The sequence below is a fragment of the Actinomadura rugatobispora genome (assembly GCF_042656285.1).
GTDB lineage: Bacteria > Actinomycetota > Actinomycetes > Streptosporangiales > Streptosporangiaceae > Spirillospora > Spirillospora rugatobispora.
Genome location: NZ_JBHSON010000057.1, coordinates 1 through 57144, shown reverse-complemented (window position 1 = coordinate 57144; position 57144 = coordinate 1). Strand labels below are relative to the sequence as shown.

Genomic DNA, 57144 nt, shown 5'->3' with positions numbered 1-57144 from the left:
CCGGATCATCTCGGGCGGTACCGGTACTGCCAAGGACCTCTCCGAGCTCTCCGATCTCGTGGGCAAGCAGGACGGGAAGCAGGCGCTGCATCCCGAAGAGCTCAGGACCATGCCTTTCGGCCGCGCGGCCGTTGTGGCGGGTACGGCCCGTCCCGTCGAGATGTGGCTCACCCCTTGGTGGAACCGCGACGACCGGGATCGCATCGCTCAGAGCAAGCAGGCGGTCGAACAACTGATTCGAGAGCACGTCGGGGAGTAAGGATCCCGGCACCTGTACCGCTCCTGACGCGATCACTCCAGATGTTTCTTCCCCCCCAAGGCGACCCCCGCCCACGAGCTCACACACGTTGGACGCCGTGGCCCTGCATACGGGGCAGGTACGGCAACCTGGTGAACCGAAAGCGCACGATCACGGCCGCTCCAGCGCCTCTGCGGGCTCGGCGTCTCGCCCCGCCAGGCGATGTTCCGGAGGCGCCGCGGCACGACTCGTGGGGGACGGCCGACGGCGAACTGCTCAGGTACCGGGTGATCTCCGGACGCCGGAGCCACGGGCACGGCCGATCGCGACCTCTTCCTGCTGGGCAGGGGGCGCCTCGATGGGGCTCGAAGCCCGAAGGCGGCATCCTGGCGGTCTCACCGACCACCGTGCCTCTACGGCCGTCGACATGCCCGCCCCGACACCGGCGCCGGTTCGGGAGACACCGCCGCTGCTCACGCCGAGCCGTCAGTGGCCCGACCCGGCGCCGGCTTCGGGCCGGTGCGTGCTGTTGGAAATGGCGGTGGCGGTGCTTGCCCGCACTGTCTTCTCTGTGGAACCGGCCGGACCGCGGCCGGTCGATCACCAGAGCGCTGAGGAAACGTGTGATGGCTACTGCGCCGAATCTCGTCGTGGCGGGACACCCGGACCTCGCGCGCAAACTCCGCAACACGGGGCGGTTCCCCGCCGTTTTCGACGTCGCCTCCGCCACCGAACTACGCGCCCTGTCCAAAAGCGGCAAGGTTGCGCCCCCCGCCGCGTTCATCTTCGCACCGCAATTCAACGAAGACCTCCCCGAAGCGAAGGTCCCCCTCCTGGCCAACGCACTGGCGGCGAACGGGTTCACCGTACTCGTCCACGCCTTCTTCACCCGACGCGGCGACCACTTCATTCCCGCCGTAGTCGCATCTGCGGAACCCATGAGCATGTTAGACCTGCTGACGACACTCGGCGCCCTCCAACCAGACCTCCAACCCGAACCACCGCCCCAACTCTGGAAGGCACTTGCCCCGCCGGCCATAGAGACCGGCGCACGACCCCAAACAGCCAACGCCAACCCACCATCTTCCGGCCCGGCCCAGGCGAGCTCCAGTAAGGGGCACGAACGTTCCGAAACACCACCCGCGAAGGATGGGGCGGCGACCGCGTTCAAGACCGCCCCCGCTCAAGATGTGATCAGGCGAGGCAGGGTCATCGTGATCGCCTCGGCGAAGGGCGGTGTCGGCAAGACCAGCACGACCGTGGACCTCGCGCTTTACACGGCGAGATCGCTCTGGGCGGCCGGGCGCGGCGGAGCGACCGTGGTGGTGGACGCCAACGTCCAACAGGCCGATGTGGCGCGATATCTCAACCTGACCTCGCCGACCATCCTGGATCTACCGCAGGCGCCCGGGGAACTGTCCGCCCAGTCGGTACGCCATCACCTCGCGCGGATACCGGAGATCGGCCTCCACGCCCTGCTCGGCCCGCCCGACCCTCTCAGCGCCGACCCAGCCTTGATCAGCCCGGCGCTGTACCAGGAGATCGTCACCGTCCTGCGCGGCGCGTTCGACTTCGTGTTCATCGACACCCCCGTCGCCAAGCCCCACCACACGACCTTCGTGGACCTGATCCTGCCGGAGGCCGACGCGATCCTGGTGCCGGTCGAGCCCGACCGGGTGACGCTGGAGGCGGTTCACGCGTGGTTGACCGCGATCACCGCGCCGGACCGCCGGGTCTCCGCCGAGAAGATCTCACTGATCCTCAACCGTGCACGCTCCGATGCGGAGTACGGTCCCGAGGAGGTCGCCGGCCTGCTGCCCGGCTGGCGGCTGGCCGGCGTGCTTCCCGAGGACGTGCGGCGGATGAAGACCGTGAACGCTAACCAACTGGTGCAGTCGCGCCCGAGTCCCGACCTTGAGCCGTCCCTCCGAGGCATTCTCCAAGCGGCCAGCGATGACCCCGTGTTCTCGCCGTCCCGGTGAGTGCGATGCCAGCGCCAACCGACGGTACGAGTTCCTGGGCGCGTCATCTTCCCGTTGCCCACACTTTCCTGCCTGTTACGCGGTTGACGATCGCAACGGCTTGCGGACGGTCCACCGCATGGGCCGGAACCGCGTTCGGGAGGTGTCCGTCTCGGCGACGGTCCAGCCCTGACCAGCCACTGATCCTCTTGTAGAAGGAGGGCGTAGGCATGCAAGCGGTGGGCGTCGCCCGATCACAGCGGTCATCCGGTCCGCCGGGGCTGCCGAACGCACCGGACGCGGGGCCGAGGACCTCTCAGCAGAGGAGCGTTTCAAGCGGGCAGTTCCATGCGCATGCAGTCACTCCGGCCCATCTGGCGCCACCACCGACGAGTCCGCTGGGGCTGGCCGGTTACAGCGGTTCCGGCCCCGACCTCTGGTTGGCTTCATGCCATGGGGGAGCCGGCACCTCCACGTTGGCCGCTGTCATCCCACAGAGCATGAGCGCCGGACGGTACTGGCCGACACCCGAGCCCCCTGAACACTCCCGGGTGCTTCTCGTCGCGCGCAGCCATGCCTCCGGTCTCAGCGCAGCTCAGGCCGCCGCTCGGCAATGGGCCGCGGGCGTGCTTCCGAACGTGCGACTGCTGGGGCTGGTCGTGATAGCCGACGCCCCCGGGAAACGCCCGAAACCACTGAACGAGCTACTGCAACTCATTTCCGGAGGCGTGCCTCAGGTATGGGAGCTTCCGTGGGTGGAGGCCCTGCGCCTCGGCGCACCCCCGGACCAAATCAAGTTGCCGTCCGCCTATTCGCGGCTGACTCAAGATCTGACTCACATCGTTTCGGAGGATGCACGTGCTTGATCTGATGGTCTCGTGGATGACCGGATTCTTCCAGTACGCGGCACACCTGACCCAGGTAGCCATGGAAACCGTCCCGCTCAGTGCGGCAGACGACCCTCCCGTTAATATTCCCTCTCCTAATGACAGCCAAGCCCCGCCGAGAGCAGGAGTATTCCTGATCATAGTCGGCTGGATACGGTGGGGTGGGTACCTCTGTTGTATCGTGGGCTTTTTCATTGTCGGTGCCAGAATGTCGGTCAACCACAAGAGAGGTGAAGCGAGCAGTCACGTCGCAAGCATCATCGTGATCACCGCCGGTGGCGGCATCATCACGATTGCGTACTTCATCGTGGAACGGGTCGCGACGCTGTCATGAGAATCCAGCCCGTCCATGACGCATGCGGAGATCAATGTCGCAGCCCAACGCCGCTACGGCGGCGCCTACTCGGCTTGTCAGCCGCATTTCTCGCGCTGGGCTTCGTCTTGGCCGCGCTCAGCTCTACAAGTCAGCCCGCCCCGGAGGCAGTCCGCCAAGTCTCGGGTGAGCACTCGCCAGTGGAACGATCCTGGACGACCGGACGGATACCCGTTCGCCCCGTACAACTCACCACTGCCGGCGTTCAGGTCGTTCATGCACCCCGCCGTGTGATCACTACTGGCCTGGCAGCTCCTGACTGGGCCCCGGAGACTGTGACAACGACCGAGGGCACCGATGTCGTGGGCAACATAAACGACAAAGGCGGCGAGCTGCACTGGGCGCCCAACGAGGGCGTGGTGAAAGTGTGTGACACCGCAGAGGACGGCAACTCCGCGTTCGTACAGGTTACTGGGCCCAATGACTTGGAATTCTCCTTCATGGCGCATCAGGACGGCAATTGCGAGGAGCGCGGGATCGACGGTTATGATCGCGCGGGAGATCAGGTCTATCGATTCATAGTTTGCCTGGTCGAGAACGGGATGGATGACCCGAATGGGAGAAAAAGGTTCTGCAGAACGGCTCGCAGCAACGGGGACTGGCAGGAGGACCTGGAAACCGAGGCGGTGCAATTTCCCGGGCAGGGGCCGGAGGACGACGACAACGGTTGCGACTTGCTCAACGGGCAGGCCAGGGAAGTATGCGAGGGGGATGACGACGAGGAGGAGCCACAGGAGTCCGCTACGCCGGGACCGATTTCTCCGCCTTCTATGAGCCCGTCACCGTCTATCGACGACTTGCCCAGTGTGACAACTTTCTATCGCCCAAACCCCGGTGTCGCTGCCCCACTGGAGCGCGTAAGGAGCGGTCTGAACTTCTTCTTCTGGCTGGCCTTCATAGCGGCAGTTACCGCCTTGGGCGCCGATATGGGGGTCAAGCATAAGAGGGGCGAGGCGGGCAAGCATGGCAAACGCTTGATCTTGTTGCTCATAGCCGGCGTGGTAGGCGGAGCAGGATTGGCGGGCGACGAGCTCGTTAGAGTTCTTCAAATTCTGCCGTTTTAGCAACCTGTTGCCCCATTTAAGATGGGCCCATGCGCTATATGCACCCGATTCAAACCATGCGGCACTAGTTGATAGATGGGGTCAATATGGGGGTAGATGACATCCTCGACGATAGTCTGGGGTGGGGTATCGAGACGTTGGTGCTGATGGCGCTGCAACTGTTCCAGACGGTCCTGGAATGGTCGGTTAGTGAGGTCACCGCCCCGCGGATGAGCGGGGAAAATGGCGGAGTCCTCTTTTTTGTGCGATACTATGCCGCCAATTGGCTCGTCGCCTTCATGGTGCCAATTGGACTTGCCATCGCGTCTATCAATGTGTTCATCACACGCAAGGGTGCACCTTTCAGGAAAGCATTCTTCAATTTTTCCGAGCTGGCCCTGAATGTCCTCCTGTTGGGCGTTGTAGTATTTCTGGTGACCAGAGCCACCCAATCCTACTCGGCGTGGATTCTGGATCTGGGACAACGGGGCAGATCGGGCGGCCGGGACTGGATGGATGGCTGGGACGCCGGACTCGATGGGCTCGGGGGAGGCGATGCGGACATCGCTTATTCGGCCCTCCTTGGCATTTTCGCGCTGGCTGCCGTACCCGCGCTTGCAGTTCAATTCTGTGTCATGCTCTTTTATGCCGGGTTCTTGCCGTTCCTGGTTGCGTTGCAGCCGGCGCTGGCCGCAGCCAGGTTCAGCGAATTCGGAGAGCAGGCCTATAGAAGGTCAAAAAATGCGATCATCGTGATAATCTTGGCCAAGCCTTACCTTATAACACTTGATGCCGCCGCTGTGTATCAGCTGACCTCCGATTATGAGCCGGACCATCTATTCGGTCTAGCCCTCCTTATCGGTGGGGTGTTTTACGCGCCTCGGCTCATCAGCTTCGTGTTGCCGGATTCGGGAGGCTTCGGCGCTCCCACCATACGCACGCTCGGCCATATGGTATTCGGTGGTACCGCCGTAAATATCGGCAAGGGGGCCAGTATTTTCAATCCAAATGGAGTTCAGCCCGTCAGGAATGGCAATGTGCCCGTGCCTGCCAGTTATGAGAAACCGCCACGACCGTGGCTTCGGCCCACTGGTGGCAGCGGGTCCGTCGGCGATCCTCCGGGCCAACAACCTCCCGGGCAACAACCTCCGGGCCCACAGCCTCCGGGCCACCCCGTGCAACCTCCGGGTCCACAGCCTCCGGGCCAACCTGTGCACCCTACGGCTGGTGGGGCTGCGCCGAGGAATAGTCCTCCGGGTCAACCTTTGGGGCAACCTACGACTGCGCAGCACTCACCCGGCACGCAGCCAACTGGTGCGCAGCCTCCGCCTGCTGGGCCCCCTGGTAGCACTGATACGCCCACGCCTCCGACTGCGCCCACCACGCCTCCTGCTCCGCCCACTCCCGAGGGCAGCTCTGTGAGGAGAAATCCCTATAGCGATGTTCCTCTTGGCGCTCGCCCACGTTATGACGTTGGCGAATATCAGGTTCCTCCACCGGATTTCTCCATCCTTGATGACGACAACGACGGTCCAGACGGCAGTAAGACGGTCTGAGGGAATGAGGTGAGCTTGAATGACGACCGACTATCGTGAGCCCACTTACGGGAACTGGCGTAAGCCGGTCACTCCGGGGATCGGGCGGCTGGGGCTGCTCGGGACCATGATCCTTATGGTCGGGATGGTCATCGTCACCCTCGTCATGATGGTGTCGCCGCTCTTCGGCCTGATCAGCGCCGTGGTGCTGGCGCTGGTCATGGTGCCATTGCTGATCCAGGACAAGCATGGGCGGACCGCGCTGCAGACGATGACGGCCCGGGGCGCCTGGTCGTGGGGGCGGTCCCAGGGCTGGCATCTCTACCGTTCAGGTCCGCTGAGCATCACCCCACACGGCTCGTACCGGCTTCCGGGGCTGCTCGCCCAGTCCCGGCTGGTGGAGGCCCGCGACTCCTACGGGCGCCCGTTCGCCGTGATCGTGACCCCGTCCACCAAGCACTACACGGCGGTGTTCGAGTGCAACGCCGACGGGGCGGCGCTGGTCGATCAGGTGCAGGTCGACACGTGGGTCGCCTACTGGGGGCATTGGCTGGCCGCGCTCGGCTACGAACCGGGCCTGGTCGGCGCGAGCGTGACCATCGAGACGGCCCCGGACCTCGGCCATCGCCTCCGCGAGGAGGTGGAGGCCAACATCGACCCGAATGCCCCTGATCTCGCTCGGGCGGCCCTCGAAGAGATCGTCTGGAACTACCCGGTGGGGAGCGCACGGGTCTCCACCCGTATCGCCGTCACCTATTCGGCTCTGCCGCGGCCCGGAGGCAAGCGCCGTAACGAGGAGGAGATGGCGCGGGAGATCGGGATGCGCATCCCCGGGCTGACCTCCAGGTTGGAGATGACCGGTGCCGGATCCGCCCGCCCGATGACCGCCGACCAACTCGTCCGCGCCGTGCGGATGGCCTACGACCCGGGCTCCCAGTCGGGCGTGGAGGCGACGGAGGGAGAGCAAACGCGCTGGGAGGACGCCGGGCCGGTCGCGGCGCAGGAACTCTGGGATCACTACGTGCACGACAGCGGCCATTCCATCACCTGGGGCATGTCGGAGGCGCCTCGCGGCGAGGTGCTGTCCAGCGTGATGACCGGGCTGGTGTCCCCGCACCACGACATCGCCCGGAAGCGCGTCACCTTCCTCTACCGGCCCTACGATCCGGGCGCCGCCGCGAGCATCGTGGAACGGGACCGCAAGGACGCGCGCTTCCGTCTGAACGGCGCCGGCACCGCCGCCCGGAGCGAGATCGACGTCGTCAAGAGCGATCAGTCGGCTCTCGAGGAGGCCAGAGGCGCGGGGGTGACCCGGTTCACCATGCTCGTCACCGCCACCGTCCGCTCGGCCGAGGACCTGCCGCTCGCGGCGGCCGCCGTCGACACGCTCGCGCCCCCCGCGCGCGTGCGGTTGCGGCGGATGTACGGATCCCAGGCGTCGGCGTTCGCGGCCGCCCTGCCACTGGGCATCGTGCTTCCAGATCATCTTCAGGTGCCCGGGGTGGTGAGGGACTCTCTGTGAACGATTCACCGGAACCACTCATCGATGCCGAGGCACTCGCGGCGGAGACCAGGGAGATTCCCAGGAAAAGGGCGAAGAAGAACAAGAAGAAGGAGAAGACCGGCGACGCCGAGCGCAAGCCCGGACACAGAGGTTTCGGCCACCGCGGCGGGGGCCGGGCCTCCTACGTGGAGATGCCTCCCGAGTGGCGGGGGACCACCGTTCAGGTGTGCGGGCTGTGGCCGTTCGGGGCGGGGTCGGGGACACCGATGGTGGGCGTGCCGCTCGGCCGTGAGATGACCTCCGGTGCCTCCCTGTGCTGTGATCCGATCTCCTGGTTCCAGCGCGCCAACCTGATCCACAACCCCTCGGTCCTGGTGCTGGGCAAGCCCGGGCTGGGCAAGTCGACCCTGATCCGCCGGATGGTCATGGGGCTGGCCGGGTACGGGGTGTTCCCGATGGTGCTCGGCGACCTCAAACCCGACTACGTCGATCTGATCCGCGCGATGGGCGGGCAGATCATCAAGCTCGGCCGCGGGCTGGGTTCGCTGAACGTGCTCGACCCCGGTGCGACGGCCGCCGTGGCGGCCAGGCTTCCGGAGCAGGCCCGGGCCAAGCTGGTCGCCGACGCGCACGGGCGCCGGCTGAACATCGTCGCCGCGCTGGTCACGACGCTGCGCGGGAGCCCGATCGCCGACATCGAGCGCTCCGTCCTCAACGCGGCACTGCGGGTGCTGGACGAGCGCCATCCCGGCGTGCCCGTCCTGCCCGACCTCATCAAGGTGATCAATGAGGGGCCGGAGCGGCTTCGCGCGGTGACCCTGGCCCGCGGGGACGAGGCACGCTATCGCGCCGCCGTGGACCCGTTGCACGCCTCGCTGCTGGGGATGCTGGACGGCCCGATGGGGGAGACGTTCGCGCATCAGACCACGACCGCGATCCAACTGGACAATCCGGGAGGCGTCTGCATCGACATCAGCGGGATCGACGACGCCGACGCCGAACTCCAGGCCGCCGTCCTGCTGGCATGCTGGTCGGACGGGTTCGGTGCGGTGGAGGCGGCGCACGCGCTGGCCGATGAGGGCCTGGCGCCCCAGCGGCACTTCTTCGTCGTCCTCGACGAGTTGTGGCGGGTCCTACGGGCCGGGCGCGGTCTGGTCGACCGTGTCGACGCCCTCACCCGCCTCAACCGGCAGCGCGGCCTGGGCCAGGCGCTGATCACGCACAGCATGGCCGACCTGCTGGCGTTGACGGATCAGGCCGACCGGCTCAAGGCCAAGGGCTTCGCCGAACGCGCGGGCATGGTGATCTGCGGCGGACTGCCGCAGGCGGAGATGCCCATGATGAACGAAGTGGTGCGCATGTCGTCCGCCGAACAGCGCATGATCGTCGATTGGTCCACGCCACCTTCGTGGAATCCCACCCTCAACCAGGACGCCGAGCCCCCGGGACGCGGCAGGTTCCTCGTCAAGGTCGGAGGCCGCCCGGGCATCCCGTTCAAGGTGGAGCTCACCTCCGTCGAAAAGGACGTCAACGACACCAACAAGCGCTGGATCCACTCGACCACGAGAGCGTCCGCCAACACCGCCTGACCTGGACCGCCAGCTGGGCGGTAGAAGAGGCAGCTCTACTGCGCCGGGTCGGGTGTTGCTCGCGGCGTTGCCGCACGCGTGCCGCTTGGTCGTATGCGACTGCCGGTGTGCGTCGGCACCGAGACCTGCTCAGACGGCACCACACTGCCCGATCGAGACCCAAGCGGCCGGGGCGTCCACCGACGTGTGGCCGATCCGGCTCACTTCCCCCTGAAAGGGGGAGCACCGGTGATCGGTCAGTTCGGATGTCCGGCAGCGCCTGGTTGTCTGCCGCGGGCCGCCGTGTGGGCCCGGCGGGCCTGGTGGTCAGCGGCTGATCACGGGCATCCTCTGGAGGTTGTAGGCACAGACCCCCGACCCGCCCGGGTTTGGGTGCGGCGTGGTGGCGTAGGCCGCCGATGCGGGCTTCGATGCCGACGCGCAGTCGCGCATCCGCCGGAACGATCGAGTGTGCACGTGTTCGCGGTGGGTCTCGCTGAGGGCGCCGCCGCGTTCAGGCCGATGTGTCGGACGCCGAGCGCGGCCAAGGCCGCCGAATCCGCGGTCGCACGAGCTGCTTGGCGTCACCGGGGTTGCCGTTGTTGACCTGGTGGAAGGGTAGGAAGCCGCAGTCGTCATCGGCGATCAGGACGACATAGCCGAACTGGGTGGGGTGCTGCGGCTTGCCCTTGCGGATCGGGCGGGCACCGGATCGGCCAGCCGCACCGTCCGGCCGGGAGTGGTGCGATCGCCCGCAGACCGTTGGGCGGTCTGGGCCGGCGACCGTCTCCTCCGGGTCATCGACCAGTCGTTCCAGCCGTTCGGAGGGACGGTGGTTCCGGGCTCGGTGAGCCTTTGGGTCGATCTGGCCGGTGAGTCGGCTGATCTGCCTGAGCCGTCGTCCGGCCGAGCGGCTGCGGTCCGGGAACGCCGTGCCGCGGGCCGCCCCGGCGGCTTTGATCGGTTTCACTGGACCGCCCGGCTTGCGACCCCCGTGTTCCAGCAGATCGGCAGCGGGGACGGTTGATGCTGGCGTCCACCACGGAGGAGTCGATACGCAGCTTGCCGACCAGCGCCGGTGTTCGGCTTCTCGACCACCTGCGGGTCGGCGCGGCCGACCAACTCGATCAACTTGGTGGAGCGGGGCACCGGCCTTTTCAACGGGATTCGGCGGATCCGGCGCCTGGTGACCGAGTCGGCCACCACAAGGCGTGTCCGAGCTGGTAGCGGTGCTTGAGGTAGAGCAGCCGCAGCAAAGACATCAATGGCGCGCGTGGGCCACTGGTCTGCGCGACCTGCCCTTCTACCACGCTAAGCAGAACCAGGTGTGGCTGGAGATCGCCCTGGGCCTGCTCGCCTGGATGCCGCGTGGAGGCACGCGGCTGCCACCGGCGATAGGCGATGACTGCCTCTGAGCACTGACCGACGAGGCCGGGACCCTGGAACCTTCCAGGGGTGGTGGCGGGGTCCGCATGCCATCTTCTTGACACCAGGTTGCTGATGAGGGGCCCGGCACAACAGAAGGCAGTTATAAGACGCGTTGCTTCATTGGGTGTGGTCGATGGGGTTCGGCCCGCCGGCATAGGGCAATGGTCAATTCCTGAAGCGTCGAATGATGTCACTTTTGCCAGTGTGGCGGCCCGCGATTATCTGCTATCGCCAACTTCCCGATCTCAACAGTCTTCTGGTGACGGGGGAGACGATGGAAACCGTGCAGCAGGCGGTCGGCGACCGTACCGCAGCCGTCAACTACCACACGTGCAACAGGGAGCTCTTCACGCTGCGCAAAGAGCTTCTGGAACAACTCGGCGCCCTGCGTGCCATGGTCAACGACGGTGAGTCCGACGCCCGCCTGGAGTTGGCGTTGCGTAGAGCCGAGAGTGAACTGGAGGACGTTACCCGCAGGATCATGGATCTGAATCTGGGGCTCGTCCGCAAATATGTCGCCTTGTTCGCCTCCAGGTCCAACGAACACGTCGAGGACCTCGAGAGCGCCGGCAAGATAGGGCTGCTACGGGCGATCTGCTCCTACGATCCGGACCGGGCGCCCTTCTCTCGCTGGGCGTTCAAGCCCATCCAGCGAGAGGTGCTGCGGGCTGTCAGGGACATCGACCACCCCAATCTCAATCCGGGGGACTTCGAGAAGCGGCCTGCCATCCTGGCTGCCAAGCAGGCATATCTGGAGGTGGCCGGGCCGGACGCGCCGGTGAACTACGCCGACGTCGCCAGGCGCGCCGGGGTGTCCGAGGCCCAGGTGCGCAGGGTCCTGCTCCCGCCCCGGCTTGAAACCCTGCACACGCCCGCCAGTGACCAAGGAGAGGACGAGGTGGCGTGGGAAGAACGCCTGGTCGACCCCTCTCCGTCCACCGAGGACACGGTGTTGCGCCGCTTCAACCTGCGCGGCATAGGCCGTGACTTGCCGAAGCTCGAATCGCGCGAACGCTTCGTACTGGCGCGGAGGTTCGGATTGGACGGCGAGCCTGAGGAGTCACTTCGCGCCATCGGCGAGCGGCTTGGGCTGTCTGGTGAAAGGGTGCGGCAGATCGAGCGGAAGGCGCTGGCTAAGCTCGCCGAGACCATCGCGGGGACGTCATCGGACGCCTCCGGAAGACTTGCAGGCCGGGCAGGATGAACGACGAGTGGGAGCCTATGGCCCGCTGCCGAGCCGGGCGGCCAAAGCCGGAACCAAAGCTCGTGGATCCTCGTCGACGACATCCAGGACACCGTCCGCCTCCGGAACTCAGGGTCGTCGATCGTGGACGACCAGAGATCGTGTGCCGAGCGGCGGCTGGAAATTCTTCGGAACGCCAGGGACCTGGAACGGCATGTGCATCGCGCCTCCGGAAGCCACAGAGGGGAACAGTCCGTTCGATGCCTCGCCGGAGGCGGTCCTGGGGGATTGAACCGCCATGAACCCGCCCGCCGCTCCTGACCCACATAGCCAGTCCTCTCATGTGCTCACAAGCTTCGGGGCTGAGCAGGTCCGGCGCGGGCGCAGGGGAGCGGGGTCTGGGACGGTGAGTGCTTTGCACCGCGACCGGGAGGGTCGGGCATCAGAACGACGCGCACGATCAGGCGGCGGACGGCACCTGGAGGAGTGGCGCGCACGGCTGGCTGCGCCGCTGGAAGCATCGATCGCGCTGGTTGTGGAGCATGGGCTCGCCGTGACCGACCGGCCTTGGACTCGAAGGCGAGTGTGCGGTGAGTGCCGAGATGGTCGTTTCGCGGGACGCGCCCATCGCGAGCGGCCACCCCTCGCGCCTGCCCCAGCATGGCGGGCGAGGGCTCCATGCCGCGCTGTAGCCGGTGTGCGGGTTGCGCCGCACCGAACCGCCTGCCCGTGCACGTCTGGCGCCAGCTGGTCGGCAATTTCGACGCGCCGAAGGTCTGGCCACGGCGCCGCCTGCCTGGCGGCGCACGCCGAGCAGGGTCTTGGCCCAGATGACGCCCTGAACTGTTTCGACGCGGAGAATCCCTGGCCGTCCGCGCGAGCGCCCGTCCCGACGTTCACGAGTGCCGTAAGACGGCCACTTGCCCCATGAGGCTGCCTCCCGCACTCCCCGCGCTGAAGCCATGGAACCCGCCCGGCTCGACGTCAGCAGCCCGCGGCCCGGTCAATGCGAGCTGCTCCGACCTGTCGTCTCCCGGGCTTCGGTGGGTTCTTGAGAAGAGTCCAGTGGCCGGCGCTGGCGGCGGCCGCTGTTGTCTCCACAGTCGGAGGGAGAGGGGATGGCCGTCCGACGGCCGGTCGACGACCTGAGTGGTGAGGACCGTTGTGATGGCGACTGAGCCGACCCTCGTCGCGGCGGGAGCCTCGGGCGGGAGGAACGGCGGGAGACCGCCGGTGCCAGACGGTCTTCGACGCCGCCGCGAGCGGCGCTACCGTCCGGCCCCTCATCGCGCTGATCCCTCAAGTCTGGCCGATTCACGGAAGGAACGTTCGATATGGCAGCAGACCATGATTCCGGCGCGGGGACGGACTTCTGGGCAACCCTCGGTGTAGGCGCGAAGGCCGACAAGCCGCCCATTTCCAGGGATCCCCAGGATGTGCTCGTGGCCGGGCCCGCTGCCGAGGCTCCGCCACCTCGGGCCGGGCAGGCCACACCGACCGCACCGGCTGCCGGGTCGTCGGATGGTGCCGAGGAGCCGGGTGCTCGTGGGGAAAAGGCCTCGCTGCCCTCGGCTGGGGATCCCTCCGGCGGGAACGGTGCGGCTGAGGCCGCCGGAACTCCCTCGGTACCACAGTCCGCCGCCGAGAACGCCGCGCTCCAGACGGTGGTCTTTTCAGTTCCGAAGCCGCCGGTGGTGGCGTCCGGTCAACCCATGACTCAGGTCCCCGAGCAGCCTCAGGACGCATCCGAGCATGCCGCGGCACAGGTTTCAAAGCCACCCCGAACACGGGCTCCAGGGCAGCGCGATGAACAAGCCGTGGGGGAGGCGCCGGTGGAGATCCCCGTCCAGGCTCCCGGAGGGGCCGAGACGCGGAAGCCCACCGCCGAGGCCGGGCCGCGAAACCCGCACTCGCCGGATTCGGAGTGGCTGGCCGCGGAGCGGATCGCCGGCTCGCTCGGGGCGCGGATCTCCGAGATCTGGATCGACGTGCTCACCCGCCACACCAACGGGGACGAGACGATGGCCCGCCGGGTCTATGCCGTGCTCAACGGCGTTCACCTGCTCGGCGAGTTGTGGCGCGACGAGCGCATCGACGAGGTGCACATCCAGGGCACCGATGTGACGGTCTGCGGCAGCGACGGCGTGTATCCCGTCCCCGGCTTCCCCAGCCTCGCCGCTGCCAGGCGGGCCGTCGAGGTGTTCAAGGCCGCAGGGGAGAGGATGGAGGCCGTCGTGTCCCGGGTCGGCGGCGCGGTGGTCGTGAGCCGCCGCACTGGTGCGAGCCCGGACGCGGACTGGCTCCTGGCCGGTGGCATCATCACCGGCGATCAGCTCTCGCAGGTCGCGCTGGCGCTCCAGCACATGCGGGCGGTGACCGTGACGGGCCCGGCCGCGCGGATCGTGGTGCGCGCGCTCGCTTCGCTCGTCCCGGCGGGCAGCCGGGTCTTCCTGGGTGCGTACGCGACGCTGCCCGCGGGATGCGTCACCGCCGCCGGTCCGATGGAGGCCGACTACGTGGTCGGTGTCCGTCCCGGGGTGGTCGCCGAGCAGATGGCGGCGGAGGCCCAGGTCGGTGCTCTCATCGCCAACCCGGAGACACGGATCCGGGCGGCGCTGAGGTTCGCCGTCTCCGGGCAGTCCGTGGCCCCGGGGAAGCTCACTCAATTGCCTTGAGTGCCCGCCCCGGGAACAAAGTCGCATTCCCGAGGATGAAGTGACGTGCCATCCGCCGCAGCGGCGGGTGGCCCCTCGTCCTCGGAGTGTGGATGCTCCCGTTCGCGCCTGTCCAGGACCCGGGCTCGCGCCGCCGCCTGCGCGAGTGGCTCGATGAGGTTGCTCAGCGGGGCCCGCCGCGCGGTACCAGGCGGCTCGCGCAGTTCGGTGACGCGGCGCGGGCTGGCAGTCCCATGCAGTTCGAGCCTGCGGAGCGCATGCGCCCAGAGCCTGCCCTCGGCCGTGTCCAGCACCCGCTCCGGCTGATCGCCCGGCGCGACGGCGATGTCCCCCAGCAGCCGGCCGGTGCGCCAGGCCGCGTCCGCCAAGGCGATGATCTGATCCAGATCACGCCGCAGTCGCGCCAGGGCGGCACCCTCCTCGAACACGGCCGCAGGGCTGCCCAGCGCGACCGCGCTGCGGCACTCCAGCCGCTCGGCGATCTCGGCCACCCGATCCAGCACGCTGCGATGGATCAGCACGTTCTCTTCGTCCACGGTCAGCAGCACCATGTTCGTGCGGTTCTGTGATCGTGCCACCGTTCCCCTCTCATCGGGCATCCGTGCCGGGCCGGCGAGGTTCCCCAGTGGCGGCGTGCGGTGCGGAGGCCGAGCACGCGGTCGCTGTCCAGGTTGAAACGTGCCGCCTCGTCCGGCGTCACCATGCGGAGCCCCGCCGGGTGCCGGATCACCGTGGTGGCCTCCCTGTACGCGGGAACTGACGTCCACGGTGGGTACCCCGTCCGCGACCGGGCCGCCGGCCCGGGCCCCAGATCAGGTACTCGGAGGGCTGGCCGCAGCTCATGCATCAGCTTCTCTGGGTGGGCCGCCCTCGTGTCACACATGACTGTCCCCACCGACCGGTGATCCGCACGTTTCCGCCCCGGTGCTTGCCGATCCCGCCCGTCCCGAAACGGTATTAGACGGGAAAGCCACCGGTTTCGGCGGCCTGTGCCACACCTGGCCGGTCCGGCCGGGTGGACAGAATATTGCCGTCGGCCGGCCACACGGGCGGCGGCCGGACGCGGAAGAGGCGCACCGTGACTTCCACCTCGCAGATCAAGGAAGAGCTCTACCTGGAGCGAGTGTTCGGCGACAGTGCCCCGGTCTTCGTGGACGCCACCCGATACTTCCGGCAGGGAACGCCCTATCCGCTCAGCGCCAAGAAGGCACTGAAGGCCACCTGCGGCGTGCGGACGGACGACGAGGTGGTCGCGTTCAGCCTGCGCGACTACACCGCCAAGCAGGCCGAGCGCGAGGTCGAGTGCATCGAGGAATCCGTGGGCGGGGTGGTGGTGACCAAGAGGAATGTGCTGCGGCCTCGGATGCCCCGCAGGACCCTGCACGAGCTCGGCGAGACCGCTCGCGCTCTGTCGGCGGTCCTCGGCGGCGACGAGGTGATCGCCGATCTGGACGGCGAGCTGTACGTTCTGGAGATCGCCCGCACACACGGCGCAGGCGCGTTGACACTGGTCGGCAAGCTGGACAGGGCCGCCGACGACTACATCAGGTCGGAGATCGGCGACACCGACGCCACGTTCAGGCTTCCGATCACGGGCGTCCGGCTGCGCATCTTCCTGCGCTCCCCGATGCGCCGACGCATCATCGCCTATGCCTTCGGCGGTTACCTTGCCCGCAGGCCCGGCGAGGTCGAGACGGTGACGCGCGCCACGGCCCTCGCCCTCAACAGCGTTCTCGGCCTGGCGACGTTCCGGATGCTGTCCGGACTCGACGGTGTCGAGATCCCGCCCGCGCCAAGGGGCGTCGTAGAGCGGCCGCGCGGATCGGCCGGGCCCGTTGCCTTCACGGTTCCGGTGCTGCTGCTCACGCACGACGGGACCCCGGCGGCCCGGGGCCACGTCTTCGGCGAGATCGACCTGGAGCGGCTCGACCCGGTGACCGGCGGGCTGGCGTTCCGGGTGAGCGCGGGCGATGGGCTCGAGTGGAATCCGGTGGTCGTCGGCTCGGTTCGGTTCGAGACCTACCAGCGGGTGCTCACCGAGACCATCGGCGAATTGATCAACTCGTCCCTCGGCACCGACGTGGTACGGGACATCGCCTACGACATCATGCTGGGCGACCTCGGGCGTGTGGCCGTGGCGGGCCTGCGCGCAGCAACCGCAGACCTGCAGGGCCTGGCCGCCACGCCCACCCGGGCCGAGGTGCGGCTCCTCCAGCCCGAGGTCGCCCAGCCGCTGCCCTGACTTCCGGTTTCCGATACCCGTCGGCAGAACGGCCAGCCTCCATGGGGGTGCGTGTGCGGGGACGCGGGAGAAGAGCACGAGGCGCATCGACGCCCGCCTCGTGCCTCCTTCGTCTCAGGGTTCCCGTCGCGCCGCCGTGCCGGGTCGGCCCGACGCAGCCGCGACAGTTGATTGGTAGACGCCGCGACCATTCAAGCGTCGCAACGTTGACTGCGCCCGGGGCCCAGTAAAGGTTCACGGCCAGAGGCCCGGAGGCGGCGAAGGGTGCGTCGCCCGGCATCCCGATATTCCTATCGAGCGTTGTCATCGACCCTCTGGAGGATGTCAACCAGGTTGCTTCTGGTCCATCCAGGTTTCGCAACGAGATTCTCCATTTCTACGTAGTTCGCAGGCTGCGGAGCGCCAAGGGAACATGCAACGAGGAGCCAGCCCAGGGCACTAGGGCGATCTCGTTCAACGCCAGCTGTCTCGCATCAGGCCGTGAGCATCTATAAACGCCACACCCGGATTGGCGCTTCCCGTGACTGAGAAATCCCCTGCGCAGAGGTTGACCCCGCTGATTTGCCGCGGACAGTCCTCTGTAGAGCGTGCGCTGATCACCTTGCTTCGCAGATCCATCATGACAGGGTAAGGAGAACAATGCCTGAATGGGGTACTTTTATCATTCCGGGGGCGTTCTGTATCGCCTTTGTGTTGACCTACTTCGCCTCACTGATACGGTCGATTGACCGGCGTACGGGGAGTTCGAGTCCATCCCATAACCAGGATCGCTCGCCTTTTCTGGACAGGTCTCCGGTCGATCGATGACTTGCGGATCCTCCTCGGGAAGAGATCAGAGGCTGGCCCTTTCCGGCCGGGAAGCCTGCGGTAGGCACCGGCCGCGCAACCGTTGGGTTCTACCAGCGGATGCGTAAGCGGCGGAACCAAGGCAGCGCCCGATGGTGCGCTCGACCAAGGAGCGGTGCGCGCCCGGGACGGAACCGTGTGGGATGCCACATTGGGCGAGGCGGCTCTTAATGCCCTTGCCAGGCGCCGTTGTTTTGTTGTGGTCGGCGGTCGGCCGGCAGGTCATTCCCGACCCGAACGTCAACTCTTGGGCAGGAACTCCCAGCGAAACCGGTGTGCAGCACGAACGGGGTGCCGCACGCCACCTTGCGGTCGTCCAGGAGCCTGCGGCCGGCATGGCGTTTGCGGTGCTCGTCCTTCGGCAGCAGCGGCTTGATCTGCTCCCACAGGTTGTCGGCGCGATCCAGGCAGGTTGCTCGCCTTGCGCACGACTCCGCATCCCACCCGATCAGCGCGAAATGTGGCGACAAATATCCACAGTGTTATGGCCTCTCGTGCGGAATCGAGTAGGGGAGGACGGTTCTCTTGCGGCAGAGGACGCGGCGTCTGCAGCCGTGGGAGACGAGGTTGCTGGAACGTTTCCAGCATCCGGGCCAGGTCGTGGTCACCGGCTTCGTCGTCGCGATCGCGATCGGGACGCTGCTGCTGTGGCTCCCGGCGGCCACGCCGGGCGCCGGTTCGGCCCGGCTGCTGGACGCGTTGTTCACGGCGACCTCGGCGGTCTGCGTGACCGGGCTGGTCACCGTCGACACCGCGAACCACTGGTCGAGGTTCGGTGAGCTCGTCATCCTGGCGCTGATCCAGGTCGGCGGACTGGGGCTGATGACGCTGGCGACCCTCTTCTCGGTCGTGCTGTCGCGGCAGTTCGGTCTGCGGGCGCGGCTGGCGGCCCAGGCCGAGACCAAGGCGCTGCAGATGGCCGACATCCGCCTGTTCGTCCGGCGGGTGGTGCTGTTCACGCTGACCTGCGAGGCACTCGTGGCGGCGGTGCTGACGGGCCAGTTCGCGCTGGGGTACGGCGAGCCGTTCGCACGCGCGGTCTACCTGGGGATCTTCCATGCGGTGTCGGCGTTCAACAATGCCGGGTTCGCACTGTGGCCCGACAGCCTGGTCCGGTTCGCCGCCGACCCGTGGATCAGCCTGACCATCTGTGCCGCCGTCATCATGGGCGGGCTCGGGTTTCCGGTGATCTTCGAGCTGGCCCGCAGCTGGCGCCGCCCGCGCAGCTGGTCGATACTCACCCGCGTCACCGTCGGTACCTCGGCCGTGCTGCTGGCCGGCGGCACCCTGGTACTGGCCGTGGCCGAGTGGACCAACCCCGCCACCCTCGGGGCGCTGTCTGGGCCGTCGCGCGTGCTGGCTGGGTTCACTGCCGCGGTGATGCCGCGGACGGCCGGGTTCAACAACCTCGACATCGCCGCGATGCGGCCCGAAAGCCGGCTGGCCACCGACGTCCTGATGTTCATCGGCGGCGGCAGCGCCGGCACCGCCGGCGGCATCAAGGTCACGACCTTCGCCCTGCTGGGCTTCGTGCTGTGGGCCGAACTGCGCGGCGAATCCCGCGTCAACATCGGCCACCGCCGCCTGCCCGAATCCACCCTGCGCCAGACCATCGCGATCGTCCTGCTCAGCATCGGCGTGGTCACCGCCGCCACCCTCACGCTGCTGGCCATCACCGACCACGCTTTGGACCTGGTGCTGTTCGAGGCGGTGTCGGCGTTCGCCACCGTGGGACTGTCCACCGGCATCACCGCGGATCTGCCACCCGCCGCGCACCTGCTGCTGATCGCGCTGATGTTCATCGGCCGCATCGGCCCGCTCACCTTGGGCACCGCCCTTGCCCTGCGCGAACGCACCCGCCGCTACGAACTGCCCGAACAACACTCCATCGTCGGCTGATCCACCCTCGGCTTCCGCCGGAGCCAGCACCGGCCAACCCGGCCTCAGCAGACCATGGTTTCCCCCGGCCAAGCTCGGCCAGGATGAACCTGCGGTCAAGGTCCGGGGGCGCGCCTTCCCGGCGCGCCCCACCCGGCGCCCACACAGCGCGCCCACCCGGGTACCAGCGGCACCACCGCCCATCGACAGCGCAAGCGAGCAGAACGCATGAGGACACGCGACTCGGCAGGCAGTCCGAATTGGTGAGCATGCACAAGAAGGAGTAGATCTCCCGCCCGTGTGCGTCGACCACGTCATCGCCGATTACCGGCGGCCACAAGTCAACGGCACCCTGAAAGGCCGACTCGACCTCGAGCACCATGGCGGACCATCGAAGGCGTCGCCCAGCGCATCCTGGCGATGGCAGCAGCGATTCGGCAGAACGACCGCACCGGCCGGCCGGTCACCCGCTCACGTGGTCTCCGTTGGTCAAGTCCCTGAACCGATGAGCTCCCTGCCTGAGACCTCAGTACTTAGTTCGTCCGCGTGTAGGCCCACTTCTCGCTGGGGGGCAGCCCGTTTTCCCGGTAACTCATGAACACGCGGTCGGAACCGTAGTAGTTGGCGAGGGTGCCATTCCAGTCATTATTCCTCCATGCGTCGATGCCAGTAGGGCTGAAAGTGCTGGTCTTCCGCCAGTGCCGGGAAGTCCGGTCGTTGCACGCCCCCGACGTGACGGCGTCGGTGTCGAGATGGTGCACCAGGCACTTCCCGGTCCACCTGTTCCGCAGCATCCGCATTTCTGTCCATTCGCTGTTCAGCCAGTGCCACTGCTGGGATTGCTGGCTGGAGTCGCATTTGATGGCGTGGATGGCGCCACTCGCGTAGGTCGTCAGGCAGCGTCCTGAGGCCTCGTTCTTGAATTGCCAGTAGATCGGCCCGGACGACGCCTGGGCGGCCGGCGCGGAGAAAAGCCCGGACAGCCCCACGGCCATGGCCGCGACAATCCGTGCACGCATGACATCTCCTTCGCTGTGTTGAGACACCGCATCCCGCCGACGGGCGTATCCCGATGTCCATGGCGAGACTTCAGCGCGGCTCCATCGATATGCGGAAACAGCCCCGGCTCCATTTCGCGCATAAGGGAAAAGTTATCGCTTTGTGGATCGCGCTCACCGTAGCACAAGGGGCGATCCGGTCCTCTCGGTAAGGGAGATCGGCAGAGGAAACCGGGCCATCGGCAGTAGTCACCCGATGGCTCGGGTGAACGAGTGGTTAATGCAAATGGAAGATTGGATACTTTTCCCAGTAACGCCGGGCTGCGAAAGGCTGGCCGGCGAACTCCAAGGCCGTGATCTTGATCAGGAGTACACAGTTTCTTGATTTACAGTGCACAGCAGTCGGGAGGCGCGGTGGGCGGTCGCTCGAATTCCGGTCCGCGGCGGCGTCTGCCGCCGCGGCGCTTGCTTCGGTCGGCGATGGTGGGCGCGGTATGAGCGAGGATGCTGTGCACCCACGGTCAGATGATCCTGGCGGCCGTTTGGGGCGTTGCGACCCGCAAAGTGGTCGCCGGCCCGCCGTGAGAGCCGGGCTGGGCTTCGTCGGGGCCGACCCTTCGAAGGTTTGGGCAGGTAGGCGGGTGACAGACGATGCGCGGTTGGATCAGGCGCTTCCCTGGCGGCCGGAACTTGAACGTCGCGGTCTCCTGCATCAGGCCTTCGCGGACCTGCCAGGGACGACAGCCACCCTGCCGGGGGAAACCGTCACGCTGCCCACGAGCCACCATCGTCGACATCGTCACGGTCCGTGCGTTCGTGGCGACACATGATTCCCGCCATGCTGGTTTGCTGACATAATGGGCGCGCCAGAAGCCCCGGGCGTGTGGAGGTGCGTCGGTTGAGCCCCGCTGCGTGGTGGCGTGACGAACTGGCGCCCCAATGGCAGAGCGCGGGCCTGGACTTGACCAAGCCGAGCCCGGCGCGGATGTACGACTACTACCTGGGCGGCAAGGACAATTTCGAGGCCGACCGGGTGGCGGTCCAGGAGATGCACCAGGTGATTCCGGAGCTGTTCCAGACAGCGCGGGAGAACCGGGCGTTCCTCGGCCGTGCCGTACGGTACGTCGCGGGCCAGGGCATTCGGCAGTTCATCGACCTGGGAACCGGGTTGCCGACGCAGGGCAACGTCCACGAGATCGCCCAGCAGGTCTCCCGTGAGGCACGGGTCGTCTACGTCGACCATGACCCGGTGGTGGCCACGCACGGCCGCGCCCTGCTGGCCGAGGACGGCTCCACGACCATCATCGAACGCGATATCCGCGACCCCGACAAGGTCCTCGAGCACCCGGCGCTGCAGAAGCTGGTCGACCTGCGCGAGCCGGTCGCCGTGCTGTTCGTGGCGGTGCTGCACTTCATCTCCGACGCCGAGCATGCCGCGCGGATCGTCCAGCGGTTCCGAGAGGCGATGGCGCCGGGCAGCTACCTGGTGATCGCGCACGGTACGCGCGCCGCAGGCGCCACGGCGGTGTCGAAGATGACCCAGACCTACGACACGGCGACAGAGCAGGTGTCGCTGCGCGACCCGGCGGAGATCGCGCGGTTCTTCGAGGGCTTTGACCTGCTCGAGCCGGGCGCGGTCCATCTGCCCTGGTGGCGACCCGAGATCGAGCCGCACCCCGAACCCGACCCCACGAAGTGGCACTTCGGCGGCGTCGCCCTACGCCCCGCCGACTGAGACCAAGATCAGGAGATGGCCGGTTTCTTCTGCCCTCGTGCCCTGATTTGTGACACCTTTGAGCCGCATCTCGGTGGCAAGCCTGCGGAAGGGCGGGAGCATGGGATTTGGTGTCGTGTTCACTCAGGGCGTTGCCTCCGGTGATCCGCATCAGGTGGTGGGCGAGATCTTGGAGCAGGCCGAGGCCGCCGACCGGCTCGGGTACTTCGCCGCGCTGACGACGGAGCACAAGTACTCCCAGGAGTACTTCGGGTCGCCGCTGCACCTGGCATACGCGATCGCCGCTCGCACCCAGAGTGTCAAGGTCGGCACCAGCATCGCGATCGCGCCGCTGTACAACCCGATGGAACTCGCCCAGGACGCCGCCATGCTCGACCAGCTGTCGGGTGGGCGGCTGTACCTCGGGCTCGGCGCGGGCTACCTGCCAGAGGACTACCAGACGGTAGGGGTCCCCTGGGAGGGCAGAGTCCAGCGATTCGACGAGACGGTGCGGATCATCCGGCAGGCGTGGACCAGCGACCGGTTCTCCTTCACCGACCGCATCTATGACTTCCAGGACGTTTCGGTGATCCCCCGCCCTGTGCAGTCCCCGCCGCCGATCCACCTGGCCGCATGGTCGCCGGGCGGGCTGGCCCGCGCCGGCCGCCTGGGCGACGGCTGGATCAGCAACGCGCTGATGTCGGTGGACACCATGCGCCAGATGGGCGACACCTACCGGGAGGCGGCCCGCCGATCCGGCCGGACCCCGCACGTCACCGCGATCCGGTTCTGCTGGACCGCGGAAAGCCGCGAGGACGCCGTCCGTGACTTCGGCGCCACCGCCATCGACATGGTGCGCACGCTCTGGTCCTACGGCGCGATCACCGACATGCCGGACGTCACCGCCGCGGACCAGATCACCCTCGAAGACCTGATGCGGGACCGGATGATCTTCGGAACGCCGGACGAATGCCGGTCCGCGATCGCCGACTACCGCGCCAAGGCAGGAGTGGACGACTTCCTGCTGATCTTCCGGCACCCGTCCGGGCCGGACCAAGACCGCGTGCTCGCCGCAATGGAGCTGTTCGCCTCCGAGGTCATGGACACAGACCCCGGCCCGGCCCGGCCGTGACCGGCCGCCCCCTGCGGGTCGGCGTGATCGGCGCCAGTTACGCGGCCAGTAGCCACCTGCCGGTGTACGCGCGGCTGCCGGGGATCGATGTGACCGCTATCGCCACCGCGCACCGCGACACCGCCGAGGCGGCGGCACGGCGCTTCGGCATCCCCAGCGCCTACGACGACTACCGGCGGCTCTGTGAATCCGACCAGGTGGACCTGGTCGACGTGGTGACCCGGCCCAGCCTGCACCCGCCCATGGCGATCGCCGCCCTGCAAGCCGGCAAACACGTCCTGTGCGAAGCGCCCCTGGCCCCCGACACCCCCAGCGGCACCGAGATGGCCGACGCCGCACACGCCGCGGGCACGCACGCCGTCGTCGACCTGCAATCACGCTTCGCCCCCGGCCTGCGGCACCTGCGCCGGCTCGTCCGAGACGGCTGGCTCGGACGAGTGCACAACATCCACGCCACCGCCTTCTATCCCACCTTCACCCGCCCCGAACAGGCCGCCGCGTCTTTGTGGTGCGCCGACGCCACCACCGGCGCCAGCTCCCTGCGCGTCCACGGCCTGCACACCGCCGACCTGATCACCTGGATCTTCGGCCCCCTCACCGACGTGGCCGGCCACACCGCCACCGCTGAACCCACCTGGCCTGGCCCGGACGGACCGATCAACGCCACCAGCGCCGACAGCTCCACCCTGACCGCCCGCACCGCCGACGGTGCCCTCTGCTCCATCCACACCTCATGGATCGCCTGGCACGGCAGCGGCTGGCGCCTTGAGGTCTACGGCAGCCACGGGCACCTGCGCGCTGAGGCCCCCGGCCACACCGGTCATCACCCTGTCACCCTCCACGGCGCCCGCCATGACGACCCCACCCTGAAACGGCTCACCCCGCCACCCGACGACGACCCGATCATCGACCCGCCACCACACGCCCCCGGCCACGCCTTCGCCCACCTGGCGCGACGCCTGGCCCGCACCATCAACGGCGACCTCGACCCCGACCTCCCCACCTTCGACGACGCCCTCAAGCTCCTGCACCTGGCAGACATCACCGAAACGCACCCCTGACCCCCGCACCCGACCGCGATCATCGCCACCGCAGGCAAGGCCGGAGCCCCGGCCCCGTCGACCTCTCCCGGTGCCGACCTCACGAGGCCGGCCATCGCGGCCGAACACACACCCCGCCCGGCCTTCCTGGTCCGGTTGTCGGCCCGCCGCAACCCGCCACTGCTGCGCCGGCTGCCCGACGGATCACTCCGCCGACCATCGGCGGCGTGCAGGTCCGTGTCCTCCAGGGCCAGATCACCAGCACCACCAGCGCTGGTCCGTCTGGGCCCTGGGGATGCGACGGGGCGTACCGGCCAGGCGGATCGTCCGGGCTCTGACCGTGATGGGTGGGAGGTGGTGGTGAGGGTGCTGTCGGGGCGGTCAAGGTGCTGCCCGCGCAGATGCTGCGCGATGAGCACTTCCGGGCCCGGTTCCGGAAGGAGGCGCGGCAGCGGCGGGCCTGTCGCATCCCAACATCGCGGTCGTCCACGACACCGGTGAGGACGCCGGGGGCGCCGAGCCGGCTCCGTCCCTGGTGACGGAGTTGGTGGAGGTAGGGACGCTGGCCGATCTGCTGCGCTAGGCGCCGCCGCCCCCGGGCGAGGCCGGGCAGATCGTGGTGGCGGTCTTGGAGGCGCTGGAGCGCAGCCACGGGCAGGAGGTGGTGCACCGTGATATCAAACCCGCCAACATCATGGCCCACCGCGCCGGTGGCCGGGTGTGGGTGAAGGTGATGGACTTCGGGATCGCCAAGCTCATGTCGGAGACCGCCACCCGGCTGACCGCCACCGGGGCGCGGATCGGCACCCCGCCCCGAGCAGGCCGACGGCAAGCCTGCCGACGCCCGCTCGGACCTGTACTCGGTCGGGTGCGTGCCCTACGGGATGCTCACCGGCCGGCCCTTCACCAGGGACTCGCCCACCGTCGTGCTCTTCGGACACCTGCACAAGACCCAGCCCTCGCAGCTGAATCCGGATCCGGCCCTCTTCTGGGACCAGGTCCTGGGGACCGCGCTGGCCAAAGACCCCCAGCAACGCCACCGGGACACCGCAGCGATGCGGCAGGCCATCGAAATCGGCCCGGCGGCACCCACCGTGCGGCGTCCCACGAACCCGGTCCTGCCGGTTCCGGGGAGCGGCACGCGCCCGGATCCACAACGCGAGATCACCCCGCTGCCGCGCCGGATCCAGACCTGCCGCCGCCTGCTCACTGGACTGGGCACTGCAGGCCTGGCCACCGCCCTGCCGACGCTCACCACGCCCTCACCCAGGAAGACCCCCACCGGACGGGACACCCGCCCCCTACCACCTTCCTTGGCCAGCTCACCGGCTACACCGACTCCGTCGGTTCGGTGGCGTTCAGCCGGGACGGCAAGCTCCTGGCCATCGGCATCGAGGACGAGACGCTGCTGTGGGACATGGCCACCCAAACCGGGATCGACCAGCGCCTCACCAGCGCCCGCGAACCGCTGGAGTTCAGCGCGGACGGCAAGATCCTCGCCACCGCCAGCACGGCCAACAGCGTGCAGTTGTGGCAACTGTGAAACCGGATACGCGGTGGTGAACCCTTCCATCCGGGCTGCGCGGTCGCACGCAGTCGACAGCGCTGCGGGCGGCCGCCGCGTCCAGCCGTAACGACCACTCCCCGCGCGCCGCGTCCCACAGCTCCGCGGTCACACTCCACCCGGGGTCCAGACCACATATGCCAGAAACCCGCATTGAGTCGATCTTGATTTCGCAGCTGACTGATGTGAGTGCATCCTCGATCACCAGGTCGGACGCTCGCTGCTTGTCGCTTCAGCCCTATGCTCGGGCCACTCCCCAATCACTGCAGTACCGCTGCCGCCCGTTGTGGCCGTCCTTAAGGCACGCTTTGATATAGACCTTGGTCTCTTCCTTGATGTTCGGCAGCCAGACTTCATGGCATCCGTTCCCTGCGCCATCCGCGTCTTCAATGGCGAAGAAGTTGTTCGAACCCCACTGAACTTCGGCGTAAACACGGAGGCCATCGGATTGCTTGTCGCACGCCCCAAGCCGCTCTCTCGTGCGCATGTCCGGGTCGTAGGCGCCCGGATTGTCACCCCAAAAGATCCCCGTTCCTCCGATTGCTCCGCTGTCGGTGGTCCGGACGGACACCGTGGTGCTGGCGGATGCCTGAGAAGCAGTAAGCCCGAGAAAGGCGACAGTGACTGCGGCCACGGTCAACGAACGCCGACCTCTTGTTGACATGATCTTCCTCTCATCCCTGCTCATGCTCTCTCCCGCTTCGCTGAATCGGATGCGAGGCGGCCGGAGTGAATGGTTCGTTCTCGGTAATATGACGCCACAGCCGCCCGGAATGTGACACCTGACGTGGGCCAAGGTTGCGTTCACGGGGGTATACGAGTTTCCGCAGGTGAAGAGCATGTCGTTGTGACGTGAGGTGGCCATCGCTTGGTCCAGGACCTGTTCGCCGGGGCGGGCCCGTTCCAGCATCGCCAGCATCTCGCGGGGGCGGGCGAGCTGGTCGGCCACGACGCCGGTCATCGCGCCCACCGCCGACACCGGTTGCCAGGTCGGTTCTCCGCGCTCACCGGTCTGTCTGCGGCATTCCTGTGATTCCTGCAGCCGCGGGTGACGACCGCTGGGCGCGCCAGTCGTTACGCGGGCAGCGGCGCGCTATCCCGTACAGCTCCGGATCAAGATCGACTCAATGTGGGTTTCTGGCGTATGTGGTCTGGACGCCACCCGCGCCTGACCTCCCCCTCGCCAGCCCTCACCGCGTGCCGGTTTCGTCGCTCCGTGGCGCCCGAGGCCCTGGTGGCATAAATGGGGCAGTCACGCCGCTGGAGAGGGGGGTCTTCTCCCGAACGCGGCACATTGCCACCGTCCCAGCCCTCGCCAGCGGTCACGGGCGAAGGGGTGCCGCGCGGCCGCGGGCCAGCGTTCCCGGGGACAGACATCCCGGCCTTCGGCCGGGCCCCTTTCCCGCCCGACCCGAGGCCGGAACGTAGGGCCCAGGCAGCTTCGGGATGCCGGAAGGAACGTGCCATGGGCCCCAAACGAGCGGATTGGACATCTCGGCTGCTGCAACGCGGGTAGTGGACCTTGCGAGCGTGGGGCTCAGTGGTGTCGGTGGCGATCGTCATCTGACAAGACCCGCCGGAACCCTCCGGCTTGACGCATGCCGATATGGGAATATGATGGCGGCCATGGCACGAGCAGCGACGACGTCGGACGTCTTCAACGCGATCGCCGAGCCGCAGCGCCGGGAGATCCTGGTGCTACTGCGGGCGGGTGAGCGGCCGGTGACCGAGTTGGCCCGGGAACTGGGGATGACCCAGCCGGGGGCGTCCAAGCACCTGCGGGTGCTCCGGGAGGTCGGGCTGGTGCGGGACCGCAAGGCGGGCAAGCAGCGCCTGTACGGCCTTGACGCCCGCGGGCTGCGACCGGTCCACGAGTGGACCGGCGGGTTCGAGCGGTTCTGGAACGAGAGCTTCGACCGGCTGGACGCGTACGTGCAGGACCTCAAGCAAGCAAGGCAGGAGGAGGAGTAGCCGATGAGTGCGACTGGACGAGGAGCGCCGGCGCAGTCCGCGACGGCCGACCGCGAGATCGTGATCTCCAGGGTCATCGACGCCCCACGGGAGCTGGTGTTCGAGGCGTTCACCGAGGTCCGGCACCTGTCGCGGTGGTGGGGACCGGAGGGGTTCACCACCACCACGCGGGCGTTCGAGTTCCGCGTCGGCGGGGTGTGGGACTTCGTGATGCACGGACCGGACGGGACGGACTACCAGGAGTGGATCTCCTGGACCGAGATCGCCACGCCGGAGCGGATCTCCCTGCTGCACGGCGAGTCCCGCGGCGACCCGAACGCCTTCGAGTCGGTCCTCACATTCGCGCCCGACGGCGCGGCGACCCGGATCGAGATGCGCACGGTGTTCCCCACCAAGGAGTTGCGCGACGAGGCGGTCGAGAAGTACCACGCGATCGAGGGCGGCCGGCAGACCTTGGGCAACCTGGCCGCCTACGTCACCGAGATCGTTTCGAAGGGAGTTGAGGACTGATGGCCGGGAAGGTGTTCTTCAGCGTGTCGATGTCGCTGGACGGGTTCATCGCGCCCGAGTCCAGCGAGGAGTTGATGGGGCGGCAGTGGATGGAACTGCAGCAGTGGATCTTTCCGCAGCGGTTCTTCCGGGAGAACCTGAAGCTCGGCGAGGGCGGCGAGGAAGGGCGCGACAACGACATCGCGCGGGAGACGTTCGAGCGCACCGGCGCGAGCGTGATGGGCAAGCGCATGTTCGACGCCGGCGAGCAGATGTGGCCGGAGGAGGCGCCGTTCCACACGCCGGTCTTCGTCGTGACGCACGAGAAGCGCGACCCCTGGGAGCGGCCGGGCGGGACCACCTTCCACTTCGTCAACGATGGCATCGAGACCGCGCTCGACCAGGCCCGCGAGGCCGCCGGTGACCGAGACGTCCGCATCGCGGGCGGCGGCGCGACGATCCTGGAGTACGTGAACGCCGGCCTGATCGACGAGTTCTCGATCGCGCTCTCACCCGTGCTGTTCGGCTCCGGGATCCGCCTGTTCGAGGGAGTGGACGCGGGCCGCGTGGCCTTGGAGCCGGTCCGCGCGGAGCCCTCTCCGAGGGTGACGCACCTGACCTACGCCGTCCGCGAGCGGTAGGCGCACGGCGGACGACACAGGGCGGACGCGAAGGAACACCCACGCGGTTGAGGCATGTCGGGTCGGGGCGGACAGGGCCTTCGCCCGGCGAGGTCCCGTCGGGGTCGCCCGTCGTTTCGTTGGTGCCCCCCTCGTGCTTCCCAGTGCGGGGCTGCGGCACCGTGAGGAACCGCAGGCCCTACGGCCGGGCATTCGGTGACCTGATCGACACGCTGCCGGTCCAAGGCGCCCAATTCGGGCAGAAGCTGTCGGCCGCCAGCGACTTCAAGGGCCGGGGCCCGGTCGGCGGCGACGGGCTCGCCGCGTCCCCGACGCGACCATGCCGCTGCCCACGATGTTGTTCGTCGAGCGCAACAACGTGCTGGTGTGGGGCGGCATCGTCACCGCTCGACGCGACCGCCACCTCGGTTCGGGAACCGGCGACATCACCGCGGCCGAGCTGGTACGGCTGGTTCATCGGCACCCAGACCTGGCACCCGGACCAGGCCGACATAGCCCGCCGCCTGGTCGAGGGCCGTGACCCCTGGCTGACCATGCCGCTCCACCCGGGCCCGTCCGGGAGGAAGGTGCAGAAGGCGTGGAATCAGTGGGACTTCGTCCCGGTTGCCCAGCCGCTTGCCGAGCTCGGCGACCAGAAGGGCGGCGTGGAGTAGGGCCAGCACGTCGGCTGGGACGACACTGGCCGGCCCCGCTGCTGGTTCAGCGTCGGGGCGCCCAAGCTCGGCCGCCGCCGCGGCGGCTCGGGGATCGTGCTGGAGTACAACGCCGACACCTCCGACGTTTAGGGCGGCACCCTGAGCGAAGGGCCGGGAATGGCCAGCCGCCGGTGGGTGACCACGCAGTCCTCCGAGGGCGTCAGCCAGGCCGCCAAGACCGAACGGCCAGAGATGGTCGCGCTCGGGTACGTCGAGCGTGGGTCCGGGGCAAGCTGCACCGGCTGGTGCTGGACGAGTTGGGGGCGTGCGGGGAGAGCGGGCTCCATGATCTGACCCCGCCGGTGTCCGGGTTGGTGGCGGCGAGCGAACATGGAGCGACGTGGGGTGACGTAGTGGGGCATGACCGGCGGTGGGCGACCGCGGGGTCATCCACGTTTCCGCAGGTCAGGTGGTGCGCCCAGAGGGATTCGAACCCCCGACCGTCGGTTTAGAAGACCGATGCTCTATCCGGCTGAGCTATGGGCGCCTGTTGCGCCCTGAGTGTAGAGCGCGACCCGCGGTCTTCGCACGAGGGTATTGGTGTGGTGTGGCTGGCAGTGGGGCGGAAACGGGCCTGGGTGGTGGCTGGGACGGCTTATCTTCTGGGGTGTGGCGGTCGAGGTGGAGGTGCCGCTCTCCGGTGGGGAAGTGACGGAGGGCGTTGTGCGGGTCGGGGACACGGTGCGCCGGCCTCTGGGGGCGCATAGTCCTGCTGTGCACGGGTTGCTGCGGCATCTGGAGCGGGTCGGGTTCGAGGGGGCTCCTCGGGTGCTCGGGGTGGACGCGCAGGGCCGGGAGGTGCTCAGTTGGGTCGACGGGGAGGCGCCTGGAAGGCCCCTGCCGCAGTATGCGGTGACGGAGGAGGCCCTGAGGGGCGTGGCGTTGTTGTTGCGCAGGTATCACGAGGCGGTGGCGTCCTATGAGGCGCCGGTGGATGCGCCTTGGGACGCTCAGGCGTCGGCTCTGGACGGGGCGCCCGAGCTGGTGGGGCACTGTGATGTGACGCCGGAGAACGTGGTGTTCCGGGGCGGGGTGCCGGTGGGGTTGATCGATTTCGATCTGGCGCGGCCCACGACGCGGATGTACGACGTGGTGACGACGATGCGGCACTGGGCGCCGATCGCGGATCCCGGGGATCGGGACTGGCGGCTGGGCGGGGTGGACGTGGCGGAGCGGCTGCGGGTCTTCTGCGATGTCTACGGGCTGGATCGGGAGGGGCGGCGGGAGGTGCTGCCCGCGGCGCGGGTACGGTTCGAGCGGTCGTACGAGGCGATGCGGCTCAGGGCGGAGCAGGTGGGCGGTGCCTGGGCGCGGCTCTGGAGCGGTGGGGCGGGTGCCCGGATCCGCAGGGCGCAGGACTGGCTGGAGCGGAACTGGGATGAGCTTGATGCGCGGCTCGCGTGAGGGGTTGCTTCTGGGGGTCGCCCTGGATGTTGTTTTCGGGGATCCGCGCCGGGGGCATCCGGTGGCCGCTTTCGGCCAGGTGGCCGGGTGGTTGGAGCGGAGGATGTACGGGGATTCGCGGGCGCGGGGTGTGCTCTATACGGGGGTGCTCGTCGGGGGTGCTGCTGGGGTGGGGGTGCTGCTGGAGGCGGTGACGCGTCGTCCTGTGGCCAGGGTCGCGGTGACGGCGGCTGCTACGTGGGCTGTGTTGGGCGGTACCTCCCTGGGGAGGGAAGGGCGGGCCATGGCGCGTGCTCTTGAGGAGGGGGATCTCGAGGGCGCGAGGGGGCGGCTTTCGCATTTGTGTGCGCGGGATCCCTCGGGCCTGGACGAGGCGGAGTTGGCGCGGGCGACCGTGGAGTCCGTTGCGGAGAACACGTCTGATGCGGCGGTGGCCCCGCTGGTGTGGGGGCTTGTGGGGGGTGTTCCGGGGTTGCTGGCCTATCGGGCGGCCAACACGCTGGATGCGATGGTGGGTTACCGGAGTCCCCGGTACGAGAAGTTCGGCTGGGCGGCGGCACGGCTTGACGATGCGCTCAATTGGGTGCCCGCGAGGGTGACCGGGTTGTTGGTGGTGGCGTGTTCGGGGGGTAGGGCGTGGAGGGTTTTTAGGCGGGATGGCGCTTTGCATCCCAGTCCTAATGCAGGTCGGTGTGAGGCGGCCTTTGCGGGGGCTCTGGGGGTGCGTCTGGGGGGAGTCAATGCTTATGGGGGGCGTGTTGAGGCCCGGCCCGAGATGGGGGACGGGCGTGCCCCGGAGGTGGTCGATGTGCGCAGGGCGGTCCGGCTCTCGGCTGCGGTGACCCTTCTGGCCGGGGTCCTGGCGGGCGTGAAGCGGTGAGCGGGGCGCTGCTCGTCGCGGGGACGACCTCGGACGCCGGGAAGAGCGTCGTGACGGCGGGCCTGTGCCGCTGGCTGGCGCGTCAGGGCGTGAAGGTGGCGCCGTTCAAGGCCCAGAACATGTCGCTCAACTCGATGGTGACCGTGGACGGCGCCGAGATCGGCCGGGCGCAGTACATGCAGGCCCAGGCGGCGGGGGTGCAGCCGAGGGCGGAGATGAACCCGGTGCTGCTCAAGCCGGGGAGTGACCGGCGCAGCCAGGTGGTGGTGCTGGGACGGCCTGTGGCGGAGGTCGACGCCCTGGAGTACGGGGCGCACAAGGAGCGGCTCAGGGAGGTCGTGGCGGCGTCCATGGCGGAGCTGCGCGCGTCCTATGACGTGGTGGTCTGTGAGGGTGCGGGCAGTCCGGCGGAGATCAATCTGCGTGCCGGGGACATCGCCAACATGGGTCTGGCGCGGGCGGCGGATCTTCCCGTGGTCGTGGTGGGGGACATCGACCGGGGCGGGGTGTTCGCCTCCCTGTACGGGACGGTGGCGCTGCTGGAGGAGAAGGATCAGGCGCTGATCGCCGGCTTCGTGATCAACAAGTTCCGGGGCGCGGCGGAGCTGCTGGAGCCGGGCCTGGAGCGGCTGGAGGCGCTGACGGGGCGGCCCACGTTCGGGGTGCTGCCCTGGAAACTGGGCCTGTATCTGGATTCCGAGGACACGCTGGCCCTGGACGCGCCGAGGCCGGGCGCGGCGGCGCCGTACGGGCGGGAGTCGCTGCGCGTCGCGGTGGTGCGTTTCCCGCGGATCTCGAACTTCACCGACCTGGACGCGCTCAACTGCGAGCCGGGTGTGACGGTGCGGTACGCGGCGGGCCCAGGGGATCTGGTGGACGCGGATCTGGTGGTCCTGCCCGGGACGCGGGCGACGGTGGACGATCTGGCGTGGATGCGGGAGCGGGGCATCGCGGACGAGATCGTCCGGCGGGCGGAGCAGGGGCGGCCCGTGCTCGGTATCTGCGGCGGGTTCCAGATGCTGGCGCGGCACATCGACGACGAGTACGAGTCGGGCAAGGGCGGCGTCCAAGGGCTCGGGCTGCTTCCTGCGGACGTCGTGTTCCACGGCGAGAAGGTGCTGGGGCGGCCGGAGGGCAGGGCCTACGGGGAGCCGGTCAGCGCGTACGAGATCCACCACGGGATCGTCGCGGTGGACGGTGGTGAGCCGTTCCTGGACGGTTGCCGGGTGGGGGCCGTGTGGGGCACGACGTGGCACGGCGCGCTGGAGAACGACGGCTTCCGCAGGGCGTTCCTGGCCGATGTGGCGCGGGGGGCGGGGCGCGATTTCACCCCGGCGCCGGACGTGTCGTTCCAGGCGCTGCGCGAGGAGACCCTCGACGCACTGGGCGACCTGGTCGAGGAGCATCTCGACACCGCGGCGATCTGGCGGCTGATCGAGCACGGCGCCCCCGCGGGTCTCCCGGTCCTTCCTCCGGGCGCCTAGTTTCCGGCGTTCGGGGGTTTCTCGCCGAACTGCCAGCCGGCCCGGAGCTGCTCCTTGATCGGCGGGTACTCGTTGAGGGACTTGAACTCCTGTTTCGCCAGCCCGTTGGTCTCGGCCACGTTGGCGAGGACGCCGAAGCCGATGACGTCCAGCACGATCAGGATGATGCCGACGGCGACGGCGCCCGACATCATCAGGATGACCGCCAGGGCGAGCACCGCGAGGTTGACGCCGCAGCCGATGCCCCACACCTTGCCGGTGCGGCTCTTCTGCGCCTGCACGCACTGGGCGCAGCGCGGCACCCGCACCGACATCTTCCGCCACGTGGTCTGGACCTGCCGGGCGTTGTAGCCGTAGGGGACCACCTGGCGGTTGACGTCGCCGTACATCGGCTGCTCGTAGATCGACGCCTCGTCCGGCTTGCGCTCCTTGCAGAACCAGCAGGTGGCGTAGACGAGGTTGTCGCGGACGGTGTCGAGGTTCTTCTGGACGTGGGTGCGGTTGGCCTCGGTGGCGGAGATGGCCAGGGCGCGTTCGAGCGGCGCGGAGGCGTCCTGCCAGCCGTCGGTCTTGTTCACGTACATGACCACGCAGCGCATGGCGTGGGCGGCGATCTCGTCGCGGATGCCGAGCAGCAGCGAGTCGTCGGACGGCAGGACCGCCCGCAGGGCGGCCAGGAGGGGTTCGGCCTGGTCGAGGAGGCGTCCGGCCTCCTCGGCGCCGCGGGTGGGGTCAGCGGCGACCCGTTCGGCGGCGGACTTGCCCATGGCGCGGAGCCGGGCGGTGTCGGCGCCGGACGCGTCGCGCAGGGCGGCGCCGACGGCCCGTTCGGCGAAGCCGGCGCGGGACATCTGGTCGACGTGGGCGCGGGCCTGGGCGTGGCCGCCGTCGCGGGCGACGTCGACGACCAGGCGGGCGCTGATGGACAGCAGCGCGGCGGGCAGGCGCTCGCGCAGCTCCTCGGCGGAGCCGGGGCCGAGCCGGGGGTCGTCGGCCTCGCGGACGCGGGCGGCGACCAGGTCCCAGAACGCGTCGTTGCCGAGGACCGCCCGCCAGTTCCGCAGGGCCTTGGTCCACAGTTCGTCGCCGGCGGGGTCGAGGCCGCCGGCGTCCAGCGCGCGGGCGTGGGCCAGGACGGCCAGGTTGTGCGCGGCGACGGCGGTGGCGCGGCCGGGGCCGGGGTTGGTCCACAGCTCCTCGGCCCGGGCGATGTCGCCCGCGCGCAGCGCCTCCAGAGCCTCGTCCCGGACGCCTTTGGACGCGGCGTTGTGCGAGGGCCAGAACCAGAACAGCTCGGCCTCGATGCGGCGCAGCGGGTCGCGGAGCCGCTGGACGGCCTCCTGCGCGGTCTCCAGATCGGGGGGCGGGTCGAGGGGCAGCGGCGTGGAGCCGGAGCCGGGCCCGGCCCCGATCTTCGCCTTGATCTGGAGTTCCTCGGTGCGCCGCCGGATGTCGCGGGCGCCGGCGTCGATGGACAGCCCGGCGACGCGGAACGGGTTCTCCCGGTACAGCTCGGGGCCGACGCGGGTGAAGAAGGCCGCCTTGGCGGTGGTCATCGCGCACCCGCCGCGGAGACGCGCAGGCTGACCGTGCGGTTGCGGGCGTCGCCCGAGTCCTGGCCCGGGTAGGGCGGCAGCATGCCCGCGAGGGTGGACACCGTGAACCGGGACGTGGGGATCCGGGCAGAGGAGCGCAGCACCTCGCGGACGACGGTGGCGCGGACCGTGCCGAGCTCGACGTTGCTGGCGTACTCGCCGCCGGGCCGGACGGCGCTGCGGTCGGTGTGGCCGATCACGGCGACGGTGATCCGGCTGTTGTACGGCCGCAGCCGCTCGCCGAGGCCGTCGAGGACGGCCCGGCCCTGCCGGGAGAGGGTGGCGCCGTCGCGGAACAGGCCGCGGTCGAACGTGACCGCGATCTCGCCGGGCCGCCGCTGGACGCGCACGCCGGGGCCGTCGAGCCGGAGCCCGGCCAGTACGTCCTCAGTGGACGGCGCAGGCGCGGGCGCGGGCGGGGCGGGTGCGGCCGCGGACGGGTTCGCCGCCGGTTCGGGCCGGGGACCGCCGTCGGCCCACAGGTCGGCCAGCATCACGAAGGCGAGCAGCGCCACCACCGCAGCCGCGGCCCGCAAAGCGAACCGCGCCGTAAGGGTACGGCCGGTGAACCCGCCCGTGGCGGCGCGCGCGCGGACGGCGGCTATGCGGCGCCGTCCCTCGGCGGCGCCGCGGTGGCCGGGGGCGAGTTCGGCGACCTCGGCCCAGCAGCGGTCGGCCTCGTCCAGATGGCCCTGCTGCGCGTGGATGCGGGCCTTGAGGTCGAGCGCGGCCACGTCCCGGCCGCCCTCGTTCCAGGGGCCGTCCAGCAGCTCCTCGGCCTCGGCGTAACGGCCGGCCCGGGCCAGCTCCCTGGCCTGGGCCAGCACCACCTCGCGCACCGCGAGCTCCGGCTCGGGCTCCGGCGCCGGTGTCGGCGCGGGTACAGGCGTGGACATGGGCAGGGACGGCCTTCCGGGAGCGGGCCCGGCCGCTGACGGCTTCGCGGACGCGGACGTGGGCGCGGGCATCGGCGGACCGCCCCTCACCGGCTGCGCCGGACGGTGCTGAACGGGTCGGGCGGGGGCGGCGGCGACGGCAGCAGCTCGCCGAGCGCGGCGTTGACCTGCCGCAGCGTGCCGACGTCGTTGGTCTCCACCGCGCGCCGCCCGGTCGCCAGCAGTTGCTCGGCCTCGCGCTGGTCGCGCATCTCCGGCTGGAGGGTGCGCAGCTCCTCGAAGGCGAGGAAGGCCAGGTCGCCGGACTCGTCCAGGACGCGCAGGGCCAGTTGCCGCAGCTCGGCGACGCGCTGCCGCAGCAGGTCGGCGTCGTGCGCGGCGATGGCCTCCTGGACCGCCTCCTCGGCGGCCTCCAGCGGCGCCTGGTGGGACGCCTTGCCGCGGTCGCGGACGATGTCGCGCACCGCCGGGACGAGCTCGCGGGCCTCCTGGACCAGCGCCGGCCACTCCAGCTCGTCCTCGACCTCGTCGGTCGCGGCCCGCAGGTCGCGCAGCCGGTTCTCGGCCGTGATGGACGCGCCCGGGTCGACGCGGGCGGCGTCGACCAGCTTGTCGAGGTCGGCCACGGTGTTCTCGTTGTCGATCCTGGCCAGCACCTGCTCGGCGCGCGGGTCGGCGAACTCCGACGCGCGCCGCCGGACCTGCGCGAGCCGCTGCTTCTCGGCGGCGACGTCGCGGGCCAGCCGGTCGGGGTCGGGGGCGGTCTCGCTCTGGAGGTTGATCGCGTGCTCGAACTCCTCGTCCAGCAGCGGGATGTAGGCGCGCGCGGTGACCAGCCGGGATTCGTCGATGAGGAGGGTGAGGTCGACCTCGCTGCCCTCCGGCACGTCCCGGCGGATCTGCTCGGGGATGACCTCCAGCCGGCCGATCTGCCGGTTGCGGTCGGCGCGGTGGTGCTCGCCCTCGACCACCGGGATCCGGATCATGCCCTCGCCTTCGCCGCGGCTGACCCCGATCGTGGTGCGCAGCACGATCCGGCGCCGCGCCGGCAGCGGCGTGCCCTTCTTCAGCAGCCACTCGACCTCGTTGTCGGCGAGCCCGATCCCGACCGAGTGGATCAGCGGCGGCTGGGTCTCCACGACCCCGACCGTGTAGGTCAGCGTGCCGGGGGTGATCGGCTTGAGCGCCCCGGTCGGGTCGCCGAACTCGATCTGGAAGGTGTTGGCGCGGCCCTTCTCGGCCCACAGCGTGGCGGTGAACGTGCCGTCGGGCCCCAGCGGGATCCGCCCGCTGCGCCATGCCGGCTTGCCCTTGTACTCGGGGTTGACGAACTCGACCGTGCAGCCGTCGGTGGCGCCGCCGGTGACCTTGCCGCCGATGAACGGCTCGATGTCGGGCCCGACCGGGCGGTACTCCAGCTCGATCGCGTACTCGCCGGCGGTCGGCGGGGGCGCGGCGGTGATCGTGTCGACCCGCTGGGTGCCGGCGAAGATCGCGGCGCCGCGGGCGACCGCGGTGATCGGGTCCTGGCTGTGGTCGAGCGGGATGCCCAGCCCCTCGCGCGGGTCGGCGAGCCGCCGCCGCAGGTACGGCGTCAGCGTCGGGCCGCCGACCAGCAGCGCCTTCTGGATGTCGCCGGGGCCGAGGCGGCTCTCCTCCAGCGCCTTGCGGCACAGGTTGACCGACCGGACGATGAACGGCTCCATCAGCCGCTCCACGTCGGCGCGCAGCAGGTCGTACTCGAACTCGACCAGCTGCCCGGAGTCGTCCTGCAGTTCGACGAGGATGCTCGTCGACTCGGCGCTGGACACCTGGATCTTGGCGGCCTCCGCGGCCAGCTTCAGCTTGTTGATCGCCGCGGACCACTTCGGGTTGCCGCGGCGCAGGTCGGTGAACTGGAACTCCCGCGCCACCGCCGGGACGAGCAGCTCCTCGACGATCGCCCAGTCGATCAGCTTGCCGCCGAGGAAGTTGTCGCCGCGGTGGTCGACGACGGTGAACTCGCCGTCCCGCACGCTGATCACGGCGGCGTCGAAGGTGCCGCCGCCGAAGTCGTACACCAGCCAGAACGCGTTCTCGTCATCGGTCTGGAAGCCGTAGGCCAGCGCCGCCGCGGTGGGCTCCTGCAGCAGCGGGGCGTGCGTCAGCCCGGCCAGCCCGGCGGCGCGCCGGGTCGCGTCGCAGGCGCTCAGGTCGAACGCGGCCGGGACGGTGATGACCGCCGCGGTGATCTCCTCGCCGGTGCGCTTGGCGACGTCCTGCCGCAGCGAGCGCAGCACCTCGGCCGACAGCTCCTCGGGCTCCATCGAGCGGCCGGTGGCCTCGAACACCTTGGGCTTCCCGGTGGTGCCCATCAGGCCCTTGAACTCCAGGCAGGTGTTGCCGGAGTCGCTCTCACCGCGCTGCTTGGCCGCCTGGCCCACGATGAGCCGGCCGCGGCGGTCGACCATCACCGCCGAGGGGGTGGTGTCGGAACTGAGGTCGTTCTTGACGATCTCGGCTTCCACGCCGTTGAGCCTGGCGATCGCGCTGTTGGTGGTGCCGAGGTCGATACCGAAGTCGATCGTGGTCCTGGTCATGTCGTGCGCGTTTCCTCCGTCGTGCCCGCTGCGGGCGCCTCGGGTGGGGGGTCGGGCGTTCCGACGATCACCTCGGCCATCTGGATCGAGTGGTCGCCCAGGTAGACGCCCGGCCGCACGGTCTCGATGATCTGCTCGCGGTGCAGGCCGGGGGTGGGCTGGTAGGCCACCACGGACATCGCCAGCCCGACGTCGAAGGGTTCGCCCGTGTGGTCCTTGATCTCGACTCCGGCGTCGGTGAGCGCGTCCCAGGCGGTCTCCAGGTGCCGGACGACGGCGCGCGGGGCGTCGTCCATCCGGTCCACCCGGGTGCGCAGCCGCCACAGGCTGGTGGCCACGTCGGCGAGGGAGCGCCCGGAGAGGCCACCGGGGCCGGTGTCGTCGTCGTCGTCCGCCGCCGCGCCGCCGGGCGCCGGGACGGGAAGGTCGGTGACCGTGTCGGCGGGGACGGTGTCCGCGCCTGCGACGGTGGCCGGGCCGGACCGTACGGCCGTGTCCGGCGGGGCGTCGGCCCTGTCGAGGGCCGCCGCCGCGGCTTCGGCCCGGGCGGCCTCGGCCCGGGCGGCCTCGGCCCGGGCGAGTTCGGTGAGAGCGGTGAGGGCGTCCGCGGGCCACGCGGACGCGTGGATTCTGAATTCCCGGGGATGCCGCCACTGCCGGAGTGCGGCCCCGGCTCCCGACACAACGCGCCCCATCCCCGTGAGTTCCTCCCGATCTTGTTCGATGCGAAGGTGATTTTCCCGCCGTTCAAGCGGGAATGTCCAGGGCGTTGTTCCTTGCGTTCGCGCAGCGCACGGGGCCCACTGGAGGGCCGGTGCGGCAGGGGCCGCGGAGCCCGCCGGAGGGTCCGGCCCGGAAACGCCCGCCTTCCTCCCGTTATCTTGATCGGCCCGTGCGGCCGCCGGTCGCCGGTCCGGAGCGGAAATCGGGGAGTGCCGATTGGTTCGGTTCGCGGCCTGTCCGGATCCGGCCACAATTCGCGGAAAAAGGCGCGGCGGAGCCGGACCATTGGCCGTCTCTTATTTCCCTTATGTTTCTTCTGTCTGATTAACGAGGTTTGGACGCCCGGACGGCCTAACGGATCAGGCCCTGCCTGCGCATCCAGTCGCGGGCCACGAACACCGGGTCCTCGCCGCCCACGTCCACCCGGCTGTTGAGATCGCGCAGCACCGCCGTGGACAGCTTCGGGCTGATCTGGGCGAACAGCGCGGTCAGCTCGGGATGCCTGCGCAGCACCGGCTCCCGCACCACCACGGCGGGGTTGTAGTTGGGGAAGAACCTCTTGTCGTCGGTCAGCGGCTGCAGGTCGAGCGCCTGGATCCGGCCGTCGGTCTCGTAGGCCTCCCCGAACACGCAGCTGCCCCGCACGGTGGCGTTGTAGATCACGCCCGCGGCCATCTGCCGCACGTTGCCCGCCGGGACGCTCGACCCGTACGCCAGCCCGTACCGCTGGAACATCCCGCGCATGCCGTCGTTGCGCGAGAAGAACTCCGACTCGACGCAGAACGTCCGCTGCCCGGCCGGGACCTTGGCCATGTCGTTCAGCGACCGCAGCCCGTACTTCCGCTGGGAGTCCCGCGTGACCACCATCGTGTAGGTGTTGTTGCCCGGGGACGGCGGCGCCAGCCAGGCGATCTTGTTGCGCTTCATGTCCAGGTCGCGGACGGCCTCGAACTGCTCGCGCGGGTCGGGGATCGGGTTCTCCTGGCCCAGGTAGTTGATCCAGCCGGTGCCGGTGTACTCCCAGGCCAGGTCGTTCTCGCCGGTGGTCACCGACTTGCGGGAGGTGACGCTGCCCTGGACGTTGGTGTGGTCGACCACGTCGGCGCCCGCGGCGGTGAGCGCCAGCACGGCGATCTTCCCCAGGATCAGCTGCTCGGTGAACTCCTTGGAGGTCACCCGGATCGTGGAGTCCTTGAACGAGGGGATCGGCCGGATGCTCCCGGGCTCGACGTCCGGCACGAACGCCGACGCCGGCTTCAGCCCGCAGCCCGCCAGCGTGAGGAGCGCGACGCAGGCCAGCAAGGCCGCCAGCGGCCCCCTCCCGGGTACCGGTTCGTGCGTACGGCGGTGGGGGCGCATCAGAGTCCCTTCGGCGACAGGAAGCGGGTGGCGATCCCGCCCAGCCAGTCGATGAGCAGGGCCAGCAGGGCCATCAGGACGCAGCCGGTGAGCAGCACCGGGGTCCGCTGGGTGGTGACGCCCGTGGTCACCAGGTCGCCCAGCCCGCCGCCGCTGATGAACGAGGCGATCGCCGCCGTCCCGACCATCAGGATCAGCGTCGTGCGGATCCCGGCCAGGATGACGGGCACGGCTAGCGGCAGCTCGACCCGCCCCAGCACGGCCGCCGACGACATCCCGATGCCGCGGCCCGCGTCCACGAGCGTCGGATCGACCTGCTGCAGGCCGACCATGGTGTTGCGCAGCGCGGGCAGCACCCCGTACGCGACCAGCGCCACGATCGCCGTCCAGAACCCGACGCCCCACAGCACCGCCAGCAGCACGACCATGCCGATGGACGGGGCGGACTGCCCGATGTTGGCGACGGCCAGCACCACCGGCGTGGCCGGGCGCGCCCAGCGGCGGCTCAGCAGCACCCCCGCCGGCACCGCGATGACCAGCACCAGCAGCGTGGCCACGGCGGTCAGCTCGATGTGCTCCCAGGTCTTCTGCGCGACGTAGCCCGGGGCCAGGCTGCGGGACTCGATGCTGTCGAGGTCGGCGTTCGCCACGTACAGCAGCCAGCCCGCGCCGACCAGCAGGATGAGCAGCGGCTCCAGCAGGGCCCGCCAGGAACGTCCGGCGGTGGGCGCGTGCAGCGCCGACGCGGCGTCGCCGGGCGCGAGCTCGGCGGCGCGCGGCGCGTCGGGCGGCGCGGGCCTGGCGGCGGTGGCCGTGGGGCCGGACGGTTCGCTCACGTGCCCGCCGCCTCCTGCTCCTGCCGGGGATCCTTCCGCCGCGTGCGGGTGCGCTCCTTCATCTCCTTGATGGCGTTCTGGAGCGTGCCGAGGGTGACGGTGCCGCGGTAGACGCCGCGCGCCCCCACGACCGGCACCCAGTCCTGCTCGATCTGGATCAGCGCCTCCAGCGCCTGCTGGAGGGTCAGCCGGCCGCGGATGGGCGCGGCGGTGGCCTCGCCGCGGTCGCCGATGGGACCGGACGCGCCCTCCAGATCCTCCTGGGTGATCCAGCGCAGCGGGCGGTGCCGCTCGTCCAGGACGATGCCGAAATCGCCGTCCTCCCAGGCGCCGATGCGGGCGCGGACGGTGTCGGCGTCCTCGTCCGGGGTCGCCTCGGGCACCTGGTACAGCGGCACGTCGGCGACCCGGCCGAACTTCAGCAGCTTCATGGCCTGGCCGCCGCCGAGGAACTGCTCCACGTACTCGCCGGCCGGGTTCAGCAGGATCTCCTGCGGCGTGCCGTACTGGGCGATCTGCGAGCCCTCGCGCAGGATCGCGATCCGGTCGCCCAGCTTCAGCGCCTCGTCCACGTCGTGGGTGACGAACACGATCGTCTTGCCGAGCTCCTCCTGGAGCTGGAGCAGCTCGTCCTGGAGGCGCTCGCGGGTGATCGGGTCGAGGGCGCCGAACGGCTCGTCCATCAGCATCGCGGGCGGGTCGGCGGCCAGCGCGCGGGCGACGCCGACCCGCTGCTGCTGGCCGCCCGACAGCTCGCGCGGGTAGCGGTCGCGGTAGACGGCGGGGTCGAGGGCGACCAGGCGCAGCAGCTCGTCCACCCGGTCGGCGATCTTCTGCTTGTCCCAGCCGAGCATCTGCGGGACCAGGCCCACGTTGGTGCCGACGGTCATGTGCGGGAACAGCCCGGCGTTCTGGATCACGTAGCCGATCTGGCGGCGCAGCTCGGTCGGGTCCAGGCTCATGGCGTCCTTGCCGGCCACGATGATCTTGCCCGAGGTGGGCTCGATCAGCCGGTTGATCAGCCGCATGGTGGTGGTCTTGCCGCTGCCGGACGGGCCCAGCAGCACCACGATCTCCCCGGCCGGGACGGTGAGCGTGATGTCGTCCACCGCGGGCGTCTCCTGGCCCGGGAAGCGTTTGGTGACGTTGATCAGCTGGATCCCGCCGTTGGCGGACTCGCTGACGGGTTCGGCGGCGGGTTCGGTGGCGGGTTCGGCGGGGCCCGGCGGGCCGGACGGGTCGGCGGTGTTGTCGGACGTGTCACGCACGGATGCCTCGCGAGGTGGTCAGGCGGCCGATCAGCAGGTAGCAGCCGTCGAAGAGCAGGGCCAGGAGGATGATGAGGAGCGTTCCAGCCAGCGTCATGTTGACGGCGTTGGCGCCGCCGAGCCGGCCCAGCCCGGAGAAGATCTGCTCGCCCAGCCCGGGCCCGGAGACGTAGGCGGCGATGGCGCCGACGCCCATGGCCAGCTGGGTGGAGACCCGCACCCCGGTCAGGATCACCGGCCAGGCCAGCGGCAGCTCCACCTTCAGCAGGATCGCGCGGCGGCTCATCCCGATGCCGCGGGCGGCGTCGACCAGCGTGGGGTCCACGCCGTTCAGGCCGACGATGGTGTTGCGCACGATCGGCAGCAGCGAGTAGAGCGTGAGCGCGACCACGCTGGGCGCCACGCCCAGGCCCAGCGGGGTGATGAGCAGCCCCAGCAGGGCCAGCGACGGGATGGTGAAGATCACTCCCGCGCCGCCGGTGGCGAAACCGGCCCAGCCCGGCCTCCGGTAGACCGCCAGGCCGATGAGCAGCCCGAGGACCAGCGCGGCCAGCACGCACTGGAAGACCATGCTGGCGTGCTGCCAGGTCTCGAAGAACAGCAGTTCGCGACGGCTGCTCAGATATTCCCAGAAGTTCACGATCCCTCCGGGTTCTTCGGTACCCCGGGTCGTGGGATCGCTCACCTCACGGCTTGATCACGATCCCATGAGCCTCATCAGTCACATCGGCCCCAGCGGTTACGGAACGGCGCGTGGCGCGGCGGTGGCGGGGCGTACGGCCGGAGGGCGCCGATCCCGGTAGTGTGATCCGCTCCGGAACCTCACCGGCCCCAGGAGGAACGTCCCGTGACCGAGCCGCGGACCAGTCTCATCGTCCCGCTGATGAAGGCCCGGGTACCGGCCGAAGTGCAGCTGGAGTTCCCGCTGCCCCCCGAGGAGGAGCCGATCCGCGACCCGTTCGCGGGCGACCTGTACATCACCTACGCGCTGGAGCTGTCCGGGGAGTCCGCGGCGGCCGAGGCGCTGCGGCCGGAGCCGGGCGGGCGCCGGTACGAGCACGTCGCCCGGCGGCACTGCGCGGAACTCGGGCTCGCCCCGGAGGAACTGCGCCGCCTGGCCACCGTCAACCTGCGCAACCTCCGTCCCGACCTGCGGATGAGCTGGTACCCCGACGCGCGCGCGGTGACGGTGTCGCTGGGGGAGGGCGGGCTGGAGGCGGGCCTGCTGCTGGACGACGGCTTCCTGGAGAAGCTCGCCCAGGACGTGGAGGGCGACCTGGTGGTGGCGACGCCCGGCCGGGACGTGTTCGTCGCGTCCGGCACCGGGCACCCCGACGGGGTCGACAAGCTGCGCTGGGCCGTCGAGCGGGTCTGGTCGGAGGACCAGGGCGACGGCGACCCGGACCCCGCCTGGAACGTCCCCGCCGGCCATCTGCTCACCCGCGAGCTCCGTGTGTGGCGCGAGGGCGTCTGGTCACCCCTCGGGGCCTGACCGGCTCACCGTTCCCTGCCGGGCAAGGTCGATCGCTGACCGGGTGGTCGTGCTCGCCGGCGGCCGCGCGCCGATCCACGATGCGACGCGGGCGCTCCGGGCGGGTACCGTGCACGAGATCACCAGGTGAGAGAGCGGTCGAACAGGAGGCGGGACATGGGCGGCATTGACGCGTTCACCGATGAGCGGGCGGTCCCCGGTCCCGTGTGGAGGGCGGTCGGCGACCCTCTGGTGCGCGGCGCCGGGGACGGGCCGCTCGCCGGGGTCCGCGTCGCGGTCAAGGACCTGTACGCGATCGCCGGGCAGCGGATCGGCGCGGGCAACCCCGACTGGCTGGCCGACGCTCCGGTCGAGGAGCGCAACGCGTGGGCCGTCCAGGCACTCCTTGACGCGGGCGCGGACATCACCGGGATCGCCCAGACCGACGAGCTCGCGTTCAGCCTGAACGGCACCAACAAGCACTACGGCACCCCGCCCAACCCCGCCGCGCCCGGCCGTATCACCGGCGGCTCCAGCAACGGGCCCGCCTCGGCCGTGGCGCTGGGCCTCGCCGACCTCGGGCTGGGCACCGACACGGCGGGGTCGGTGCGGGTGCCGTCCTCGCACTGCGGCCTGTACGGGCTGCGCACCACGCACGACCTGGTGTCCCGGGACGGGCTGCAGGCGCTGGCGGCCTCCTACGACACGGTCGGATGGTTCGCGCGGGACGCGGAACTGCTGGACCGGGCCGGGGACGTGCTTCTCCCGCCGGGCGAGCCGAAGCCGGTCGAGGGTTTCCTGGTGGCCGAGGACGTGCTGGCGCTGGCCGAGCCCGCGACGCGCGCGACGTTCGAGACGGAGTGCGCCGCACTCGGTCAGGACCGGCCGATCCGGCGCGTGGAGTCGCTGATGGGCGGGCGGCTGGAGGCGTGGTTCCCCGCGTTCCGGGCCGTGCAGGCGGCCGAGGCGTGGAAGCGGCACGGGGCGTGGATCGAGGCGCATCCGGGCTCGCTCGGCCAGGGTGTGATGGCGCGGTTCGCCGCCGGTCGCGACCTGGACCCGGCCGACCGCGACGCCGCGCAGAAGATCGTGGACGAGGCGCGCGAGACGCTGTGCGCCGCCGTGCCGCCCGGCACCGTGCTGCTCCTGCCCGCCGCGACCGCGCCCGCGCCCCCGGTGGACCTGGAACCGGCGGTCATGGAGGCCTACCGGGCCAGGACGCTGCGGCTCACCTGCCTGTCGTCGATCGCCGGGCTGCCCGCCGCCGTGCGCCCGATGCCCCCGGTCGACGGCCTGCCGGTCGGCCTGTGCGCCATCGGCGCCCGCGGCACCGACCGCGCCCTGCTCCGCCTCCTCAAGGAAGTCAGACCTTCAGGCTGAGCTTCTCCAGGGCCTCGACCAGCGGGGTCAGTTCGGGCAGGCCGGCGGCCTCGGCGAGGGCGTCGTCCAGGGCCTCGTTGTGCGTGGGGGCGGCCTTCTCCAGCAGGGCCCGCCCCTCCTCGGTGGCCTCGGCGTAGATGCCGCGCCGGTCCTCCTCCGACAGCACGCGGGTGAGGAGACCGCGCTTCTCCAGGCGGGTGACCAGCCGGGTGGTGGCGCTCTGGCTGAGCACCAGGATCGTCGCGAGCTGCTGCATGCGCGTGTGGCGGCCGTTGGGGCCGGCCAGGTGGTGCAGGACGCAGAACTCGTTCACGCTCAGGTCGTGCCGCTCCTGCAGGGCGCGCTCGATCTTCTCCTCGATGCGGGCCTGCAGCGCGGCCAGCGTCCGCCACCCCTGGGCGCGCGCCTCGACGGCGGCGCGTGACATGGCTCACCCCTCTCCTGTTTGCCTTCGCAGCTACTTGCGTGCTGAGATAGCAGGCGTCTGCAAGTATCCCGCGTGTGCAACTAATGCTCACGCTCTCTATCGGCGTCTGCCGCCCACCTTACCCGCGAGGAGACCGTCATGCCGCTCGCGCTCCTGGCGCTGGCCCTCGGGGCCTTCGGCATCGGCACCACCGAGTTCGTCATCGCCGGCCTGCTGCCCGAACTGGCCGCCGACTTCGGCACCTCCATCCCCGTCGCCGGCCTGCTCGTCTCCGGCTACGCCCTCGGCGTCGTCATCGGAGCCCCGCTGGTCACCGCCGCCGGGGCCCGGCTGCCCCGCAAGACCATGCTCGTCGGCCTCATGATCCTGTTCGTCGCCGCGCACTTCCTCTCCGCCCTCGCCCCCTCCTACGGCGCCCTCATGACCGGACGCGTCATCGCCTCCTTCGCGCACGGCGCCTACATCGGCCTCGGCGCCGTCGTCGCCGCCGACCTGGTCCGCCCGGAACGCCGCGCCAGCGCGATCGCCCTCATGTTCATGGGCCTGTCGCTGTCCAACGTGCTCGGCGTCCCGCTGGGCACCTTCGTCGGCCAGCACTTCGGCTGGCGCGCCACGTTCTGGGTCGTCACCGCCATCGGCGTGGCCGCGCTCATCGGCATCGCCGCCCTCGTCCCGCGCGGCGAACGGCCCCGGACCGGCCTGCGCCACGAACTGGCCGCCTTCCGCAGCGGACAGGTCTGGCTCGCCCTCGCCATGACCGCGCTCGGCTGGGCGCCCGTGCTGGGCGTCGTCACCTACGTCGCCCCGCTCCTCACCGAGGTCACCGGCTACTCCGGCGCCGCGGTGCCCTGGGTGATGGTGCTGCTCGGCGTCGGGATGCTGGTCGGCGGCCCGATCGGCGGCCGGTACGCCGACCGCGCCCTGATGCCCAGCGTGTACGCGCTGCTCGCCGCCCTCATCGCCGTCTCCGCCGTGCTGCTGCTCGCCGCCCACAACCGCGTCACGGTCGTGATCGCCCTGACCGTCTTCGGCGTCGTCGCGTCCGCCACGATCCCGCCGCTGCAGACCCGCGTCCTGGACAAGGCCGCCGGCGCCCAGGCCCTCGCCTCGGCCGCCAACGTCGCCGCGTTCAACCTCGGCAACACCGTCGGCCCCTTCCTGGCCGGTCTCGCGATCAGCGCGGGATTCGGCTTCACCTCCCCGCTGTGGGTGGCCGCCCTCCTGGGAACCGCCGGCCTGGCCGTGGCCCTCCTGTCCGGCGCCCTGGAGAGATCACCCGTGCCCGAAAATTCCGATGCGGACGCCCGAGACGTCCGCATACAGTTCCGCGCATGATCTCGACCGAACAACTGCTGGGCTTCTCCGCGATGGCGCTGGCCATCATCGTGATCCCGGGGCCCACCGTCCTGTTCGTGGTCGGCCGCGCCCTGGCCCACGGCCGCCGGACGGCGATGACCAGCGTCGCCGGCAACGAACTCGGGGCCCTGCTCATGACCGTCCTGGTGGCGCTCGGCATCGGCTCCATCGTGGAACGCTCGATCCTGGTCTTCACGGCCCTCAAGCTGATCGGCGCCGCGTACATCATCTACCTGGGCGTCCAGGCCTTCCGAAACCGCCGCTCCCTGGAGGGCGCCATGGACGAACTGGACGCCGGGCAGCGCAGGGGCAGCGCCCGCGAGCTGTGGCAGGGCTTCGTCGTCGGCGCGACCAACCCCAAGACGATCGTCTTCTTCGCCGCCGTCCTCCCGCAGTTCGTCGAGCGCGGCAACGGCCACGTCCCGCTCCAGATGATGATCTTCGGCCTGGTGTTCTGCCTGATCGCCCTGCTGTGCGACAGCGTCTGGGGCCTGACCGCCGCGGCCGCCCGCTCCTGGTTCGCCCGCTCCCCGCACCGCCTCGCCGCCGTGGGCGGCACCGGCGGCCTCATGATGATCGGCCTGGGCCTCACCGTCGCCACCACCGGCCGCAAGGACTGACCCTCAACCCTCGAGCGCAGCGGCCACCCGGAAATCAACCCGGACATCGCGATAGACGACCCGCGCCTCGACCCGTCCAGGCAGATTGACCCGATCGCTCCCGGACGCCGATTCCCCCGCAGGCTCCGCCCAATGCTCGACCCGAGTCCAAGGCTCCCGACGAAAGACCAGCTCTTCCGCCTCCACAGAAGCGCCGATCTCAACATCGGGCCGCTCCAGCTTCCCCATGGGAACCTCCCTCCGTTTGGTGGATCCGAACACCATGCCCGATCGTCTCAAGGCAATGCCGACGCTGCTCTTGTCCCCGCGCTACACCGCCGATTCCCGCACGCTCCGTACCGCCGCAGGCGTGGCCGGTTGGGGCGTGGAACGGCTGGGCGGCTGGCGTGCTCCCGGACGGCTGCGGGACCGCGACGTGGTCCTGTACGGGGAGCCGCTGTTCGTCGAGGTCATCGCCGCACAACTCGGCCGCGCGATGCTGGACGCCCCCGCCGACTGGCTCCCGAACCTCCCCGAACACCACCGGAAACGCCGGATCGAAACAACCACCCTGGGAGAGGCCCGAACCCGGAAAGGCCCGGCCTTCGTCAAACCGGCCGACGGACGCAAGGGCTTCGAAGGCGCCGTCTACACGAACGGCGCAGGCCTCCCGGATGCCCGTCCTGATGACACTCCCGTCCTGGTGGCCGACCCGGTGACCTGGGAGGTCGAGTTCCGCTGCTTCGTCCTCGAGGGCCAGGTGGCCACGCTCTCGCCCTACCTTCGTGAAGGCGAACTCGCGCAAACCGACGACGGCCACTGGCCGGCCTCTCCGGCCGAGCTCTCGCAGGCACAGGACTACGTGGCCGAACTCCTGGCCGAGATCGACGTCCCCCCGGCGATCGTCATCGACGTCGGCCGGATCGATGGGCACGGCTGGGCGGTCGTCGAGGCCAACAGCGCCTGGGGCGCGGGCGTATACGGCTGCGACCCGACGCGCGTCCTCGACGTCCTGGCCCGAGCCTGCGTCCCTCGCGCCAGCCTCACCCCGAACGACACCCGCTGGGCCACCGACCCCGTAGAACTGGACGACCGCTGATCAGGAGCGTTTCACAAGTCGTAACGCCCACCCTTGATGCGCTGATTGAGCGACCGCCAGGCAGCCCCACTGAGCACAAACTTCGGCCCGCCGGGGTCCTTGGAGTCACGCACGGCCACGGCCCCGGGCAGGGAGACCGCCTCCACGCAGTTGTACTCCGCGCTGTAGCTGGACTTGCGCCACGTGACCAGCGAGATGTCCAAGGGATTTCACCTCTCGTAGGCGACGGCGATCGACTCGATGAGTTCAAGTGAGCCGGACGAGCAGCCGTGGCGACGCTCGGCTACCTCTAGTGCCGCCACACTGCTGGTCGTCAAGAAGCGGGCCGCGACTTAGGAGTCGTAGCGGCCGTTCTTGATGCGTTGGTTGAGTGATCGCCAAGCGTTGCCGGTGAGGAGAAGCTTCGGCCCGGCGGGGTCCTTGGAGTCACGTACGGCGATTCCTCCGCCGCCGTGGTGGGCCACTTCAACACAGTCGCCTGTGTCGCCGGTGTAGGTGCTCTTCCGCCAAGCGCCTGCGGTGGGCGAGGAGAGTGTGCACGAGCCGTCCCGTTCGAGACTCAAACCGTTCAGATCTCCTTACTGACAGCAGCGATCAGCCGTGCCGACCTCCCGGTCGGCAGGGCGGATGCCCTCAAATGGTTGTATGAGGACCTATAGTGTCCCACCTCTTCTGGAAGTTCCAGGTAGATGCCGCCGGTGAGATTTTCAATGTGAACAACCTCGGGCAAGCCGGTTCCCGCGAAGGTCAGGATGCTGAACGGGCTGTACATGCCGGTCGTGGCATCGGCCGTGAAGGGGAGGACCTGCACGGTGACGTTGGGCAGCTCGGAGATCTCCAGCAGGTGCCGAAGCTGCCCCTGCATCACCGCGATTCCACCGATCTGCTGCCGTAGAGCGGCTTCGCCGACGATCGCCCAAAGGTGAACGGGCGTGGCTCGCGTGAGGATGTCTTGGCGAGCGGTGCGGATCTCTACGAAGCGTTCTACCTCCTCTTTTGATTGCTGCATCCGGCTGGCGCCTATGACGGCCATGGCGTACGCGCGGGTCTGCAGGAGCCCGGGCAGGAGTTGCGGTTGGTAGACGTCGATCTCATCGGCTGTGCCCTCAAGGCTGAGCAGGTCGGCGAACGGGTGACTCAACTCCCCGCCGTATGCCCGCCACCACCCGCGTTCGCGCAGGCTCTTCGCGAGCTTGATGAGTGTCGTGCGTTCGTCTGCGTCGGTGACGCCGTACAGGTCAAGTAGATCTTGGACGTCACCCCAGTGTGCGCGGATCAGTCCGTTCTCTATCCGGCTGACCTTTGAGGCTGGCCAGCCGAGCTGTTGAGCGACTTCGTCGCCGGTCAGGTCAGCGTTCTTACGTGCTCTGAGTAGGGCGTCCCCGAGCCATTTGCTCCGGATCGTCCGTCCTGCGGGTGCCATCCGCCCTCCCTGTGTGGCGAGCAATATTTCACTTGAAGAAGCTTGCTCATTTGGTGATCTTCCGTCATTGTGGCAGAGGTCTCTTCACTGTGTGTCTGGTTCTGGCGACGCAAAGTCATGATCGAGGTGAATCGGATGTGGGTATCAGTGGCTCGGCAGCAGGGATATGTGGACGCATCTCCCTGGGCCGTGCGGGTCTGGCGTCTGCCATCAGGGCGGGCGGAGCACCGGGCGCGGGTGATCGTCCGGGATCTTCTCTGCCGTGCGGGCGTCGCGCCGGAGCGGGTGGCCGACTCCGAGCTGGTCGCGGCCGAACTCGCCGCCAACGGGGTACGGCACGCCGAGCCGCCGTACGAACTGCGCGTGCTGTTCGCCGGTACGGACCGCCGGCCGGTCTGGTGCGAGCTGGCCGATGCGGACCCCTTCTTCGGGCGCGTGCCCGAGCTGCTGCGCGAGCCGTCCGTCACGCCCGAGCCGGACGGGGACCTGGACGCCGTCATCGCGGCCCTCAGCCTCGGAGGGCGGGGCCTTTCCCTGGTAAGCGGCCTGACCGGCGGCCACTGCGCCATCTACTCGACGAGGACGTGCAGCCGACCGGGCCTGGGGAAGGCGGTCGGCTTCGCCCTGCCCGGCGCGTGACGGAGACCCGCTCTGTTCCTGGTGCGGCGGTCCGAGATCGTGATCTGGGCATCGGCGGGCCACTGGGCGGCGTGGAGGATGTCGACCTGGGAGTCCCGGCTCGGATCTCCGGAGGCCGCCTCGCGGAACGCGTCAGGCGGTGTCGTGCTTGGCCCCGGTCACCTAGGGAAGAGTGCGACGGCCGGCGGGAGCGCGGAATACCCTCACGGGGTATAGGTTTATATGGGGGACGAGAGAGGAGGTCGGCCATGCACCACGGCGCGAATCCGCCGACGGACCAGGAGAAGCAGCAGGTGCCCGGCTCGGGCAAGGACCGCGGCGTCGCCGTTCTCGACGTGAGCGGTCTGAACTGGGCGTCGGAGCAGAACGTCGTCACCTCCGTGCTGGGCCGCCGTCCAGGAGTGCTGGAAGTCGAGGCCAATCCCGTCTCCCAGACCGCCACGGTCGTGTTCGACCCGGCGCGTACGTCGCTGGCGGAACTGCGACGGTGGGTGACCGAGTGCGGTTATCACTGCGCCGGGCAGTCGGTGCCCTCCCACATCTGCGATCCGATGGCCGAACCGGACCCGCCCGCGGCCGAGGCGGTGGAGGCCCGGTCGCCGCACGAGGCGATGGGGCACGGCGGGCACGGGGCGATGTCGATGGCGGCGATGGTCGCCGACATGCGCAACCGGTTCCTGGTGGCGTTGCTGTTCTCCATCCCGATCGTGATCTGGTCGCCGATCGGAGAGGAGGTGCTCGGCCTGGACGTCCCGACCCCGTTCGGGCTCCGCCAGGACGTGTGGGCGCTGCTGCTGAGCCTGCCGGTGATCTTCTACTCGTCCTGGATCTTCTTCGACGGTGCCGTCCGCGCGCTGCGGGCCCGCACGCTGGACATGATGGTGCTGGTCGCCGTCGCGGTCGGGGCCGGCTGGCTGTACTCACTGGTGATCACCCTCACCGGAGGCGGCGAGGTGTTCTACGAGGCGGCCACCGTGCTGGCGGCGTTCGTGCTGCTGGGGCACTGGTTCGAGATGCGGGCCCGGGGCGGCGCCAACGACGCCGTCCGCGCCCTGCTCGACCTCGCGCCGCCCAGGGCCGTGGTCATCCGCGGCGGCGAGCCGGTCGAGGTGCCCACCGCCGAGGTCGCGGCCGGGGACCTGCTGCTGGTGCGGCCGGGTACCAAGATCGCCGTGGACGGGGTGGTCGAGGACGGGGACAGCGAGGTCGACGAGTCGATGGTCACCGGCGAGAGCCTGCCGGTGCGCAAGGCGCCCGGTGACACGGTCATCGGGGCGACCATCAACGCCAACGGCACCCTGCGCGTGCGCGCCACCAAGGTCGGCGCCGACAGCGCCCTGGCGCAGATCGTCAAGCTCGTCCAGCAGGCGCAGAACTCCAAGGCCCCCGGCCAGCGGCTCGCCGACCGGGCGGCGTTCTGGCTGGTGTTCGTCGCCCTCATCGGCGGTGCCGCGACGCTGGCGACCTGGCTGCTGACCGGCAGCGCCTTCTCCACCGCGATGCTCTTCGCCATCACGGTGGTCGTCATCACCTGCCCGGACGCCCTCGGCCTGGCCACCCCGACCGCGATCATGGTCGGCACCGGGCTGGGCGCCAAGCGCGGCGTGCTGTTCAAGAACGCCATGGCCCTGGAGACCTCCGCCCGCGTCCAGACCGTCGTGATGGACAAGACCGGCACGCTCACCAAGGGCGAACCCGAGGTGACCGACGTCGTCACCGACGGGCTGGAGGAGACCGAGTTGCTCCGGCTCGTCTCCGCCGTGGAACGCGAATCCGAGCATCCCCTCGCGCAGGCCATCGTCGCCTACGCCGCCGGACGCGGGCTGGACGCCGTCCGGGCCGAGCGTTTCGAGAACGTCCCCGGGCACGGTGCCATCGCCGAGGTCGGCGGGCGGCGCGTCCTGGTCGGCAACCGCCGCCTGCTCGAACGCGAGGGCGTCGATCTCGGCCCGCTGGCCGCCCGCCGCGACGAGCTGGCCGCCACCGGACGCACCGCCGTGATCGCCGCGATCGACGGCCGTGCGGCTGCTCTGATCGGCGTCGCCGACGCCCCGCGCGAGACCTCCGAGGCGGCCGTCGCCGCGCTGCACGACCTGGGCGTCCAGGTCGTCATGCTGACCGGCGACAACCGGGCAACCGCCGAGCGCATCGCCGCGAGGCTGGGCATCGACACCGTGATCGCCGAGGTGCTGCCCGGTGACAAGGCGGCCAAGATCGCCGAGCTGCAGCGCGACGGACGCAAGGTCGCCATGGTCGGCGACGGCGTCAACGACGCGCCCGCGCTGGCCCAGGCCGACCTGGGCATCGCCATCGGCGCCGGAACCGACGTGGCCATCGAGACCGCCGACGTGGTGCTCATGCGCTCCGACCCGCTGGATGTGCCCACCGCCCTGCGCGTCGGCCGCGGAACGCTGCGCAAGATGCGGCAGAACCTCGGCTGGGCGATCGGCTACAACGCCATCGCGCTGCCCATCGCCGCCGGGGTCTTCGAACCCGGCCTCGGCCTCGTCCTGCGCCCCGAGATCGCCGCGCTGTCGATGTCCGGTTCCAGCCTGATCGTCGCCGTCAACGCCCTCGCCCTGAGGCGACTGCGCCTGCCCGCCGGCTGAATCGTCGCGCTGGGGGCCGGCAGGTCAGGGGACTTCGGCGGCGATGTCCGAGCGGCCTGCTGGAGGCTCCTGCGATGGCCGGTTCGTCGGGGAGGGAGACCACCGCGATCGCGGCGATGGTGCCGCGAGTGTAGCCGTTGCGGCGGGCCTCGGTGACCTCGGGGCGCTCGCCGGGCCGGGTCTCCGGTCGGATGCTCGCGCGGCAGGCCGCGGTCGATCGCACCGAGGTGATGATCCCGGCCGCCACACCGTGTTGAGCGTCGGCGACGACGTGAGGGCGACGCGGTTGTCGGCGTCCCCTGCTCCGGCATCCGTTCGTCGACGTGCTGTTCTCGATCCTGGAACGGGAGACGGTCGCGCTCTTTGAGGACCCGGTGTACCGGTGCTGGAAGGGCGTCTGATCAACGGGACGAGCGGGCGTTGATGCCCAGGCCGTGGAAGGTGATGTAGTACTCGTCGCCCTCGGGGGTCTCGTTCTGGGTGCCGTGCATGATCTTCAGGTCTTCCGGGGAGGCCACGCCTGCGGCACGGGCGGTGGCCACGGCTGTCGCGGCGAGGGCGGCCCCGTCCACGTGGCCGATGGCGCCGCCGATGAGGCGCCATTCGGGGTAGTCGAACCATGGGTCGTCCCCTTCGAGGGGCCCGGGGATCCAGCCGAGGGCGGGGAAGTCGGCGGAGCCGGCGCCGCCGATCAGGAGCCGATCCTCGTGGGGGTAGATGTCGAGGAGAAGCCCTCCGTGGATGGCGGGGACGAGAGGTAGGCCGAGGGCGCGCTGCTCCGCTGAGACGGTCGAGAGCCAGGCGGCGAAGGCGCGTTCGAAGACGTCCCAGTCCTTCGCCTTCCAGGGGGTGGGGCTGGAGTCGTCCGGCTGGAGGTGGGCTATGAAACCGTCCCGTCCCTGGTGCTTCGGCCAGTTGTCGGTGAGGACCAGTTCCGGGCCGCTGGCGCCGGCGCGTAGTTCGATGCTCTGGGGCCAGAGCAGGTAGGGGTTTCCCCAGGTGTTGGGTGCTCCGTGGCTTCCGATGGTGGAGGCGGGGCCTAGCGCCTTTCTGAGGACTTGGGCCGCGCGCCGGAAGCAGTCCGCCTGTGCCAGGGCGGACGGGTCGGCGGTTCCGACCGGGACGGCGAGTTCTCCGTCCAGGAAGCGCGCGTCGGCGGTGCCCCGGTTCCGCAGGGCGTCGGGGCTCCAGTCCCCGGGGGATGAGTCGCGCAGCCGCAGGGCCAGGTCCGCCAGTTGGTCGTCCGGGACGATGTGGATCTCCATCCGCGGGATGATAGAGGGGATCAGGTTTCACGCCAGGCGAGCTTGATGAGGCGGTTCTTGGCGTCCTCGGCGACCTCGGCGTCGGCGACGACGCGAAGGCGCCAGGGGCGGCGGCCGTCCTGGAACGCGAGACCGTAACGCTTCTGAAGGACCCGGTATATCGGTGCTGGCAGCACGTTGAGGGCTGACCAGGGGTCCTGCGCGATGCACGCCACGACCATATGCCGGGGACAAGATCATCTATTGAAAAGATTCCACCGTTTGAGGGGATTCTCGGCCCTTCTTGTCCAGTATGCGAGGTTGCGGCGGGTTCGCAGGGTGTCGGGGTCGTCGGGGCCGAGTACCCGTTCATAGTGCGGGAGCAACTCCGCGTGCAGGTCGCGTGCGGTCGCCGCGTCCCCGGCCTTCCCCGTCCAGTGGGCGAGGTTGAGGCGGGTGCCCAGGGTGTGGGGGTGGTCGGGGCCGAGTATTCGTTCGCGATCGGGGAGGAGTCGGGCGAGCAGGTCGCGTGCGGTCGCCGCATTCCCGGCCTCCCCCGTCCAGTCGGCGAGGCCGAGGCGGACGTCCAGGGTGTCGGGGTGGTCGGGGCCGAGTACTCGTTCGCGATCGGGGAGGAGCCGGGCGAGCAGGTCGCGTGCGGCCGCCGCGTCCCCGGCCTCCCCCGTCCAGTCGGCGAGGTTGAGGCGGGTTTGCAGGGTGTGGGGGTGGTCGGGGCCGAGTACTCGTTCGCGATCGGGGAGCAGCTTGGCGTGCAGGTCGCGTGCGGCCGCCGCGTCCCCGGCCTTCCCCGTCCAGTCGGCGAGGTTGTGGCGGGTTTGCAGGGTGCTGGGGTGGTCGGGGCCCTGGACTCGTTCGCGATCGGGGAGCAGCTTGGTGTCCAGGTCGCGTGCGGCTGCCGCATTCCCGGCCTTCCCCGTCCAGAGGGCGAGGTCGTGACGGTTGCCCAGGGTGTCGGGGTGGTCGGGGCCGAGCACCCGTTCGCGATCTGGGAGGAGTTGGGCAAGCCGGTCGCGTGCGCCTGCCGCATTCCCGGCATCCCCCATACAGCCGGCGAGGTTGTGGCGGGTGTTCAGGGTGTGGGGGTGGTCGGGGCCGAGTACTCGTTCGCGATCGGGGAGGAGTCGGGCGAGCAGGTCGCGTGCGGCCGCCGGATTCCCGGCCGCCCACGTCGAGAGGGCGAGGTTGTGGCGGGTGTTCAGGGTGTCGGGGTGGTCGGGGCCGAGTACTCGTTCGTGATCTGGGAGGAGTCGGGCGTACAGGTCGCGTGCGGCCGCCTCGTCGCCGGCTTCCCTCGTCCAGTGGGCGAGGTCGTCGAGAGTGTTCAGAGTGTGGGGGTGGTCGGGGCCTTGCAGTCGTTCGCGGTCGGTGAGGAGCTGGGCGTGCAGGTCGCGTGCAGCCGCGGCATCACCGGCCTTGCCCGTCCACTTGGCGAGGCCGTGGCGGATGTTGAGGGTGTCGGGGTGGTCGGAGCCCTGCAGTCGTTCGCGATCGGTCAGGAGCCGGGCGAACAGGTCACGTGCAGCCACCGCGTCCCCGGCCTCCCCCGTCCATTGGGCGAGGCCGTGGCGGGTGTACAGAGTGTGGGGGTGGTCTGAGCCCTGCACCCGTTCGCGATCGGTGAGGAGCTGGGCGAACAGGTCGCGTGCGGCCACCGCATCCCCAGCCGCCCCTATCCATTGGGCGAGGTGGTAGCGAGTGTCCAGAGTGTCGGGGTGGTCGCGGCCGAGCACCCGTTCATAGCTCGGGAGCAACTCGATGAGCAGGTCGCGTGCGGCCGCCGCGTCCCCGGCCTCCCCCGTCCATTGGGCGAGGATGTGGCGGGTGTGCAGGGTGTCGGGGTGATCGTCACCCAGTACTCGAACACAGTCGGTCAGCAGATTCTGCAGGGCGGTGACGGCGGTGTCGTAGCGGCCCGCCCGGCCCTCCCTCTCGGCTTGGTCGGCGCGTGCTCGCAGGGCCTCGAGGCGGTCGGGGTGGTGCGGGTCGGTGCGCCGGCGCCACAGGTCGTGCAGGCGGGCGGCCACGGCGGCGGCGTCGGGGGGCCGCTGGTCGGGCTCCTTGGCCAGCAGCTTCCGCAGGTACTCCTCCAGTTGGGGAGGGGTGTCGGGGCGCAGCGTGCGGGCCGGGGGCGGGGGTGCGGCCAGGTGCTGGGTGACCACCGCGCGGGCGTCGTCGCCGGTGAAGACGTGGCGGCCGGTCAGCAACTGGAACACGGTGGCGCCGAGGGCGTACAGGTCGGCGCGGTGG

General features: G+C 69.7%; 51 protein-coding genes, 1 tRNA gene and 2 pseudogenes (1 of these 54 only partly in view). 32 read left to right on the top strand and 22 right to left on the bottom strand.

The window, feature by feature from the left end:
- From ACFPZN_RS34305 to ACFPZN_RS34270, 8 genes are all read left to right on the top strand, one after another.
- Positions 1 to 259 carry the end of a type IV secretory system conjugative DNA transfer family protein gene (locus ACFPZN_RS34305; RefSeq protein WP_378286476.1) on the top strand. Its footprint begins 1481 nt before the window's first position, so 259 of the gene's 1740 nt are visible here — the last part of the coding sequence; the start codon falls outside the window, past its left edge; it ends in the stop codon at positions 257 to 259.
- A 605-nt stretch (positions 260 to 864) separates the two neighbouring features.
- Positions 865 to 2220 carry an AAA family ATPase gene (locus ACFPZN_RS34300; protein ID WP_378286475.1) on the top strand — a complete coding sequence of 452 codons (1356 nt, stop codon included), beginning with the start codon at positions 865 to 867 and terminating at the stop codon, positions 2218 to 2220.
- A gap of 209 nt (positions 2221 to 2429) precedes the next feature.
- Positions 2430 to 3065, top strand: a complete 636-nt coding sequence (locus ACFPZN_RS34295) for a DUF6668 family protein (RefSeq protein ID WP_378286474.1) — start codon at positions 2430 to 2432, stop codon at positions 3063 to 3065.
- A complete protein-coding gene (locus ACFPZN_RS34290) occupies positions 3058 to 3420 on the top strand; it encodes a hypothetical protein (RefSeq protein WP_378286472.1) in 363 nt (120 codons plus the stop codon). Before ACFPZN_RS34295 ends, ACFPZN_RS34290 begins: the two co-directional genes overlap by 8 nt.
- A 314-nt stretch (positions 3421 to 3734) precedes the next feature.
- The gene (locus ACFPZN_RS34285; RefSeq protein WP_378286470.1) at positions 3735 to 4523 is read left to right on the top strand and encodes a hypothetical protein; all 789 of its coding nucleotides are present in this window, start codon (positions 3735 to 3737) and stop codon (positions 4521 to 4523) included.
- 68 nt (positions 4524 to 4591) lie between these two features.
- Positions 4592 to 6058, top strand: coding sequence for a hypothetical protein (locus ACFPZN_RS34280; RefSeq protein WP_378286469.1), 1467 nt, complete (start codon positions 4592 to 4594; stop codon positions 6056 to 6058).
- A gap of 19 nt (positions 6059 to 6077) precedes the next feature.
- The gene (locus ACFPZN_RS34275) at positions 6078 to 7559 is read left to right on the top strand and encodes an SCO6880 family protein (protein ID WP_378286468.1); all 1482 of its coding nucleotides are present in this window, start codon (positions 6078 to 6080) and stop codon (positions 7557 to 7559) included.
- Positions 7556 to 9130, top strand: coding sequence for an ATP/GTP-binding protein (locus ACFPZN_RS34270; protein WP_378286467.1), 1575 nt, complete (start codon positions 7556 to 7558; stop codon positions 9128 to 9130). Before ACFPZN_RS34275 ends, ACFPZN_RS34270 begins: the two co-directional genes overlap by 4 nt.
- 619 nt (positions 9131 to 9749) lie before the next feature.
- Here ACFPZN_RS34270 and ACFPZN_RS34265 read toward each other — a convergent pair.
- A pseudogene (locus ACFPZN_RS34265) lies at positions 9750 to 10386 on the bottom strand (ISNCY family transposase); the annotation flags it as partial.
- Between ACFPZN_RS34265 and ACFPZN_RS34260 the strand changes: the two are divergent.
- The 3 genes from ACFPZN_RS34260 (at position 10321) to ACFPZN_RS34250 (ending at position 14395) form a co-directional block, all read left to right on the top strand.
- Positions 10321 to 10524 (top strand): hypothetical protein, encoded by a 204-nt coding sequence (locus ACFPZN_RS34260; RefSeq protein WP_378286488.1) that lies wholly within the window; start codon positions 10321 to 10323, stop codon positions 10522 to 10524. The pseudogene ACFPZN_RS34265 and the gene ACFPZN_RS34260 overlap by 66 nt on opposite strands.
- 272 nt (positions 10525 to 10796) lie before the next feature.
- On the top strand, positions 10797 to 11741 hold the full coding sequence (locus ACFPZN_RS34255; protein WP_378286466.1) for a sigma-70 family RNA polymerase sigma factor: 945 nt from the start codon (positions 10797 to 10799) through the stop codon (positions 11739 to 11741).
- 1811 nt (positions 11742 to 13552) lie between these two features.
- On the top strand, positions 13553 to 14395 hold the full coding sequence (locus ACFPZN_RS34250; protein WP_378286465.1) for a hypothetical protein: 843 nt from the start codon (positions 13553 to 13555) through the stop codon (positions 14393 to 14395).
- On the opposite strand, the gene ACFPZN_RS34245 is transcribed toward ACFPZN_RS34250, so the two are convergent.
- Positions 14383 to 14946 (bottom strand): hypothetical protein, encoded by a 564-nt coding sequence (locus ACFPZN_RS34245; RefSeq protein ID WP_378286464.1) that lies wholly within the window; start codon positions 14944 to 14946, stop codon positions 14383 to 14385. The genes ACFPZN_RS34250 and ACFPZN_RS34245 overlap by 13 nt on opposite strands.
- Before the next feature lie 527 nt (positions 14947 to 15473).
- Here ACFPZN_RS34245 and ACFPZN_RS34240 point away from each other — a divergent pair.
- The gene (locus ACFPZN_RS34240; RefSeq protein WP_378286463.1) at positions 15474 to 16637 is read left to right on the top strand and encodes a hypothetical protein; all 1164 of its coding nucleotides are present in this window, start codon (positions 15474 to 15476) and stop codon (positions 16635 to 16637) included.
- Positions 16638 to 17650: 1013 nt separating this feature from the next.
- Here ACFPZN_RS34240 and ACFPZN_RS34235 read toward each other — a convergent pair.
- Positions 17651 to 17953, bottom strand: coding sequence for a hypothetical protein (locus ACFPZN_RS34235; RefSeq protein ID WP_378286462.1), 303 nt, complete (start codon positions 17951 to 17953; stop codon positions 17651 to 17653).
- Positions 17954 to 18050: 97 nt separating this feature from the next.
- Between ACFPZN_RS34235 and ACFPZN_RS34230 the strand changes: the two genes are divergently transcribed.
- The gene (locus ACFPZN_RS34230) at positions 18051 to 19382 is read left to right on the top strand and encodes a TrkH family potassium uptake protein (RefSeq protein ID WP_378286461.1); all 1332 of its coding nucleotides are present in this window, start codon (positions 18051 to 18053) and stop codon (positions 19380 to 19382) included.
- 512 nt (positions 19383 to 19894) lie between these two features.
- Here ACFPZN_RS34230 and ACFPZN_RS34225 read toward each other — a convergent pair.
- On the bottom strand, positions 19895 to 20380 hold the full coding sequence (locus ACFPZN_RS34225) for a hypothetical protein (RefSeq protein WP_378286460.1): 486 nt from the start codon (positions 20378 to 20380) through the stop codon (positions 19895 to 19897).
- Positions 20381 to 21257: 877 nt separating this feature from the next.
- On the opposite strand from ACFPZN_RS34225, the gene ACFPZN_RS34220 reads away from it, so the two are divergent.
- The 5 genes and pseudogenes from ACFPZN_RS34220 (at position 21258) to ACFPZN_RS34200 (ending at position 25788) form a co-directional block, all read left to right on the top strand.
- Positions 21258 to 22094: an SAM-dependent methyltransferase gene (locus ACFPZN_RS34220; RefSeq protein WP_378286459.1), complete on the top strand. Its 837-nt coding sequence runs from the start codon at positions 21258 to 21260 to the stop codon at positions 22092 to 22094.
- A 100-nt stretch (positions 22095 to 22194) separates the two neighbouring features.
- On the top strand, positions 22195 to 23205 hold the full coding sequence (locus ACFPZN_RS34215; protein ID WP_378286458.1) for an LLM class flavin-dependent oxidoreductase: 1011 nt from the start codon (positions 22195 to 22197) through the stop codon (positions 23203 to 23205).
- Positions 23202 to 24266 carry a Gfo/Idh/MocA family protein gene (locus ACFPZN_RS34210; RefSeq protein ID WP_378286456.1) on the top strand — a complete coding sequence of 355 codons (1065 nt, stop codon included), beginning with the start codon at positions 23202 to 23204 and terminating at the stop codon, positions 24264 to 24266. The genes ACFPZN_RS34215 and ACFPZN_RS34210 overlap by 4 nt, the downstream gene beginning before the upstream one ends.
- A gap of 592 nt (positions 24267 to 24858) precedes the next feature.
- A pseudogene (locus ACFPZN_RS34205) lies at positions 24859 to 25020 on the top strand (protein kinase domain-containing protein); the annotation flags it as partial.
- 576 nt (positions 25021 to 25596) lie between these two features.
- Positions 25597 to 25788, top strand: a complete 192-nt coding sequence (locus ACFPZN_RS34200) for a WD40 repeat domain-containing protein (RefSeq protein WP_378286455.1) — start codon at positions 25597 to 25599, stop codon at positions 25786 to 25788.
- Positions 25789 to 26047: 259 nt separating this feature from the next.
- Here the strand turns inward: ACFPZN_RS34200 and ACFPZN_RS34195 are convergent, their stop codons facing one another.
- Positions 26048 to 26770 (bottom strand): hypothetical protein, encoded by a 723-nt coding sequence (locus ACFPZN_RS34195; RefSeq protein WP_378286454.1) that lies wholly within the window; start codon positions 26768 to 26770, stop codon positions 26048 to 26050.
- Positions 26771 to 27435: 665 nt separating this feature from the next.
- On the opposite strand from ACFPZN_RS34195, the gene ACFPZN_RS34190 reads away from it, so the two are divergent.
- The 4 genes from ACFPZN_RS34190 (at position 27436) to ACFPZN_RS34175 (ending at position 29563) form a co-directional block, all read left to right on the top strand.
- Positions 27436 to 27780 carry an ArsR/SmtB family transcription factor gene (locus ACFPZN_RS34190; RefSeq protein ID WP_378286453.1) on the top strand — a complete coding sequence of 115 codons (345 nt, stop codon included), beginning with the start codon at positions 27436 to 27438 and terminating at the stop codon, positions 27778 to 27780.
- Between the two features lie 3 nt (positions 27781 to 27783).
- Positions 27784 to 28290: an SRPBCC family protein gene (locus ACFPZN_RS34185; RefSeq protein WP_378286451.1), complete on the top strand. Its 507-nt coding sequence runs from the start codon at positions 27784 to 27786 to the stop codon at positions 28288 to 28290.
- Complete coding sequence (locus ACFPZN_RS34180) at positions 28290 to 28910, top strand: dihydrofolate reductase family protein (RefSeq protein ID WP_378286450.1); 621 nt, start codon at positions 28290 to 28292, stop codon at positions 28908 to 28910. Before ACFPZN_RS34185 ends, ACFPZN_RS34180 begins: the two co-directional genes overlap by 1 nt.
- Positions 28911 to 29071: 161 nt before the next feature.
- The gene (locus tag ACFPZN_RS34175; protein ID WP_378286449.1) at positions 29072 to 29563 is read left to right on the top strand and encodes a hypothetical protein; all 492 of its coding nucleotides are present in this window, start codon (positions 29072 to 29074) and stop codon (positions 29561 to 29563) included.
- 452 nt (positions 29564 to 30015) lie between these two features.
- Here ACFPZN_RS34175 and ACFPZN_RS34170 read toward each other — a convergent pair.
- A tRNA-Arg gene (locus tag ACFPZN_RS34170) sits at positions 30016 to 30092 on the bottom strand.
- Positions 30093 to 30319: 227 nt separating this feature from the next.
- Here ACFPZN_RS34170 and ACFPZN_RS34165 point away from each other — a divergent pair.
- Genes ACFPZN_RS34165 through ACFPZN_RS34155 form a run of 3 tightly spaced genes read left to right on the top strand, consistent with a single transcriptional unit; the run spans position 30320 to position 33373 of the window.
- Entirely contained in the window at positions 30320 to 31009 is a 690-nt protein-coding gene (locus ACFPZN_RS34165; RefSeq protein WP_378286448.1) for a phosphotransferase, read from the top strand.
- A complete protein-coding gene (locus ACFPZN_RS34160) occupies positions 30993 to 31889 on the top strand; it encodes a cobalamin biosynthesis protein (RefSeq protein ID WP_378286487.1) in 897 nt (298 codons plus the stop codon). Before ACFPZN_RS34165 ends, ACFPZN_RS34160 begins: the two co-directional genes overlap by 17 nt.
- Complete coding sequence (locus ACFPZN_RS34155; protein ID WP_378286447.1) at positions 31886 to 33373, top strand: cobyric acid synthase; 1488 nt, start codon at positions 31886 to 31888, stop codon at positions 33371 to 33373. Before ACFPZN_RS34160 ends, ACFPZN_RS34155 begins: the two co-directional genes overlap by 4 nt.
- Here ACFPZN_RS34155 and ACFPZN_RS34150 read toward each other — a convergent pair.
- The 8 genes from ACFPZN_RS34150 to ACFPZN_RS34115 all read right to left on the bottom strand — a co-directional run bounded on the left by ACFPZN_RS34150 (position 33370) and on the right by ACFPZN_RS34115 (position 43269).
- Complete coding sequence (locus ACFPZN_RS34150) at positions 33370 to 34929, bottom strand: hypothetical protein (protein WP_378286445.1); 1560 nt, start codon at positions 34927 to 34929, stop codon at positions 33370 to 33372. The genes ACFPZN_RS34155 and ACFPZN_RS34150 overlap by 4 nt on opposite strands.
- Complete coding sequence (locus ACFPZN_RS34145) at positions 34926 to 35864, bottom strand: hypothetical protein (protein ID WP_378286444.1); 939 nt, start codon at positions 35862 to 35864, stop codon at positions 34926 to 34928. The genes ACFPZN_RS34150 and ACFPZN_RS34145 overlap by 4 nt, the downstream gene beginning before the upstream one ends.
- 86 nt (positions 35865 to 35950) lie before the next feature.
- Positions 35951 to 38443 (bottom strand): Hsp70 family protein, encoded by a 2493-nt coding sequence (locus ACFPZN_RS34140; RefSeq protein WP_378286443.1) that lies wholly within the window; start codon positions 38441 to 38443, stop codon positions 35951 to 35953.
- Positions 38440 to 39138, bottom strand: coding sequence for a nucleotide exchange factor GrpE (locus tag ACFPZN_RS34135; protein WP_378286442.1), 699 nt, complete (start codon positions 39136 to 39138; stop codon positions 38440 to 38442). The genes ACFPZN_RS34140 and ACFPZN_RS34135 overlap by 4 nt, the downstream gene beginning before the upstream one ends.
- 379 nt (positions 39139 to 39517) lie before the next feature.
- The gene (locus ACFPZN_RS34130) at positions 39518 to 40525 is read right to left on the bottom strand and encodes a glycine betaine ABC transporter substrate-binding protein (protein ID WP_378286441.1); all 1008 of its coding nucleotides are present in this window, start codon (positions 40523 to 40525) and stop codon (positions 39518 to 39520) included.
- Positions 40525 to 41361: an ABC transporter permease gene (locus tag ACFPZN_RS34125; RefSeq protein ID WP_378286440.1), complete on the bottom strand. Its 837-nt coding sequence runs from the start codon at positions 41359 to 41361 to the stop codon at positions 40525 to 40527. Before ACFPZN_RS34125 ends, ACFPZN_RS34130 begins: the two co-directional genes overlap by 1 nt.
- Complete coding sequence (locus tag ACFPZN_RS34120) at positions 41358 to 42629, bottom strand: ABC transporter ATP-binding protein (RefSeq protein WP_378286439.1); 1272 nt, start codon at positions 42627 to 42629, stop codon at positions 41358 to 41360. Before ACFPZN_RS34120 ends, ACFPZN_RS34125 begins: the two co-directional genes overlap by 4 nt.
- A complete protein-coding gene (locus tag ACFPZN_RS34115) occupies positions 42622 to 43269 on the bottom strand; it encodes an ABC transporter permease (protein WP_378286438.1) in 648 nt (215 codons plus the stop codon). The genes ACFPZN_RS34120 and ACFPZN_RS34115 overlap by 8 nt, the downstream gene beginning before the upstream one ends.
- Before the next feature lie 207 nt (positions 43270 to 43476).
- On the opposite strand from ACFPZN_RS34115, the gene ACFPZN_RS34110 reads away from it, so the two are divergent.
- Both ACFPZN_RS34110 and ACFPZN_RS34105 read left to right on the top strand, forming a co-directional pair.
- The gene (locus tag ACFPZN_RS34110; RefSeq protein ID WP_378286437.1) at positions 43477 to 44121 is read left to right on the top strand and encodes a DUF1444 family protein; all 645 of its coding nucleotides are present in this window, start codon (positions 43477 to 43479) and stop codon (positions 44119 to 44121) included.
- A gap of 156 nt (positions 44122 to 44277) precedes the next feature.
- Positions 44278 to 45480 (top strand): amidase, encoded by a 1203-nt coding sequence (locus ACFPZN_RS34105; RefSeq protein ID WP_378286436.1) that lies wholly within the window; start codon positions 44278 to 44280, stop codon positions 45478 to 45480.
- Here the strand turns inward: ACFPZN_RS34105 and ACFPZN_RS34100 are convergent.
- Complete coding sequence (locus ACFPZN_RS34100; RefSeq protein ID WP_378286435.1) at positions 45464 to 45907, bottom strand: MarR family winged helix-turn-helix transcriptional regulator; 444 nt, start codon at positions 45905 to 45907, stop codon at positions 45464 to 45466. The genes ACFPZN_RS34105 and ACFPZN_RS34100 overlap by 17 nt on opposite strands.
- A 138-nt stretch (positions 45908 to 46045) precedes the next feature.
- Here ACFPZN_RS34100 and ACFPZN_RS34095 point away from each other — a divergent pair, with 138 nt between their 5' ends.
- A complete protein-coding gene (locus ACFPZN_RS34095) occupies positions 46046 to 47242 on the top strand; it encodes an MFS transporter (RefSeq protein ID WP_378286434.1) in 1197 nt (398 codons plus the stop codon).
- The gene (locus tag ACFPZN_RS34090; protein ID WP_378286433.1) at positions 47239 to 47883 is read left to right on the top strand and encodes a LysE family translocator; all 645 of its coding nucleotides are present in this window, start codon (positions 47239 to 47241) and stop codon (positions 47881 to 47883) included. The genes ACFPZN_RS34095 and ACFPZN_RS34090 overlap by 4 nt, the downstream gene beginning before the upstream one ends.
- A gap of 3 nt (positions 47884 to 47886) precedes the next feature.
- On the opposite strand, the gene ACFPZN_RS34085 is transcribed toward ACFPZN_RS34090, so the two are convergent.
- Positions 47887 to 48111, bottom strand: coding sequence for a hypothetical protein (locus ACFPZN_RS34085; protein ID WP_378286432.1), 225 nt, complete (start codon positions 48109 to 48111; stop codon positions 47887 to 47889).
- Positions 48112 to 48145: 34 nt separating this feature from the next.
- Here ACFPZN_RS34085 and ACFPZN_RS34080 point away from each other — a divergent pair, with 34 nt between their 5' ends.
- On the top strand, positions 48146 to 48961 hold the full coding sequence (locus ACFPZN_RS34080) for an ATP-grasp domain-containing protein (RefSeq protein WP_378286431.1): 816 nt from the start codon (positions 48146 to 48148) through the stop codon (positions 48959 to 48961).
- Between the two features lie 11 nt (positions 48962 to 48972).
- Here the strand turns inward: ACFPZN_RS34080 and ACFPZN_RS34075 are convergent, their stop codons facing one another.
- From ACFPZN_RS34075 to ACFPZN_RS34065, 3 genes are all read right to left on the bottom strand, one after another.
- The gene (locus ACFPZN_RS34075; RefSeq protein WP_378286430.1) at positions 48973 to 49164 is read right to left on the bottom strand and encodes a DUF397 domain-containing protein; all 192 of its coding nucleotides are present in this window, start codon (positions 49162 to 49164) and stop codon (positions 48973 to 48975) included.
- Positions 49165 to 49293: 129 nt separating this feature from the next.
- On the bottom strand, positions 49294 to 49524 hold the full coding sequence (locus ACFPZN_RS34070) for a DUF397 domain-containing protein (protein WP_378286429.1): 231 nt from the start codon (positions 49522 to 49524) through the stop codon (positions 49294 to 49296).
- Positions 49525 to 49529: 5 nt separating this feature from the next.
- Positions 49530 to 50384 (bottom strand): helix-turn-helix domain-containing protein, encoded by an 855-nt coding sequence (locus ACFPZN_RS34065; RefSeq protein ID WP_378286428.1) that lies wholly within the window; start codon positions 50382 to 50384, stop codon positions 49530 to 49532.
- Between the two features lie 168 nt (positions 50385 to 50552).
- On the opposite strand from ACFPZN_RS34065, the gene ACFPZN_RS34060 reads away from it, so the two are divergent.
- Both ACFPZN_RS34060 and ACFPZN_RS34055 read left to right on the top strand, forming a co-directional pair.
- Positions 50553 to 51023, top strand: coding sequence for an ATP-binding protein (locus tag ACFPZN_RS34060; RefSeq protein ID WP_378286427.1), 471 nt, complete (start codon positions 50553 to 50555; stop codon positions 51021 to 51023).
- A 248-nt stretch (positions 51024 to 51271) separates the two neighbouring features.
- Positions 51272 to 53632: a heavy metal translocating P-type ATPase gene (locus ACFPZN_RS34055; RefSeq protein ID WP_378286426.1), complete on the top strand. Its 2361-nt coding sequence runs from the start codon at positions 51272 to 51274 to the stop codon at positions 53630 to 53632.
- A gap of 401 nt (positions 53633 to 54033) precedes the next feature.
- Here the strand turns inward: ACFPZN_RS34055 and ACFPZN_RS34050 are convergent, their stop codons facing one another.
- The 3 genes from ACFPZN_RS34050 to ACFPZN_RS34040 form a co-directional block, all read right to left on the bottom strand.
- A complete protein-coding gene (locus tag ACFPZN_RS34050; protein ID WP_378286425.1) occupies positions 54034 to 54897 on the bottom strand; it encodes a hypothetical protein in 864 nt (287 codons plus the stop codon).
- Between the two features lie 20 nt (positions 54898 to 54917).
- Positions 54918 to 55112: a hypothetical protein gene (locus ACFPZN_RS34045; RefSeq protein ID WP_378286423.1), complete on the bottom strand. Its 195-nt coding sequence runs from the start codon at positions 55110 to 55112 to the stop codon at positions 54918 to 54920.
- 21 nt (positions 55113 to 55133) lie between these two features.
- Positions 55134 to 57144 (bottom strand): tetratricopeptide repeat protein (locus ACFPZN_RS34040; RefSeq protein WP_378286422.1); only part of this gene is annotated, 2011 nt, incomplete at its 5' end.

Coding starts and splice junctions, on each gene's coding strand:
- ACFPZN_RS34100 (WP_378286435.1), bottom strand. CDS start 45,907: ATGTCACGCGCCGCCGTCGAGGCGCGCGCCCAGGGGTGGCGGACGCTG.
- ACFPZN_RS34090 (WP_378286433.1), top strand. CDS start 47,239: ATGATCTCGACCGAACAACTGCTGGGCTTCTCCGCGATGGCGCTGGCC.
- ACFPZN_RS34185 (WP_378286451.1), top strand. CDS start 27,784: ATGAGTGCGACTGGACGAGGAGCGCCGGCGCAGTCCGCGACGGCCGAC.
- ACFPZN_RS34180 (WP_378286450.1), top strand. CDS start 28,290: ATGGCCGGGAAGGTGTTCTTCAGCGTGTCGATGTCGCTGGACGGGTTC.
- ACFPZN_RS34080 (WP_378286431.1), top strand. CDS start 48,146: ATGCCCGATCGTCTCAAGGCAATGCCGACGCTGCTCTTGTCCCCGCGC.
- ACFPZN_RS34225 (WP_378286460.1), bottom strand. CDS start 20,380: ATGCGTGCACGGATTGTCGCGGCCATGGCCGTGGGGCTGTCCGGGCTT.
- ACFPZN_RS34275 (WP_378286468.1), top strand. CDS start 6,078: ATGACGACCGACTATCGTGAGCCCACTTACGGGAACTGGCGTAAGCCG.
- ACFPZN_RS34050 (WP_378286425.1), bottom strand. CDS start 54,897: ATGGAGATCCACATCGTCCCGGACGACCAACTGGCGGACCTGGCCCTG.
- ACFPZN_RS34295 (WP_378286474.1), top strand. CDS start 2,430: ATGCAAGCGGTGGGCGTCGCCCGATCACAGCGGTCATCCGGTCCGCCG.
- ACFPZN_RS34140 (WP_378286443.1), bottom strand. CDS start 38,443: ATGACCAGGACCACGATCGACTTCGGTATCGACCTCGGCACCACCAAC.
- ACFPZN_RS34215 (WP_378286458.1), top strand. CDS start 22,195: ATGGGATTTGGTGTCGTGTTCACTCAGGGCGTTGCCTCCGGTGATCCG.
- ACFPZN_RS34195 (WP_378286454.1), bottom strand. CDS start 26,770: ATGACCGGCGTCGTGGCCGACCAGCTCGCCCGCCCCCGCGAGATGCTG.
- ACFPZN_RS34095 (WP_378286434.1), top strand. CDS start 46,046: ATGCCGCTCGCGCTCCTGGCGCTGGCCCTCGGGGCCTTCGGCATCGGC.
- ACFPZN_RS34130 (WP_378286441.1), bottom strand. CDS start 40,525: ATGCGCCCCCACCGCCGTACGCACGAACCGGTACCCGGGAGGGGGCCG.
- ACFPZN_RS34105 (WP_378286436.1), top strand. CDS start 44,278: ATGGGCGGCATTGACGCGTTCACCGATGAGCGGGCGGTCCCCGGTCCC.
- ACFPZN_RS34085 (WP_378286432.1), bottom strand. CDS start 48,111: ATGGGGAAGCTGGAGCGGCCCGATGTTGAGATCGGCGCTTCTGTGGAG.
- ACFPZN_RS34145 (WP_378286444.1), bottom strand. CDS start 35,864: ATGTCCACGCCTGTACCCGCGCCGACACCGGCGCCGGAGCCCGAGCCG.
- ACFPZN_RS34055 (WP_378286426.1), top strand. CDS start 51,272: ATGCACCACGGCGCGAATCCGCCGACGGACCAGGAGAAGCAGCAGGTG.
- ACFPZN_RS34065 (WP_378286428.1), bottom strand. CDS start 50,384: ATGGCACCCGCAGGACGGACGATCCGGAGCAAATGGCTCGGGGACGCC.
- ACFPZN_RS34300 (WP_378286475.1), top strand. CDS start 865: ATGGCTACTGCGCCGAATCTCGTCGTGGCGGGACACCCGGACCTCGCG.
- ACFPZN_RS34190 (WP_378286453.1), top strand. CDS start 27,436: ATGGCACGAGCAGCGACGACGTCGGACGTCTTCAACGCGATCGCCGAG.
- ACFPZN_RS34135 (WP_378286442.1), bottom strand. CDS start 39,138: ATGGGGCGCGTTGTGTCGGGAGCCGGGGCCGCACTCCGGCAGTGGCGG.
- ACFPZN_RS34150 (WP_378286445.1), bottom strand. CDS start 34,929: ATGACCACCGCCAAGGCGGCCTTCTTCACCCGCGTCGGCCCCGAGCTG.
- ACFPZN_RS34160 (WP_378286487.1), top strand. CDS start 30,993: ATGCGCGGCTCGCGTGAGGGGTTGCTTCTGGGGGTCGCCCTGGATGTT.
- ACFPZN_RS34245 (WP_378286464.1), bottom strand. CDS start 14,946: ATGGTGCTGCTGACCGTGGACGAAGAGAACGTGCTGATCCATCGCAGC.